Annotated in this window: 56 protein-coding genes (2 of these 56 cut by a window edge); 25 read left to right on the top strand and 31 right to left on the bottom strand. The window is 65.1% G+C overall.

The genetic code is table 11. The features are described 5' to 3' along the window. Positions 1-639: the end of an NAD(P)/FAD-dependent oxidoreductase gene (locus CH291_RS06315; RefSeq protein ID WP_094686929.1), read on the top strand. Its footprint begins 669 nt before the window's first position; the window shows 639 of its 1,308 coding nt (coding positions 670-1,308); the start codon falls outside the window, past its left edge; its stop codon occupies positions 637-639. Positions 640-718: 79 nt separating this feature from the next. Here CH291_RS06315 and CH291_RS06310 read toward each other — a convergent pair whose 3' ends face one another. Next, a complete protein-coding gene (locus tag CH291_RS06310) occupies positions 719-1,114 on the bottom strand; it encodes a hypothetical protein (protein ID WP_094687134.1) in 396 nt (131 codons plus the stop codon). A 300-nt stretch (positions 1,115-1,414) separates the two neighbouring features. Here CH291_RS06310 and CH291_RS06305 point away from each other — a divergent pair, with 300 nt between their 5' ends. Next, on the top strand, positions 1,415-2,380 hold the full coding sequence (locus tag CH291_RS06305) for an alpha/beta hydrolase (RefSeq protein ID WP_373455116.1): 966 nt from the start codon (positions 1,415-1,417) through the stop codon (positions 2,378-2,380). A 105-nt stretch (positions 2,381-2,485) separates the two neighbouring features. After that, a complete protein-coding gene (locus CH291_RS06300; RefSeq protein ID WP_032376174.1) occupies positions 2,486-2,782 on the top strand; it encodes a hypothetical protein in 297 nt (98 codons plus the stop codon). A gap of 52 nt (positions 2,783-2,834) precedes the next feature. Here the strand turns inward: CH291_RS06300 and CH291_RS27375 are convergent, their stop codons facing one another. Beyond that, positions 2,835-3,425: a CsbD family protein gene (locus tag CH291_RS27375; protein ID WP_068055598.1), complete on the bottom strand. Its 591-nt coding sequence runs from the start codon at positions 3,423-3,425 to the stop codon at positions 2,835-2,837. A gap of 185 nt (positions 3,426-3,610) precedes the next feature. Next, positions 3,611-4,099: a YdcF family protein gene (locus tag CH291_RS06290; protein WP_179276450.1), complete on the bottom strand. Its 489-nt coding sequence runs from the start codon at positions 4,097-4,099 to the stop codon at positions 3,611-3,613. A 67-nt stretch (positions 4,100-4,166) separates the two neighbouring features. Between CH291_RS06290 and CH291_RS06285 the strand changes: the two genes are divergently transcribed. After that, complete coding sequence (locus tag CH291_RS06285; RefSeq protein WP_143545882.1) at positions 4,167-4,628, top strand: hypothetical protein; 462 nt, start codon at positions 4,167-4,169, stop codon at positions 4,626-4,628. 25 nt (positions 4,629-4,653) lie between these two features. Here CH291_RS06285 and CH291_RS06280 read toward each other — a convergent pair whose 3' ends face one another. After that, positions 4,654-5,298, bottom strand: a complete 645-nt coding sequence (locus CH291_RS06280; protein WP_094669034.1) for a TetR/AcrR family transcriptional regulator — start codon at positions 5,296-5,298, stop codon at positions 4,654-4,656. Positions 5,299-5,371: 73 nt separating this feature from the next. Continuing rightward, positions 5,372-5,530 (bottom strand): hypothetical protein, encoded by a 159-nt coding sequence (locus CH291_RS26690; RefSeq protein ID WP_176460194.1) that lies wholly within the window; start codon positions 5,528-5,530, stop codon positions 5,372-5,374. Positions 5,531-5,698: 168 nt separating this feature from the next. Between CH291_RS26690 and CH291_RS06275 the strand changes: the two genes are divergently transcribed. The 3 genes from CH291_RS06275 to CH291_RS06265 are packed head-to-tail and all read left to right on the top strand — an operon-like array spanning position 5,699 to position 8,781. Then, complete coding sequence (locus CH291_RS06275) at positions 5,699-7,264, top strand: flavin-containing monooxygenase (protein ID WP_094686926.1); 1,566 nt, start codon at positions 5,699-5,701, stop codon at positions 7,262-7,264. Positions 7,265-7,285: 21 nt separating this feature from the next. Beyond that, a complete protein-coding gene (locus tag CH291_RS06270) occupies positions 7,286-8,107 on the top strand; it encodes an alpha/beta fold hydrolase (protein ID WP_094640786.1) in 822 nt (273 codons plus the stop codon). Beyond that, positions 8,104-8,781 (top strand): TetR/AcrR family transcriptional regulator, encoded by a 678-nt coding sequence (locus tag CH291_RS06265; protein WP_094686925.1) that lies wholly within the window; start codon positions 8,104-8,106, stop codon positions 8,779-8,781. The genes CH291_RS06270 and CH291_RS06265 overlap by 4 nt, the downstream gene beginning before the upstream one ends. A gap of 4 nt (positions 8,782-8,785) precedes the next feature. On the opposite strand, the gene CH291_RS06260 is transcribed toward CH291_RS06265, so the two are convergent. Together CH291_RS06260 and CH291_RS06255 are read right to left on the bottom strand one after the other, a co-directional pair. Further along, entirely contained in the window at positions 8,786-10,195 is a 1,410-nt protein-coding gene (locus CH291_RS06260) for an ABC1 kinase family protein (protein ID WP_094686924.1), read from the bottom strand. Further along, complete coding sequence (locus CH291_RS06255) at positions 10,195-11,283, bottom strand: ferredoxin--NADP reductase (protein WP_094687133.1); 1,089 nt, start codon at positions 11,281-11,283, stop codon at positions 10,195-10,197. The genes CH291_RS06260 and CH291_RS06255 overlap by 1 nt, the downstream gene beginning before the upstream one ends. A 112-nt stretch (positions 11,284-11,395) precedes the next feature. Between CH291_RS06255 and CH291_RS06250 the strand changes: the two genes are divergently transcribed. The 7 genes from CH291_RS06250 to CH291_RS06220 all read left to right on the top strand — a co-directional run bounded on the left by CH291_RS06250 (position 11,396) and on the right by CH291_RS06220 (position 17,459). After that, on the top strand, positions 11,396-12,403 hold the full coding sequence (locus tag CH291_RS06250; RefSeq protein ID WP_306437678.1) for an alpha/beta hydrolase: 1,008 nt from the start codon (positions 11,396-11,398) through the stop codon (positions 12,401-12,403). Further along, positions 12,400-13,278 (top strand): SDR family NAD(P)-dependent oxidoreductase, encoded by an 879-nt coding sequence (locus tag CH291_RS06245; RefSeq protein WP_094686923.1) that lies wholly within the window; start codon positions 12,400-12,402, stop codon positions 13,276-13,278. Before CH291_RS06250 ends, CH291_RS06245 begins: the two co-directional genes overlap by 4 nt. Before the next feature lies 1 nt (position 13,279). Continuing rightward, positions 13,280-14,200: a reductase gene (locus CH291_RS06240; protein ID WP_094686922.1), complete on the top strand. Its 921-nt coding sequence runs from the start codon at positions 13,280-13,282 to the stop codon at positions 14,198-14,200. Continuing rightward, a complete protein-coding gene (locus tag CH291_RS06235) occupies positions 14,197-15,732 on the top strand; it encodes a flavin-containing monooxygenase (protein ID WP_094686921.1) in 1,536 nt (511 codons plus the stop codon). Before CH291_RS06240 ends, CH291_RS06235 begins: the two co-directional genes overlap by 4 nt. Before the next feature lie 80 nt (positions 15,733-15,812). Then, positions 15,813-16,547 carry a MerR family transcriptional regulator gene (locus CH291_RS06230; RefSeq protein WP_256980747.1) on the top strand — a complete coding sequence of 245 codons (735 nt, stop codon included), beginning with the start codon at positions 15,813-15,815 and terminating at the stop codon, positions 16,545-16,547. 79 nt (positions 16,548-16,626) lie between these two features. Then, positions 16,627-16,833, top strand: a complete 207-nt coding sequence (locus tag CH291_RS06225) for a hypothetical protein (RefSeq protein WP_094686920.1) — start codon at positions 16,627-16,629, stop codon at positions 16,831-16,833. A 50-nt stretch (positions 16,834-16,883) separates the two neighbouring features. Continuing rightward, positions 16,884-17,459, top strand: coding sequence for a YdcF family protein (locus CH291_RS06220; RefSeq protein WP_094640794.1), 576 nt, complete (start codon positions 16,884-16,886; stop codon positions 17,457-17,459). 10 nt (positions 17,460-17,469) lie between these two features. Here CH291_RS06220 and CH291_RS06215 read toward each other — a convergent pair whose 3' ends face one another. Both CH291_RS06215 and CH291_RS06210 read right to left on the bottom strand, forming a co-directional pair. Then, positions 17,470-17,835, bottom strand: coding sequence for a CrcB family protein (locus CH291_RS06215; RefSeq protein ID WP_179276449.1), 366 nt, complete (start codon positions 17,833-17,835; stop codon positions 17,470-17,472). Continuing rightward, the gene (locus CH291_RS06210; protein WP_094686918.1) at positions 17,832-18,236 is read right to left on the bottom strand and encodes a fluoride efflux transporter FluC; all 405 of its coding nucleotides are present in this window, start codon (positions 18,234-18,236) and stop codon (positions 17,832-17,834) included. Before CH291_RS06210 ends, CH291_RS06215 begins: the two co-directional genes overlap by 4 nt. A gap of 125 nt (positions 18,237-18,361) precedes the next feature. On the opposite strand from CH291_RS06210, the gene CH291_RS06205 reads away from it, so the two are divergent. The 3 genes from CH291_RS06205 to CH291_RS06195 are packed head-to-tail and all read left to right on the top strand — an operon-like array spanning position 18,362 to position 20,995. Then, positions 18,362-18,697, top strand: coding sequence for an STAS domain-containing protein (locus tag CH291_RS06205; protein ID WP_373454883.1), 336 nt, complete (start codon positions 18,362-18,364; stop codon positions 18,695-18,697). Positions 18,698-18,718: 21 nt separating this feature from the next. Further along, complete coding sequence (locus CH291_RS06200; RefSeq protein ID WP_068055479.1) at positions 18,719-19,174, top strand: ATP-binding protein; 456 nt, start codon at positions 18,719-18,721, stop codon at positions 19,172-19,174. A 30-nt stretch (positions 19,175-19,204) separates the two neighbouring features. After that, entirely contained in the window at positions 19,205-20,995 is a 1,791-nt protein-coding gene (locus CH291_RS06195) for an ABC transporter ATP-binding protein (protein ID WP_094686917.1), read from the top strand. Positions 20,996-21,010: 15 nt separating this feature from the next. Here the strand turns inward: CH291_RS06195 and CH291_RS06190 are convergent, their stop codons facing one another. Further along, a complete protein-coding gene (locus CH291_RS06190) occupies positions 21,011-21,397 on the bottom strand; it encodes a hypothetical protein (protein WP_094640797.1) in 387 nt (128 codons plus the stop codon). Between the two features lie 90 nt (positions 21,398-21,487). Beyond that, on the bottom strand, positions 21,488-21,997 hold the full coding sequence (locus CH291_RS06185; protein WP_082898757.1) for an arsenate reductase/protein-tyrosine-phosphatase family protein: 510 nt from the start codon (positions 21,995-21,997) through the stop codon (positions 21,488-21,490). A gap of 142 nt (positions 21,998-22,139) precedes the next feature. Between CH291_RS06185 and CH291_RS06180 the strand changes: the two genes are divergently transcribed. Beyond that, entirely contained in the window at positions 22,140-23,498 is a 1,359-nt protein-coding gene (locus CH291_RS06180) for an Hsp70 family protein (protein WP_094640798.1), read from the top strand. A 22-nt stretch (positions 23,499-23,520) separates the two neighbouring features. Here the strand turns inward: CH291_RS06180 and CH291_RS06175 are convergent, their stop codons facing one another. Beyond that, on the bottom strand, positions 23,521-24,459 hold the full coding sequence (locus CH291_RS06175; protein WP_094686916.1) for an endonuclease/exonuclease/phosphatase family protein: 939 nt from the start codon (positions 24,457-24,459) through the stop codon (positions 23,521-23,523). 357 nt (positions 24,460-24,816) lie between these two features. Here CH291_RS06175 and CH291_RS06170 point away from each other — a divergent pair, with 357 nt between their 5' ends. Further along, positions 24,817-25,821: a DUF1839 family protein gene (locus CH291_RS06170; protein ID WP_094686915.1), complete on the top strand. Its 1,005-nt coding sequence runs from the start codon at positions 24,817-24,819 to the stop codon at positions 25,819-25,821. Continuing rightward, entirely contained in the window at positions 25,818-28,238 is a 2,421-nt protein-coding gene (locus CH291_RS06165) for a glycoside hydrolase family 2 protein (protein ID WP_094686914.1), read from the top strand. The genes CH291_RS06170 and CH291_RS06165 overlap by 4 nt, the downstream gene beginning before the upstream one ends. A gap of 28 nt (positions 28,239-28,266) precedes the next feature. On the opposite strand, the gene CH291_RS06160 is transcribed toward CH291_RS06165, so the two are convergent. The 12 genes from CH291_RS06160 to CH291_RS06105 form a co-directional block, all read right to left on the bottom strand. Continuing rightward, positions 28,267-29,229, bottom strand: coding sequence for a glycosyltransferase family 2 protein (locus CH291_RS06160; protein ID WP_094686913.1), 963 nt, complete (start codon positions 29,227-29,229; stop codon positions 28,267-28,269). Further along, on the bottom strand, positions 29,226-30,083 hold the full coding sequence (locus CH291_RS06155; protein ID WP_094671392.1) for a glycosyltransferase family 2 protein: 858 nt from the start codon (positions 30,081-30,083) through the stop codon (positions 29,226-29,228). The genes CH291_RS06160 and CH291_RS06155 overlap by 4 nt, the downstream gene beginning before the upstream one ends. Before the next feature lie 213 nt (positions 30,084-30,296). Next, positions 30,297-32,546 carry a hypothetical protein gene (locus CH291_RS06150; RefSeq protein ID WP_094686912.1) on the bottom strand — a complete coding sequence of 750 codons (2,250 nt, stop codon included), beginning with the start codon at positions 32,544-32,546 and terminating at the stop codon, positions 30,297-30,299. Continuing rightward, a complete protein-coding gene (locus CH291_RS06145) occupies positions 32,527-33,813 on the bottom strand; it encodes a glycosyltransferase family 2 protein (protein WP_255183129.1) in 1,287 nt (428 codons plus the stop codon). Before CH291_RS06145 ends, CH291_RS06150 begins: the two co-directional genes overlap by 20 nt. A 47-nt stretch (positions 33,814-33,860) precedes the next feature. Beyond that, a complete protein-coding gene (locus CH291_RS06140) occupies positions 33,861-34,841 on the bottom strand; it encodes a glycoside hydrolase family 16 protein (protein WP_256980746.1) in 981 nt (326 codons plus the stop codon). After that, the gene (locus CH291_RS06135) at positions 34,838-35,548 is read right to left on the bottom strand and encodes a DUF998 domain-containing protein (RefSeq protein WP_094686911.1); all 711 of its coding nucleotides are present in this window, start codon (positions 35,546-35,548) and stop codon (positions 34,838-34,840) included. Before CH291_RS06135 ends, CH291_RS06140 begins: the two co-directional genes overlap by 4 nt. After that, the gene (locus CH291_RS06130) at positions 35,545-36,825 is read right to left on the bottom strand and encodes a hypothetical protein (protein ID WP_094686910.1); all 1,281 of its coding nucleotides are present in this window, start codon (positions 36,823-36,825) and stop codon (positions 35,545-35,547) included. Before CH291_RS06130 ends, CH291_RS06135 begins: the two co-directional genes overlap by 4 nt. Then, positions 36,822-38,498, bottom strand: coding sequence for a lipopolysaccharide biosynthesis protein (locus CH291_RS06125; protein WP_179276448.1), 1,677 nt, complete (start codon positions 38,496-38,498; stop codon positions 36,822-36,824). Before CH291_RS06125 ends, CH291_RS06130 begins: the two co-directional genes overlap by 4 nt. After that, entirely contained in the window at positions 38,495-40,267 is a 1,773-nt protein-coding gene (locus tag CH291_RS06120) for an alpha/beta hydrolase (RefSeq protein WP_256980745.1), read from the bottom strand. The genes CH291_RS06125 and CH291_RS06120 overlap by 4 nt, the downstream gene beginning before the upstream one ends. Before the next feature lie 43 nt (positions 40,268-40,310). Further along, positions 40,311-41,258 carry an amino acid--[acyl-carrier-protein] ligase gene (locus CH291_RS06115; RefSeq protein WP_068055441.1) on the bottom strand — a complete coding sequence of 316 codons (948 nt, stop codon included), beginning with the start codon at positions 41,256-41,258 and terminating at the stop codon, positions 40,311-40,313. Beyond that, positions 41,258-42,412 (bottom strand): acyl-CoA dehydrogenase family protein, encoded by a 1,155-nt coding sequence (locus tag CH291_RS06110; protein WP_094640808.1) that lies wholly within the window; start codon positions 42,410-42,412, stop codon positions 41,258-41,260. The genes CH291_RS06115 and CH291_RS06110 overlap by 1 nt, the downstream gene beginning before the upstream one ends. Positions 42,413-42,416: 4 nt before the next feature. Beyond that, on the bottom strand, positions 42,417-42,674 hold the full coding sequence (locus tag CH291_RS06105; protein WP_032396368.1) for an acyl carrier protein: 258 nt from the start codon (positions 42,672-42,674) through the stop codon (positions 42,417-42,419). A gap of 268 nt (positions 42,675-42,942) precedes the next feature. On the opposite strand from CH291_RS06105, the gene CH291_RS06100 reads away from it, so the two are divergent. Together CH291_RS06100 and CH291_RS06095 are read left to right on the top strand one after the other, a co-directional pair. Next, a complete protein-coding gene (locus tag CH291_RS06100) occupies positions 42,943-44,373 on the top strand; it encodes a hypothetical protein (RefSeq protein ID WP_143545880.1) in 1,431 nt (476 codons plus the stop codon). Between the two features lie 175 nt (positions 44,374-44,548). Further along, positions 44,549-46,495, top strand: coding sequence for an Hsp70 family protein (locus CH291_RS06095; protein ID WP_094686909.1), 1,947 nt, complete (start codon positions 44,549-44,551; stop codon positions 46,493-46,495). A 6-nt stretch (positions 46,496-46,501) separates the two neighbouring features. Here the strand turns inward: CH291_RS06095 and CH291_RS06090 are convergent, their stop codons facing one another. Beyond that, positions 46,502-47,026 (bottom strand): Lrp/AsnC family transcriptional regulator, encoded by a 525-nt coding sequence (locus CH291_RS06090; RefSeq protein WP_179276447.1) that lies wholly within the window; start codon positions 47,024-47,026, stop codon positions 46,502-46,504. A 116-nt stretch (positions 47,027-47,142) separates the two neighbouring features. Here CH291_RS06090 and ald point away from each other — a divergent pair, with 116 nt between their 5' ends. Beyond that, complete coding sequence (gene ald / locus CH291_RS06085) at positions 47,143-48,225, top strand: alanine dehydrogenase (protein WP_094640812.1); 1,083 nt, start codon at positions 47,143-47,145, stop codon at positions 48,223-48,225. Positions 48,226-48,295: 70 nt separating this feature from the next. On the opposite strand, the gene CH291_RS06080 is transcribed toward ald, so the two are convergent. Next, entirely contained in the window at positions 48,296-49,657 is a 1,362-nt protein-coding gene (locus tag CH291_RS06080; RefSeq protein WP_094686907.1) for a YibE/F family protein, read from the bottom strand. Positions 49,658-49,883: 226 nt separating this feature from the next. After that, complete coding sequence (locus tag CH291_RS06075) at positions 49,884-51,134, bottom strand: pyridoxal phosphate-dependent aminotransferase (RefSeq protein ID WP_094686906.1); 1,251 nt, start codon at positions 51,132-51,134, stop codon at positions 49,884-49,886. Positions 51,135-51,221: 87 nt separating this feature from the next. Between CH291_RS06075 and CH291_RS06070 the strand changes: the two genes are divergently transcribed. Further along, a complete protein-coding gene (locus tag CH291_RS06070; RefSeq protein WP_068055418.1) occupies positions 51,222-51,959 on the top strand; it encodes an SOS response-associated peptidase in 738 nt (245 codons plus the stop codon). Between the two features lie 7 nt (positions 51,960-51,966). Here the strand turns inward: CH291_RS06070 and CH291_RS06065 are convergent, their stop codons facing one another. Continuing rightward, complete coding sequence (locus CH291_RS06065) at positions 51,967-52,194, bottom strand: DUF3263 domain-containing protein (protein ID WP_068055415.1); 228 nt, start codon at positions 52,192-52,194, stop codon at positions 51,967-51,969. 100 nt (positions 52,195-52,294) lie between these two features. On the opposite strand from CH291_RS06065, the gene CH291_RS06060 reads away from it, so the two are divergent. After that, the gene (locus tag CH291_RS06060) at positions 52,295-54,208 is read left to right on the top strand and encodes a dipeptidyl-peptidase 5 (RefSeq protein WP_094687130.1); all 1,914 of its coding nucleotides are present in this window, start codon (positions 52,295-52,297) and stop codon (positions 54,206-54,208) included. Here CH291_RS06060 and CH291_RS06055 read toward each other — a convergent pair. The 3 genes from CH291_RS06055 to CH291_RS06045 all read right to left on the bottom strand — a co-directional run. After that, on the bottom strand, positions 54,201-54,470 hold the full coding sequence (locus CH291_RS06055; RefSeq protein ID WP_068055411.1) for a hypothetical protein: 270 nt from the start codon (positions 54,468-54,470) through the stop codon (positions 54,201-54,203). The genes CH291_RS06060 and CH291_RS06055 overlap by 8 nt on opposite strands. An 89-nt stretch (positions 54,471-54,559) precedes the next feature. Then, positions 54,560-55,552 carry a type IV toxin-antitoxin system AbiEi family antitoxin domain-containing protein gene (locus tag CH291_RS06050; protein ID WP_094686905.1) on the bottom strand — a complete coding sequence of 331 codons (993 nt, stop codon included), beginning with the start codon at positions 55,550-55,552 and terminating at the stop codon, positions 54,560-54,562. Positions 55,553-55,722: 170 nt separating this feature from the next. Continuing rightward, positions 55,723-57,671, bottom strand: partial view of a heterodisulfide reductase-related iron-sulfur binding cluster gene (locus tag CH291_RS06045; RefSeq protein ID WP_094686904.1) — the 3' portion only. The gene runs 1,345 nt beyond the window's last position; only the last 1,949 of its 3,294 coding nucleotides appear in the window; its start codon lies off the right edge, out of view; the stop codon is at positions 55,723-55,725.

Raw genomic sequence — 57,671 nt, 5'->3', positions numbered from 1 at the left:
GCGCAACGCACCCTCGACGCGGTAGGCGTGGAAACCCATCTCGGAGTTCACGTCACCGACGTCACGGCCACCGACGTCGAGGTCACGGCCAAGGCCGAACCCAAGACCGTCATTCGCTACGACACCCACACCGTGCTGTGGACCGCAGGCGTCGAAGCCGTTCCGTTCGTGAAACGACTCGCCGACGCGATGGGCGTCGAACAGGATCGCTCCGGACGGATCGCCGTGCAGCCGGACCTCTCGATCCCGGGACACCGCAACGTCTTCGTCGTCGGAGACATCATGTCGCTGAACAAGCTCGCGGGAGTTGCCGAAGTGGCGATGCAGGGCGGACGCGCGGCGGGCGCGGCCATCGCAGCAGACCTGTCCGGCTCTGCGCGTAAGGATTTCAAGTACCGAGATCTCGGCACCGCGGCCTACATCGCCCGCGGTCACGCGCTGGTGCAGGCCGGGCCGCTGAAGATGTCGGGCTTCGTGGGCTGGGTGTCGTGGGGAGTCATCCACATCGCATTCCTGGCCGGCAACCGCAATCGCGTCGGGACACTGATCAACTGGGCCGCAACCCTGGCCACCGGTACCCGACGCGAACGTGCCATCACCTACGGCGACCCGGAAACTGCGCGTAAGCCGTACAACTGAGCGAACGCCAGCGTTCAGTACCGTCGCCGATCGGCGGAAATCCGCGATCGGTCGACGATAGTGAACAACCAGGTGCGGGTCAGCCGATGCCGGGGATGAAGCCTGGGTAGACGAAGTGCCCGGGACCTCCGCCGGGCAGCAGCTGACCCGTCGAACCCGGGTAGTTCATGTTCAGCAGAATCAGCTTGTGCGGGTTGCCATTCGAGTCGGCCTGCCAGCAGGAGCCGAGCACTCCGTGAAATCCGGTGCAGACGATGCGAGTGCTGTTGCCGTAGGGCGAGGTCAGTCGATTCTTGCTGACGAACGGGTTCCAGTAGTCCGGGTCCTGCGGGGTGAGGAATCCGGTGACATCCTGTGGAGCCGACGGACTCGGATACGGCGGCGGAGTGGGCCACTCGTCGGCTGCGGCCGTTCCCGTTCCGAAAGCAGCGGCACCTGCAATGACGCAAGCAATGACAGCGGTGCGACGAAACATCTCGATCGACTCCTTCGCGGGACGGGCACCCAATAGACCACAGACACTCGTCTCGTGGGAACACCTCTGCGTCTGCGTTGCCGAGCACATCACGATCGCGTCTCGGATTCGTCCGGTCCATAACGCTCGGGTCGTTTGCTCGAGGTAACGTCACCTCATCTTCGGCCGATGTAGAGACTCGACCGGTGTAACTCGACGAAAAGGTGAAACAGCGTGCCACGATCTCGACGACACGGCTTCCGGCGAATCGGTTCGGCTACGGCCGTCGCCCTCGCAGTGGCGATCCTCCCGACCGCGCTGATGACGCCCGTCGCGTCCGCGGAAGAGCTGCCTGCGGCTACGACGCAGTCGAGCAACGGATCGAGGATCGAGTCGGTGAACACCCTCGAGAACCGCCAGGTCCAGCTCCAGGTGTACTCGGCGTCCATGAACCGCACCATTCCCGTGACGGTGCAGAAGCCGGCCGACGACAGCGTGTCCCGCCCGGTGCTGTACCTGCTCAACGGCGCAGGCGGCGGCGAGGATGCCGCATCGTGGCAGTCGCAGACCGACGCCGAGGCCTTCCTGTCGGACAAGAACGCCTACATCGTGACTCCGCAGAAGGGCAAGTGGTCCTACTACACCGACTGGCTCCAGGACGATCCGAAGCTCGGTAGCAACAAGTGGAGCACCTTCCTCGGTGAAGAGCTGCCCCCGCTGATCGACGCCCAGTTCGACACCAACGGTCGCCAGTCGCTCGCAGCGCTGTCCATGACGGGCACCTCGGTTCTCAACATCGCGATCAAGTACCCGGGCAAGTTCACCGGCGTCGCGGCGTACAGCGGCTGCGCTCAGACCTCCGACCCCATCGGTCAGCAGTTCGTCAAGCTCGTCGTCGAGACCTACGGCGGCGGCAACGTCGAGAACATGTGGGGACCGCTCGACGGCCCCGTGTGGCGCGAGAACGACCCGCTGCTCAACGCCGAGAAGCTCCGCGGAACGCAGATCTACATGAGCACCGGCAGCGGACTGCCCGGTGCCCCGAACGACACCTTTGCCAACCCGCGTCTGAAGAACGACCCGGCGACGCTTGCCAACCAGGTCATCGTCGGCGGTGGCATCGAAGTTGCCACCAACTTCTGCACCTCGAACCTGGCCAAGCGCCTCGATCAGCTCGGTATCCCGGCCACCGTGGACTTCCGCCCGGTCGGAAACCACTCGTGGGGCTACTGGCAGGACGACCTGCACAACTCCTGGCCGTTCCTGGCGGGATCGCTCGGAATCTGATCTTTCCAGCACCGAACAACGGCCACCTGCACCTCGTGTGCGGGTGGCCGTTCTTCGTTGTCCAGGGCGGTGGATCGACGTACTGATCGAACGTATGATCGAACGATGGCACGGCGCGCACAACCTCGACCGGCGTCTGCCGTGCGCCCGTTCAAGCTGCTCCGACCACCGCTGAAGGTGTGGATCGACCTGAACATCCTCTACCCGCTGCCGCCGCACCACGCCTCGAAGTTCAATCCCGAGGGATTCGATGTGCGACGCGTCGTGCCGGGAGATCTGGTCGAGTGGTCCATCACCGTGGACGGAGATTGGCTGGGCCGCGTCACGTACGAGTTGATGTCACGAGACCGCAGCGAAACCGTCACTCACTGGGTACCCAGCCGGGCACTCAAGCCGCTGTAGGACGCAGAAAGCCCCGCCTCGATGGAGGCGGGGCTTTTCTGCGCAATTACCTTCAGAAGCTGTGCTTGCGGGCCTTCTTGGCGAGCTTGCGGGTGGTGCGCTTCGACGGAACGAACAAGTGCGCAGCGCTACGGCGACGGTTGCGTCGACGGATCAGTACGAACGCGACGGCACCGGCCGCGGCTGCGACGGCTGCGATGATCGGAGTGCCGACCTTCGCAGCCTGGGCGACATCCTCGGAGTCGATGTTGCGAACCGTGTTCTTCACGTCGTCGGCGACGGCGGAGGCCTTGTCGGCTGCCTTGTCGGCGACCTGCGAGGCCTTCTCCTTGACGTCGTCGGCATCGACGTTCGAGACCTTGTCCTTGACGGTGTTCTTGACGTCCTCGGCCACGTCGGACGCCTTGTCCGCGACATCGGCGGCTGCGTGCTTGGCCTCCTTGGCGGCACCGGCTGCGGAGTCGGCGGCGCTTTCGGCGACGTCGGAGACCTTGTCGGCGGCCTGATGAGTGTTGGCCTTCGCCTGATCCTTGGCACCCTCGGCGCGAAGGCTGTCGTCACCGGTTGCCTCGCCGGCCTTCTCCTTCGCAGTCCCGGCCAGTTCCTCTGCCTTGTGCTGAGCCTTGTCGATGAAGTCGGCCATCGGTGCGTACCTCTTTCGTGTAGGTCGTCTCCGGATACCCGGAGCTGGGGGCGTCGCGGACGACGCCGTTAGGTATGAGTCGAAATCGACGCTCCGAAACATACGTCCGACGGGCGTGTTCCGGGTCACTATCGGTGGGGATGCTCGATGTCGCGCAGTTCCCTGGTGCCGTCGGGCCCGCATTGTCAGTTCACGTGCTGGAGAATCACCACGATCGAAGCGATGCCGACCAGCAGGGCGATGTTGGGCTTGCGGTAGCGATGCAGGATTGCGACGAACTCGCGCAGGAACGCCGTCGGTGCGTAGAAACGTGCCGTGTCGGCTCCCGTCACATGGGCGTCGAGACCCAGATCGCGAGTGAACGCGGCCGTTCGCAGGACGTGAAAGTTGCTGGTCACCACGATCATCGGCTCCGACCTCAGGTCCGACGACTCGAGAAGGTCCCGCGTCATCGTCAAGTTCTCCCGAGTGTTTCGCGAGCGCGCCTCGGCGAGGATCAGTTTCTCGGCCACACCCTTGCCGATCAGGTACTTCTTCATCGCCGTGGCCTCCGCAGTTTCCTCGTCGGACCCTTGCCCGCCGGATACGACCAGGGCCGGGCGATGTCCGGACGCCACTTCGGCGTTGTACACATCGAGGGCGCGGTTCAGTCGGCTCTCGAGAAGAGGCGTCACGGTTCCTCCCGAGCCCAAGCCCGCATCCCAGAGCAACAACGGCTGAACTTCCTTTCGGTGGCTCCAAGTGTCCGTAGATCAGCGCGTGGACAGAGAACGCGGCGAGCTGGACGCCGAGGCAGACCGAGAACAGCACCCCTGTCCAGACCGCGGCCAGCAACCACAGGGGCAGAGTGTGCGTTTCCAGCACGGCCGCCACTGCGACGAACAGCCCGACGCCCAGCGTCACCGCAACCGCCAGAGCAAGTGGCAGTGCGGTCGAGAGTCGGAGCCCTTCGCGCCTGATCACCACCAGCCCATTGATGGCCGCTGCGCCCACGAGTCCGATTGCCGTCAGCAGTATTGCCGTCAGCACCGCAACGACGAGAATCGCCTCGACCCGGGCGTCCAGCCGATGCAGCAGACTCAGCGATCCGATCGCCAGCGCAGCGAGAGCCGCAATGACAGTCAGGCCGTTGGACAGCCGACGCGGGTCTCGCCGGATACGGACGAACGACGTGACGACCAAGACGACGGCCAACGCGAGTAGGAGCATGGTTCGAACCTGGTTCCGGTCAGGGGAGTGGTGTCGTCAGTGCGGCAGTGACCAACTCGACGAGGGTGTCGATGTACGGGGTGAAGGTGTCATCGGTGGTTCCGACGTCGGAACTGCGGCTCAGGGCCCATTCCTGGGCGAAGATGTTGGCGGCACCAATAATTGCGAGAATGACCAGGCGATAGTTCCTGTTCGGCAGTTCTCCTCGTGCTGCGGCGGTGGTCGCCAGGGAGTCGAACATCTCGACGATGACGTCTCGCTGGTTCATGCGCCACAGTTCGATGTCGGTACTGACGCCGACCACTTCGACGTAGCAGACCCGAGCCGACATCCTGGTGCGACACGTGACGCCGAGGTACGCCCGGATTGCGGCGTCGATCGACGCCAACACCGGTTGCCGACCGTCGGCGGTCAGTGCCTCTCGTGCAGCGTGCTCGCCGTCCTGATTCATGGTGGTGACGATCTTCTTGAGCAGCTCCGACCGGCTTCCGATCTCGCGATAGAAGTGACGGGTCGACACGTTCGATTCCGCGCACAACATCCCGATCGTGGTCGCCGCGTACCCGTGGCTGCCGAACAGAGCGATCGCGGTGTCCATGAGACGGGCGATGCGTTCGGAGGATCGCTCCTCGGGCGACCTGCCTGCGTACTTCCGATCGCCCATGGGGTCGAGAGTACTGACCGGGCCCGCTGCCGTTGTCGACGTCACGGAACGGAATGAACCGCTCGCGAGCTCGTTACGTGCGTCGGCGCGTGAACGGTCGCTTCGGCCACTTCGAGCGCACCGGCTTGTATGCGCCGGACAGGGCACGTCGCTCGAAGTCCAGGCCCGATCCCCTCGACGCCAGTAGGACGAGAGCGATGACTCCTGCGGCCCCGACCGCCACTGCAGTCATCGGATTCTGGTTCCCTGTGCTGTGTGGATGCAGGCAACAGGTGATGTGTGGTTCATGAGGGGTTCCTGTCTTCGGTGTGCGGTGAACACTGTCATTGACACCGCCACTCGTCAATGGCACATTGTGTGATGTAAGTCGCGATCCGCCGCACAGTCGGGCCGATCCGCGATGGTGTTCGGCGAGACAGCGAGGCACGACGTGACGACAAGCCGAGTTCGATGGCCCGAGTTCGACGGCTCCGTCGACAACTTCCAGGACGTTCTCATCATCGGTGCAGGCATATCGGGCGTCGGAGCCGCATATCGCCTGCAGCAGATGGCACCGGAGCTCAGCTACACCATCCTGGAAGGTCGCGAGCGCGCAGGCGGTACCTGGGACCTGTTCCGGTACCCCGGAATTCGGTCGGACAGCGACATCTTCACGTTCTCGTTCCCGCACACGCCGTGGCAGGGAGACACCCTGCTCGCGCACGGCGAAGACATCCGCAATTACATCGTCGATACCGCGTACGCGAACGGTATCGACGAACACACCGATTTCTCGACGTCGGTCGAGGCCGCGAACTGGGATTCGTCGACGGACCTGTGGACCGTCGAGACGCTTTCGAGCGGTGTTCCGAAGACCTATCGCAGCCGATTCGTGTTCCTGTGCACCGGATACTTCGACTACTCCGGCGGATACACCCCCGATCTTCCCGGGGCCGACGAGTTCACCGGGCAGATGGTGCACCCTCAGCAGTGGCCCGAGGATCTGGACCACTCGGGCAAGAGGGTCGTCGTGATCGGAAGTGGCGCAACCGCAATCACTTTGGTGCCCTCCCTGGCAGTCGAGGCCGCGTCGGTGACGATGCTGCAGCGCTCGCCCACCTACATCGCGTCACTGCCGATGACCGACCCGTTCACCACGCTCACTCAGCGCGTACTGCCGGACTCCCTGGCGCACAGTGCATTGCGGTGGCGTAATGCACTGTTGATGGTCGGCTCGTATCAGTTGTGTCGACGCGCACCGAAGACGGCCCGCAGGGTGTTCCGGGCCATGACGAAGGCGCAATTGCCGCGGGGATACGACGTCGACAAGCACTTCGATCCGATGTACGCCCCGTGGGACCAGCGACTGTGTGTGGTGCCGGACGGCGACCTGTTCAAGGCCATTCGTTCCGGTCGTGCGACCGTGGTGACCGACCGAATCTCCCGCGTGACCGCCGACGGCATCGTCCTGGAATCCAGAGACGAGATCCCGGCCGACATCATCGTCACTGCAACGGGGTTGAAGCTCAAGGCCTTCGGTGGCATCGCGCTGTCACTGGACGGAAAGCCCTTCGCGGCGCACGACAAGTTCGTCTACAAGGGGCACATGCTCGAGGACGTGCCCAACGTTGCCTGGTGCATCGGGTACACGAATGCATCGTGGACGCTCAAAGCCGACATGACGGCCAAGGCGGTGGCGAAACTGTTGGTGTACATGCAGTCTCACGGCTACACCCACGCAATTCCCGACCGAGCGGGCAAGCCGGTGGAATCTCGACCGGTCGTGGACCTCGCATCGGGATACGTCACGCGATCCTTGGACGAGCTACCCAAATCGGGGACCGAGCGGCCCTGGTCGGTGAGGCAGAACTATATTCTCGACAGAATAGACGCGCGCTTCGACGATCTCACCGAATCGATGACGTTCGGACGGACCGTGCCTGCACGGGTGGCCGGCCCCGAAGCAGTAGACGCTCGCACCGGATAAACGAGAACAGATCGGACCGCAATGACTTTCGACATCGAGGGCCCCGCGCTCGCGCACACCATCCGCGGCGAGGGACCGACCCTGGTGCTGATCCATGGGATAGTTCATCGGCAACACGCCTGGGACAGCGTCATCGAGACACTCGCGCAGCACCGGCGAGTGGTGACGGTCGACCTGCCCGGCCACGGTGATTCACCCGAACTACCCACCGAGGAGTTCGATCTCGGCCCGTGGATCGTCGCCGAACTGGAGCGGTTCCTCGAGCACGTGGCGGTGGACGGCGAGAAGCCGCACGTGGCCGGAAACTCGTTGGGTGGATACTTCGCCCTCGAACTCGCCGCCCGCGGATCGGTTGCCTCGGCCACCGCGCTCTCGCCGGCCGGATTCTTTCGCGGACACTGGGATCAGACGCGTGCGCTGCTCGTGTTCCGATTGCTGCGTGCATTGTCCCGAGTGATCAGCCCCATCGCACCGGCCGTCATGCGTTCGGTCGTCGGTCGCACGATCGCCAACGGTGTCTTCTACGCCAAGCCGTGGCGAGTTCCCGCCGCGACGGCCACCATCGACGCGCTCAGTATCACCACCAACCGGGCGATCGACGCAGCGGGTAACGCAGTGCCGCGCTTCAGTATTCCGGTAGACGAGGATGTTCCGGTCACCGTCGCGTGGGGGCGTCGCGACTGGGTTCTGCCGGTGTATCAGGCACCGCTGGTGCGTCGAACCTTTCCGCAGGCGGACGTGACGACGTACGCGGGGCTCGGGCACGTACCGATGTCGGACGATCCGGAGCTGGTGGCGTCGATTCTGTTGAGGGGATCACGAACCGTCTCGCAGTCGGCGTGAGCGTTCCGGAGAAGGTCGACGGCCGAAGCCACCGGTGGCGCGATCATCGGATCACGCGGCGGCGTGAACTGCTCGACTGCACTCTGGACACCATCCGACAGCAGGGTCACAACATCGGCATGGACGACATCGCCTCTGCGAACGGAGTCTCGAAAACTGTTCTGTACAAGCATTTCACCGACAAACGGGGCCTGACCGACGCTGCCATGGCGCGATACGTCGAGACCGAGCTGGTGCCTCGGATCAAGGACGCGATGTCCGAGGACCTCGACGAGTATCACCTCACCCGGGCAGTGATTTCAGCCTACGTCTCGACGGTCGACACGGATCCCGAGATCTACATCTACGTCCACGCCAACAACGCCGTCTCGGGCAACCAGGACGTCATCACCGCGGCGGAGGGGCTGATCGCCGAGCTCCTGGCCACCGTCATCGCCGACAGATTCCTAGAGCGTGAGTTCTCCACGGCCGGTTCGATGCCCATCGCCTTCGCAATGATCGGTGCTGTTCGATTGGCGTCACACTGGTGGATCTTCGATCGAACCATGACGGCCGAGGAGCTCGTCGACTACCTCACCATGATGGTCTGGAGCGGAATTGCCGGCATAGCGCGCGCCGCGGGCTCGGCCGAGCGATTCGCGTCGGAATCTCACCCGTTGATCGACGAGCCGTGAGGGCTCAGTCCGGGAGCGCGATGTTCCTCGCGGCCACCGCTGCGGCCACTTCCTCCGGGAGAATGTTTCTGAACAGGAACAGGTCTCGACCCAACACCCATTCCGGTGCGAGTGCAGCCGAGTAGCGCTCGAAGTAGCCGAGCTGCTTGCCGAACAACACCAGTTCCTCCGGTGTCGCGATACCCCAGCGCCTGCCTGTCTCGACCAGAGACGCGACGAGTTTGCTCAGGTCGACGCGGGCGGCTCCTCTACCCAGAATCGGCTCGAACAACTTCCTCAGCTGCAGACCGATCAGCTTGTCGCCCAAAGTTGTTCCCTCGGTGATGCCGAGCATGCGGATGCGTCGCGCAGCTTCGGTGTAGTTGCCGTCGAACAGGGAGGCACGAAACATCTCGCGAAGTACCTCGCGCCACTGCTCGGGTAGTTCCCCGACGATTCCGAAGTCCAGGAATCCCACCCGTCCGTCGTCCAGTGCCCATAGATTGCCGGCATGTACATCACCGTGGAAGGGGCCTTGCAGCACAACGGCTTCCAGCCAGACCTTGACGCCGCGACGCAACTGCAGCTCGGAATCGAGCCCGGCGAGATCGCCCGGCGTGATACGGCCCACCGGGGTTCCTCGAACTCGTTCCATGCAGATCACCCGGGGTCCGCAATGGCTCCAGTAGATGTCCGGAACCATCACGTGAGAATTGTCCCCGAAGACATACAGGTTGTCGCGAAAGCGTTGCTGACGCAATGCTTCTGCTGCACTGTCGAGTTCCTCGGCCGTCAACTCGTCGAGGTCACGGACAACGGCCGTCGCGTTGGCGATGCGGAAGACCTCGAAGAACCTCTCCAACAACGACGCACCGGTGAAGGCCACCCGTAGATCGACTCGCATGCGACGACGGATTTCGGGCCGCTGTACTTTGACGACCGCCTCGCGCCCGTCGGGTAGCACGCAGGCGTGGACCTGCGCCACGGATGCTGCCGAGAGCGGCACGTCGTCGAACGAGGTGAACAGTTCCGCGATACTGCCACCCAGGTCGCGTTCGATGACACGGCGAGCCTTGTGGGCCGGGACGGGTGGCACACCGTCGAGCAAGCGCAGACACGCATCGGCAAGAACCGGGGGGAACACACCGGGCGACGACGCCATGAGTTGTCCCAGTTTGACGAACGTCGGCCCCAGCGCCTCGAATCCTTTGACCACACCTTCGGCTAGGGAGACCGTGAAGCGACGGCGTTTGGCGAGCCAGGACACCGGCCAGCGAACGACGGCGATCGCTGCGGCAGCCAGGATTACCACGGTGATCCACGCGGCCCGGCCCAACTCTTCGAGTCCGAAATGTGTGAGGTCGGGATGCGCGATGTCGAGGGCCTCGGTAGGCGCTCCGTCGGAGTCGGTGTCACGGCCCATCGCGTCGGGCATCAGCGGTCGAACACCGCACGGATCGCCTGGGATTCGGGCACGGACTGGCATGCCAATCGAACCCCGTGTTCGAGCTCGTGGTCGTCGAGTGTCTCGTTGGCGAGCATGGTCACAGTGCCCTCGGTGAGTGTGTACGCGCAGCCGCCGCACGTCCCTTCGCGGCACACGTACGGCGGATCGAGACCGAGCTCGAGGAGCCGGTCGAGAAGCTTCGTGTCCGCATTCCAGGAGAATTCGGTCTCGATACCGTCGATCTCGGCCCGAGCGGTGACGGAGTTCGCATCCGATTCGTGGGCAGTTGCGGTCCTGTCGTCCCGAAACGGGTTGGAGTCGAAGGAGGAGAACACCTCTCGATGCGTTCTGCGTGCGACCGTGCCGGTGCGGGCGAGCCACTCCTCGGCGACGTTCATGTACTGCGGCGGACCGCACAGGAACGCCTCGCACTCCGGCGGAACGGCCGCATTCATCGTGGCCAGCCCTGCAGCAGTGGGCAATCCCGAGTCCGACGTGTACCAGTGATGTACGTCGAGTCGATCAGGAAAACGAGACCGAAGTTCGGTCAGTTGCTCCGCGAAGATCACCGAGCCGCGGTTCTGGTTGGCATAGACGAGGGTGATGCGGTTCTCGTGCCGCAACAGTGCGGTTTTGATGATCGACATCATCGGCGTGATGCCGCTACCGGCGGCCAGAAGTACGAAATCGACGTCCCAGTTCTCCGGTCCGAACATGCCCGACGGCTTCAGCGCCTTCAGTCGCATCCCTCGAACTGCGTTGTCGTGCAACCAATGTGACGCGAGCCCGTCCTGGATTCGTTTGACCGTCACGGTGGGGAACGGGTCGCGTACCGGGGAGCTCGAGAAGGAATAGCAGCGGGCCACCGAACCGCCTTCGGTGCAGGGGATCTCCAGGGTGAGGAACTGTCCCGGCGCGTACCGAAAGTGTGTCTCCGCATGCTCGGGGACCGCGAATCCGAGCGAGACGGCGTCCTCGGTCTCGTGGGTCACCTCGGTGATTTCCAGCTCGAAGATTCCCGCCTCGGGACCGCTGGTCGACGTACCGAGGTCTGCCGGTGGTGCGCTCCTGAACATCGTCACTTGTTCCCTCTTTCGGGCTCGTTGCGTGTCGGTCGTCACTGTCGCACACTTCGCCACCAATTAATAGGCCATTGACAAATGGCGAATAGCGGGTGAAGGTGACGAGGTGACTTCGACCACGAACAACGACTACCTGCCGCGCGGCGCATTCGGTGCCGGGTCTCGGCGAACGCGACTGGCAGCGTTGATGACTCGGCTGACGCTGCGCCCGATGACGAACCTGCTTCCGACGTCCCGCAGCGGCATCGAGTTCTCCCGACGCCTCGTCGCTACGTCGATGAATCTCTTCGGTCCGGTGCCGAAGGGGACGAGAGTGGACATCGTGGGCGACGGCCCGGTGCGCGGCGAATGGGTGCGAGCATCCGGCCTGACCCCTGGACCCCGCGTGATTCTCTACATCCACGGCAGCGCGTACGTCATCTGTTCGGCACGGACGCATCGTGGTCTGACCGCGCGGTTGTCCTCCGCGACCGGCCTGCCGGTGTTCACGGTCGACTACCGGTTGGCCCCGGAACACCCGTTTCCCGCCGCCGCCGACGACCTCGAATCCGCGTACCGCTGGCTACTCGGCCAGGGGTACACCGCTGCGAACATCGTCATCGCCGGGGACTCGGCCGGCGGCCACCTCGCTGCCGACCTGCTCATCGAGAACGATCGGACCGGGACGCCGCAGCCGGGGGCGATGGTGTTGTTCTCGCCGCTGGTGGACCTCGACTTCGAGCTGTCGGCCCGGATGGAGCGTACGTGCAAGGACCCGATGATCTCGGCGAAGGCAGCGCGAGGGCTCGTGGCCCTGTACACCGAGGGCCACGACGCCGATCTGCCGCGATTGCGGCTCGACCTCGCGCTCGTACGCGACCTGCCACCCACCCTGATTCAAGTCGGCGGAGCCGAAATGCTGCGCGGCGACGCGCGACACCTGCACGCCATGATCGACGCGGCAGGCGGACGAAGCGAACTGGAGATCTGGCCCGACCAGATGCACGTGTTCCAGGCTCTCCCGCGGCTGATCCCCGAGGCCGCTCACGCGCTCGAGCGTGCAGCCGAATTCATCACCCATGCACTCGATAACTCAGTTGTGCAACATGATTCGAAGGAACAGGTAAGTCGATGAGAAGCAAGAACGGAAAACCGTCGTACGGGTCAAGAGCGGTCGTGACCGGCGCGGGCAGTGGCATCGGTCGGGCCTTCGCACTCGAACTGGCTCGTCGCGGCGGAGCAGTCATGTGTGCCGATATCTCGTTGCCGCGCGCGCAGGAGACGGTAGCGATGGTGAACGCCCTCGGTGCCACCGGATACGCCGTCGAATGCGATGTGTCGATCCGCGAGAACGTCGAGGAGTTGGCGCTACGTGCCGGCATCGAATTCGACGGACCGACGACGGTGCTGATCAACAACGCCGGCGTCGGGATCGGTGGAAAGCCCGTCGGCAACATCGGTTTCGAGGACTGGAACTGGGCGTTGGGGATCAACCTCTGGGGAGTGATCCACGGCTGTGAGGTGTTCACGCCTGCGCTGCGGGCCGCCGGTGAGGGCGGAATCATCAACGTCGCCTCCGCCGCAGGCTTTGCCGCCGCGCCTCTGATGGGTCCGTACAACGTCGGCAAGGCGGCCGTGATGTCGCTGTCGGAAACAATGGCGGCGGAACTGTCGGGTACCGGTGTGCGCATCTCGGTTCTGTGCCCCACCTTCGTCAAGACCAACGTGGCCGTGGACGGCCGCATCACCGCGAGTTCGTCCCGGCTGGCCGAGATGGCCATGCGCTGGACCGGACGCTCGCCGGACAAGATCGCTGCCCGAACACTCGATGCTTTCGACAGGGGTCGGCTCTACGTCGTCCCCCAGTTCGACGCCAAGGCCGTCTGGCGATTCAAGAGACTGCTGCCCGCGGTGTACGTGCGTTTTCTCGGGTTGCTCAATCGGGTGATGCCCGCCGACCAGGACGCGGCGAAGAACGAATCCCTCGCTACTACAACCACAGGAGCCTGACATGGCAATGGATTTCGAAGACATGCTGACCAAGATCAAGGACCGTCAGTGGGCGTTGGCGGACATCGATTGGGACGGCCCGGGAGCCGACACCATCAGCCCGGAACTGCATGCCAAACTCAAGCCCTTCATGTCCGATCTGATGTGGATCGAGAACGTGGGCGCTCGCGGCTTCGCGGCGATGGCGCTCAAGGCACCGAACGAGACGCTGGCGGAGATCTACCGCTACTTCCACGCCGAGGAGCAAAAGCACGCCAACGCCGAACTTGCTCTCATGCGGCGGTGGGGCATGCTCGACGGCGACGAGATGCCCGAGCCCAACATCAACGTCAAGCTCGTCATCGACTGGCTGGACAAGCACTCGGACGGGCTGTCACTGGCCGTACTGGGCACCGTCATTCCGATGCTCGAGGTCGCATTGGACGGTGCGTTGGTCAAATTCATCATGGACGAGATCGACGATCCGGTGTGTCAGGCAGTCTTCAAGAAGATCAACTCCGACGAATCGCGGCATCTCGCAGTCGATTTCGCCGTGATCGAGCTTCTCGGGCATTCGCGGATGCGCAAGATTCTGGTCGACACCGTCGGCGCGTGGATGAACCCGGCCCTCATCGTCGGAACGCTGCGGTACATCCCGTTGCTGAACAAGATGCGCGACAACATCGTCGAGATGGGTGTCGACGAGGAGCGCCTTTACACCGCGATGAAGCGGTTCAAGAGTGTCGGTCAGCGCAATCCCGTTGCGCTGCGGGTGCCCATGTACCGCATCGTGCAATGGCACGGCAGCATCGTGATCAATCGCAAGCACCCGTACCACCTGCTGGCGGACGGCCTGGTGAAGCTCACGCGTCGGTACCCCACGAAGACTCTCAATTCCGAGCCGACCTGGGCCAAGGAACTGACCTACGAGCCCGTCGCATGAGCGAGTTCGATGTGCGCGACGGTGTACTCGATGCGGTGATCGTCGGCGCAGGGTTTGCCGGAATCGGTTCCGCTATCCGACTGCGCAACAAAGGTATCGACAACTTCGTCATCCTCGAACGCGGAAGCGCAGTCGGAGGAACCTGGCGAGACAACACTTATCCGGGCGCCGCGTGCGACATCCCGTCCAGGTTGTACTCGTACAGTTTTGCGCCCAACCCCAACTGGTCGCACACCTACTCCGGCAGCGGTGAGATTCTCGAGTACATCCACACGATGGTGGGGGAGTTCGACATCGAGTCGCGTATTCGATTCGGGCACAATGTGGTCGACATCATCTGGAACGAGGCGGCCGGGCATTGGCACCTGAGCATCGACGGGCACCCCGATGTTCGAGCGCGCACGGTGGTGATGGCGTCGGGGCCGCTCGCCAATGCCAGCCTGCCGAACATCCGGGGCATCGACACCTACGAGGGGCACAAGATCCACAGTGCTCGGTGGGATCACGACTACGACTTCGAAGGTAAGAAGGTCGCCGTGGTCGGAACCGGGGCGAGCGCGGTGCAGATCGTTCCGGAACTGGTGAAGATCGCCGACACGGTCAAGGTGTTCCAGCGCACCCCGGGCTGGACGCTGCCCAGAATGAACCGAAAGACACAGGGCAGCACCAAGCGTCGGTACGCCCGTTATCCGCAGGCCCAGACCCTGGCGCGTTCGCTGTGGTTCTGGGGCCACGAGTCCGTCGCCCTCGGAGTCGTCTGGAAGACCCCGCTGACGCGCATCGTCGAACTGGTCGGTCGCGCCCATCTGCGGCGTCAGGTTCGCGATCCATGGCTGCGACGCCAGCTGACCCCGCGGTTCCGGGCCGGCTGCAAGAGGTTGTTGATGACCAGCGACTACTACCCGGCCTTGCAGAAGCCGAACTGCACGCTGGTGACGTGGCCGATCGCAACGCTCTCGCCCAAGGGAATTCGGACCGTGGAAGGCGTCGAGCATCAGTTCGACGCGATCGTGTTCGCCACCGGGTTCGATGTCTCCAACACCGGAACCCCCATCCCGATCACCGGGCGTGACGGCCGGGTACTGGCCGACGAGTGGAGCGCAGGGGCCAAGGCGTACAAGAGCATTGCCGTATCGGGCTACCCGAACATGTACTTCACCTTCGGCCCGAACTCCGGACCGGGGCACAGCTCGGCCCTGGTGTACATGGAAGCCCAGATCGACTACCTCGTCGAGGCCATCTCCCTGGTGCTCGACGGCAACCTGCACAGCGCCGATGTGCGCCAGGACGTTCAGGATGCCTACAACGAGGAGATGCAGCGCAAACTCGCCAAGACGACCTGGAATTCGGGTTGCAGCAGTTGGTATCTCACCGAGGACGGCTTCAACGCCACCATGTTCCCCGGTTTCGCCACCCAGTACGTCAACCAGCTCAGAGGCGTCGAGCAGGGCGATTTCACGATGACTCCGCGCCGCGTAGAACGGCAGCGAGAGCCGCTGCGGGTGCACGAGAGCGCGCTGCCGTTGCGATGACGTTCGGCTTCGGGTCCGCCTTCCGCCGCGTGGTCGACGTATATCCTGTGGGTCGACGCGCGGCGGAGGTAGGGAGATCGGTGGAGTATCGAATCGACGACTTGGCCCGAGAGGCCAAGACGACCACTCGCAACGTGCGGGCGTACCAGGAACGAGGACTGCTTCCGCCGCCCACGCTCCGCGGTCGCGTCGGTATCTACGACGACGATCACCTGACTCGACTCAAGGTGATCGACTCGCTGCTGCAACGGGGGTTCACCTCGGCGCACATCGCGGATTTCCTCTCGGGCTGGGAGCAGGGCAAGGACCTGGAAGAAATCCTCGGCCTGCAGGAAATCGTGACCCGCAAGTGGTCGTCGACCGAGACCACGGTCATCCCCGTCGAACTGATTGCGCAATTTCTCGGTGAGGACAACGACGACATCGTTGCCCGACTCATCGAAGCGAAACTGATCAGAATCGACGGAGATCAGGCCGAGATACTCGATCCCACTCTCCTCGAGGTGTTCGTCGATCTGAGCCAGTACGGCTTCACCCTGGAGGAACTCCTCGACCAGCACGAGAGAACCGCATCGAAGATGAACGCCATCGCCGAATCGATGGTGGGGAGCGTGACCGACCATCTGGCCGCGAAACACGGTCCGGGGTGGCTCCCCAAGTCGGGGGAGGTGGCCGAGACCACCGAGATGTTCGAGAAGATGCGCAGCCTGGCGATGAAATCGGCACAGGCGGAGTTGGCGCGTGCCCTCGATCGCGTCCAGGAACAGGCACTGAGCGACTACCTGTCGCAGACACTGTCCAGGCGGAGCGAATGACTGCGGTTTGAACACTGCGACAATCGGACATACGTCACTCTCGACAGCCGAACGGCGGCTGACCGCCTTAGGGGGCACCATGAGATTCGTTACGTTGATCGTTCTGGTCTGGCTCATCATCGGTGCATTCGCGTCGTACCAACGTGGTTACTTCGAGAGCGCACCCGAGAACTGCGGCGGAGCGGGCACCATCGCCCTCACTGTCGTCGCAGGACCGCTCAACTACCTCGGCATCAACCCCGAGGTCACCGACTGCAACGTCACCGTGCCTCAGCCGAGTGAGTGATCCGAGTCTCTGACCGCGCGCCCGCGGTGCACCTTCCTTAACCTGGTGAGGTGTTCCGCGGACGTCTGTTGCTGTTTCTGGCCTTCGCGATCCCGGTTGTCCTGGTGTCTGCGATCGGTGTGGGCGGCTACGTCGCGTTCACGAAGGCTCGCGTCGATCCGATGACCACGGCCGACGCGATCGTCGTACTGGGCGGCGAACACGACGGCCGCGAGGCGTACGGCATCTCGCTCGCCGAGCAGGGTCTGGCGAAGACGGTGGTGCTCTCCGATCCCTACGGTTCCCGCGACCCGACCATGAAGAAGTACTGCGCGGCATCGACGACCGAGTTCGAGGTGCTGTGCATTCCGCCGACTCCGTCGACCACACGCGGAGAAGCGATGTTCACCGAGGAACTCGCCCGCGAGCGAGGGTGGAATCACGTCATCGTCGTCACGTGGCGCTACCACCTACCCCGCGCCCGGTACATCTTCGACCAGTGCTTCGACGGAACCGTCACGATGCGTCCGACGCCACGTGCCTACGACTTCTCCCTCGTCGAATGGGAGTTCACCTACCTCTACCAGATCGCGGGCTTCGTCAAGGCGGGCGTACAGGGACCGTGCGAGAACTCGGCGGACGACTGATCCGAGCGGGTCAGAAAATCTTGTGATAGAGCGTGATGCCGGACTTCCACGCCAGGAATCCGAACATCACGGCAGCGATTCCACCCACCACGTTGGCAGCGAAAAATACTGTTGCGCTGCGGTACTCCTGGCTTCTGGTGAGCCGAAGCGTAGCCAGCGCCACCGTGGCCAACGGGGCCACCGACGCCAGAAATCCGATGCCCACCAGCGAACGAAACCGGTCCGGTGGATCGAGAGCGAACACCAACCCCAATGCCGCACACGCCAGCAGATTGAGCGCGGACAACCGTCGCCTGGACCTGATGGCGTACGAGAACACGAACTGCCCGAGCGCAGCCAGCCCACCCCCGACGGCCACCAGAATCATGGTCGTCATCGAATGCTGCTCGGCCTCGGCTTGGTGATCGCCGCGCCGAGTGCCATGGCGGTCAACGCGATGATCGGCGTTCCCACCAGATACACCACCGAATTCCATGCACCGCGATGCGTCACCGCTTGGAACGCGTACAGGCTGAAGGTGGTGAACCCGCACGCCAGCCCGAACAGGGCGGCGCGGGCAACCGGGGCGGGCCGTCCCCACAGGTAGCCCAGGGCAGAGCCGACGACGAGGCACCCGAACACGTTGACTCCGAACGTGCTCATCAACAGCCACCTCGGCGATCCTCGCCACGTCCAGACCTCGTATCGCAACGCCGCACCGACCCCGCCACCGACGGTGACCGCAAGGTACTCACCGAACGATCGACGACGGTCCGCTCCCTGCAGTGCCTCGATCATCGAAGCGAGCCTAGTGGGAGTCGGGCCACTCGGCCGAGTGGAAGAAGGTCGGCCAGGGTGGGCCGGGGTAAAGTCGGCGTGTGACTGCGGACGACACGGGCCTCGGGCCCCAGCACTTCGATGTGATCGTGGAATGGCGTGACCGGGACGTGGTTCTGGCGGTGTCCGGTGAACTGGATCTGGTGACTGCTCCCGATCTGTCCGAGTCGGTAGCTATCGTGCTCGAGAAATCGCCGACGGCTGTGGTGATCGATCTCAGTGATGTGGGATTTCTCGCGTCCGCCGGCATGTCCCTGTTGGCGTCGACGCATCAGCAACTCGGTGGCAACGCCGGGTTTGCCGTGGTCGCGGATGGTCCGGCCACCGGTCGTCCCCTCACTCTCGTCGGTCTGGACGAGGTGTTCGGAATCTATGCAACGGTCGACGAAGCATTCGTTGCACTTCACGCGGGTAGATCCTGAACTTTTGGGTAGACGGGATTCATGATGGCGACTCTCTCCGGAGGTGACGACTCACGTACCGACAGTTCCATCTCGACGGCAGGTGCGCGAATGGAAGAACTGCTGTTCACCGGCGAACCTGCCGACGCCGATCGAGCGTCGGAGCTTCGTCGTGAGCTCGGTGACTGGTTGGGCAATGTGGGCGTCGACCCCGATCGTGCGTACGACGTGGTGCTCGCCACGTACGAGGCAATAGCGAACAGCGTCGAGCACGCATACCGAGACCACACCGACCGCGGAACACTCGACATTCGAGTCTCGTGTGCCGCGGAGGGGCGAATAGAAGTGAAAGTGACCGATCGCGGCGACTGGGCATCGCACAACTCCGATCCCAACCGCGGGCGGGGCGTGCCGCTCATGCGGGCGTTGGCCGACAGCGCCGCCGTCACCTCGGACCAGAACGGTACGACCGTGCACATGATCTGGGACGCGACCTAGCCCGACCGCCCCATCCGGCACACTGGTGCCATGGTCGACGTGCAGATCGCTACCGCAGAGAAGAAGAAGATAACGGTCCCGAATCTGCGTGTGCTGTGGCAGTTCGTCCGCCCGCACCGTCGCACCCTGTCGCTCGGCTTGACACTCGGCCTCGTCGGCACCGGAGCGGCACTGGCGACGCCGATGGTAGCCAAAGGAGTGCTCGACGGCCTCGGCACCGACGCCTCCTTGATCCAGCCGGTGCTGATTCTGGTGGCTCTTCTCGTGGTGGGTTCGCTGGTGCTCTACCTGCAGTGGATCGTGCTGGGGGTCCTCGCCGAACGCGTGGTCCTCGACGCCCGTAAATCCATTGTGCGCAAGTACTTCGGTGCCACGGTGGGAAGTCTGGGCACTCGACCCACCGGAGAGCTCGTCACCCGGGTCACCTCCGATACCGTTCTGCTGCGCGAGGCCACCTCGAATGCGTTGGTGGCCATAGTCAACAGTGTGGTCGGCCTCGTGGGCGCACTGATTCTCATGGCTGTGCTGGATTTGGTGCTGCTCGGCGCGATCACCGTGGCCATCATTGCGATCGCGGTGCTGTTCGCTCGCCTGATGCCTCCGATCGCCGTCGCACAGCGGCAATCCCAGGAGGCAGTGGGCCGCCTCGGCGGAATTCTCGACGGCACGCTGCGGGCGATTCGGACCGTCAAGTCCAGCAGGGCCGAGGCTCGCGAATCGGAGCGAGTCATCTCCGAGGCGCGAATCTCCGCTCAGCACAGCGTCAGGGCGGTCAAGATCTCCGCGTTGGCATGGACGTTCGCCGGAGGCGGAGTGCAGTTGGCGATCATCGGAATCCTCGGCCTCGGCGGCTATCGCGTCAGTACCGGAGCGCTGGCCGTGTCCAGCCTGATCGCGTTTCTGCTGTACGCATTCCAGGTGATGGGCCCGGTGTCCACACTGGCCACGAACATCACCGCACTGCAGGCCGGTATGGCTGCGGCGGCCCGTATTCGCCAGATCGACGACCTGGTCACCGAGAAAGGGGAGACGGCTTCGAACCGGTCGGAGAAGACCCGTGCGCCCGCTCCGGCCCTCGAATTCCGCAGCGTCACAGCACGATACGCACCGGGTAGGGAGCCGGCCGTGCGCGGGATGGACCTCGAGGTGCCCGCGCGTGGACACACCGCGATCGTCGGACCGTCGGGAGCAGGCAAGACCAGCGTCTTCTCGTTGATCCTGCGCTTCCTGACCCCCGAGTCCGGCGAGATCAGGCTCGGCGGAACCCCGTACGACGAGCTGACCATCGACGAAGTGCGAGCGCGGTTGTCCTACGTGGAGCAGGAGACGCCGGTGCTTCCCGGCTCGATCCGCGAGAACCTCCTGTTCAGCCATCCCGAGGCCAGCGAAGCCGACATCTGGGCGGCGCTCGAGTCGGTGCACCTGGACTCGGCGATCCGCGCGCTGGACGAAGGGTTGGACACCGACCTGATCGGATCGACCGTCTCCGGAGGGCAGCGTCAACGAATTGCATTGGCCAGAGCCATCGTTCGTCGTCCGGAAATCCTTCTGCTCGACGAGGCCACAGCGCAGGTCGACGGCCGCACCGAGGCGGCAATCCACGAGGTGATCCGATCGATCGCGGCCGACTCCGCCGTCGTGACCATCGCGCACAGGTTGTCCACCGTGCTCGACGCCGACACGATCCTGGTGATGGAGGACGGAGTGGTCCGCGCCAGGGGCACGCACTCCGAGCTCATGAACACCGACTCGCTCTACCGAGAACTGGTGGCCGCGTTGCGAATCGGCGACAACGCAGCGCTGACGAAGCCGAGCCGATAACCCCCGGCCGGTACCCTAGCGCCCGGAGTCGGATTCGGATTCGGTGGTGCTGCTCTCGTCGTCGGAATCGTCCGAATTTTCCGCGGAGGTGGTGGTCGTTCGATCCGAGGACGGGGTTCGGCGCGGGCTTCGCGTCGTGGTCTCGGACCGATCCGGAGTGGTCGTCGTGGGACGAGCAGTGGTGGGTACCGCGACCTGCCAGGTGGGCGAGGGCGGCACGATGACGATCGTCGACGTCGGTGTCGTCTCGACCGAACTCAGACTGTCCGACTTCAGAGCGGGCGGACGAACGGTCTGGCTCGTGTCGTCGAACGCGCCACCGAGAGCACCGATGGTCAAGCCGACTGCGACTGCCACTCCGGCGCTCGCCACTGCTGCCGACGCGATGACCTTGTCGCGCATGCACAGACCCTAACGCCGTGGCCGGACCCGGATGGTCGGCAATGATGCGAGAACGTTACCTCAGCGAGCGGGGCGGTGAGAGATGGACGTTCACTGCGTCGACAACCGCAGAACATGGGGCAGCGCCTCCGCGATGGACTCCCCGGCCTGTTCGTACACCGAATGATCACGCCGGTACGGATCGCCGATGTCGAGTGTGTCGACACGGTGCACCGCCCGTGCGTCGGCCAGGGTCGCGATGGACTGCGCGCCCGATGCGGCGACGAGGCCCGACGCCTCCAGCAGAGTGAAGGTGCGACGCATCTGCCGCGGTGCGAGAGCCAGGACGGCGTCGCGATGTGCCGCCGTCATCGTCAGCACGAGATCGGCGTCGGACGCGATCGCGGGCGTGAGGCGTCGGGCAACGAAACCGTCCGGATCGCCGCCGAGCTGAGTCAGCACCGTCGCCGCCGTCGGATCCATGGCGTGCCCGGTCAAGCCCTGCGTTCCGGCGCTGCTCGCGGTGAGCTCGAAGCCACCTTCTCGTGCGAATGCAGCCGCAAGGCGCTCGGCTGTGGGCGATCGACAGATGTTCCCGGTACAGACGAACAGAACGCGCATGCCCGCAACTCTAGTGCTGTGCTCGGGTGCCGCACTGAGCACCGAGGGACGCGCTACAGTGTGCCATTGGCGGGGGATCGAGACTGGTTCGTGACATCCAGTCTCGGCGTGTGTTCACGGGGAAGTCGACCGAAGGCGGGTAATGACCGAAGTTCTCGGTGTGTCGGTGGGGGCCAGCGCTGTGCGCATGGCTCGTCCCGACGCGCGCCCTCAGGATTCGGGCCGCCTCGATTTCCATCACGACACCGTCGACGCCTACTGGGACCGCGCGGAGGAATTGGCCGCCGAGTCGATCGGAGTCGTGCTCTCGCAGCCGGGCGACGGTGGACCGGTGCAAGCGACAGGTGTCGCATATCGGGACCAGCAACAGTTCGGCGAGATCCAGCAGGCAATGGCGAGCCAGCGGCTCTACAACTACCGACTGGTTCCCGAGGCACGAGCAGCGTTGCAGTATCTGGAGGCCTCGGGCGAGCTGGGCCACTTCGGCACCATCGCCCTCTACGATCTGGGCAGCTCCGGACTGACGATCAGCGTGATCGACCGCGGTACCGGTCAGGTTCTGCTCGCCGAACGCACCATCGACATCAGCGGCGACGACTTCGATCGGCTCATCTCGGACAATCAGCTCGCCAAGCAGGGCGTCGACATTGCCGACAACCAGGAACTGAGCGAGTTCACCGCGCGGTGCCGGGTGGCCAAGGAGCAGCTGTCGACCAGTGGCGCGGTGTGCCTGCCCGGTGACGGCGGCGTCATCCTGATCTCGCGTGAGTCGTTCGAGTCTCTGGTGACCGTCCCGATCGAGTACTCGGCGCGGCTGGTGCGTGACGTGATCGGTCGGTCACCCAAGCACGTCGACGCTCTCTTCCTCATCGGCGGCGGAGCTCGCATTCCTCTGGTGGAATCCATTCTCGGTGCGTGGATCGGCCTCCCCGTCGTGACCCCGGCGGACCCGGAGTCGGTGGCCGCACGCGGTGCAGCTCTGCTCGCGACCCCGGTGGCCGATGCGCCGCGTCGACCGAGCCCACAACCGGGCGTTCGGCAGTCTCCGTCCGATCCCGCGTCGTTGACCGGGGCTCCGGATTGGTTGAGCCCCGAGCCCACCGGAGACAAGCCCGCCGACTCCAAGCGCAAGGTGCGCGGCGCAGTGCTCGTCGCAGGGGGTCTCGTTGCCATCGCCGCACTCGGGTTGTCCCTCGGATACGGCGGCAGCTCGACGGAGCCGACGAGTTCACCGGTCGAGACCAGCGCACCCGTCACCGCGGTGCCCACGACGCCGAGGACCACCGCACCGCCCACCACCGTGCCACCGACGACCACTGTGCCGCCGACCACCGAGGCCGCTCAGGCCCCGGCTCGCACCTATTCCGAGCCGGAATACGTGCCGCCCGCCGCGCCCGCGCCTGCGCCCGCGCCGCCGCCGCTGATTCCCGGCCTGCCGCAGATTCAGCTGCCGCAGATTCAGTTGCCACCTGCACCGGTCATCGAGTTGCCGCGGTTCTGACCGGCATCCGCGGCCGCCCGGATCAGGGCAGCTGCAACTGCGCAAGAACCGCCAGGTGATCGCTGTCCGGGATCGGCAACGGCTCGACCGACCGGGCGCGGACGTTCTCGCTCGTCACGACGTGATCCAAGCGCGCCAGTGGACGTTCCGACGGGAACGTGCGGAACAGGCCCGCACCGGCGCCGGCTGCCGCGTCGGAGAACGGGGACGATGCCAGCGTGCGGAACTGCCGGTGGTCGTTGGTGGCGTTGAAGTCGCCCGCGACGAGCACGGTGCCCTGATAGGTCTCCATGATCGACCGCATCCTGGCCAGGTCGGCGGCCCACTCGGTGGTGTGGCGCGGTGTGGCAGGCGACATCGCGTGGAAGGAGACGACGGTCAGATCCTGTCCGTCGACGGTGGTTTTCGCCTGCACCGGTACGAATCCGAAGTTGTCGAGGCGGATGCCGTCGGTCAGCGGAGTGCGGCTCCACAACCCGGTGCCATCGGCCACCGGGAGCGCAGCGGTGAAGGCGAACGGCAGAAGGTCGTCGATGCCCGCGGCCTGCAGGTCGTCCACTTCCTCCGGGGTCAATTCCTGGACCGCGAGAATGTCGACGTCGTTGCTCCGCACCGCGTCGACGATGGACGCGGCGTCGGCATCGCCGTGCGCGACGTTGACCGTCAGGACCGACAGTTGCGGGCCGGTGTTGTCCGGTCCGTCGGCGAGGAACATCGGCACCTGAACGCCGACGACGGCAACGGTGATCAGTACTGCGACGGCCGATCCGATGCGGGAGCGCGCTGCGGCGAACAGGATCACGGCGACGATCGCGGCGACGCCGAGATACGGAGCCCCCACGACGAACGCAACAAAAGTGATCTCGGTCACACCGACTTGGCGAACGAGGAACATTCCGGCGACGCCTGCGAGCAGAGCCCAGCCGATGACCAGCGCTGCGCTGGATGCGAAACGGCGCATCACGCTCGTGCCTCCTCTTGCCTGCCCGAGTTGGGCATGGATGTGTCAGGTGTTGTCTACACTCGGCATGTGCCCAGCTCAGAGCCATTGTGCAAGTGTCATCACGAACAAGCTGCGCACCGGCATTACCGGCGCGGAACCGACTGCTCGCTTTGCGATTGTCCGCGTTACCGGAATCGGGTATCGCTGCTGTCGAGATGGTGGCCCTGGAAATAGTTTGCCCGGGCAAAACAATCTTACCGTCCGATCGAATGCGAAGAACAAACCGATTCGTTAGGATTAGGGGCCTGGATACAGGCAATACGGACAAATGCGGCTCGGGGACCGTCCGACATTCGATCCGGTAGGAGAGGCTTCATGTCGAACGATGCAGTGCTGGACAGGCTCGGTACCAGCCTACGAGTCCTCGAACTCGAACCCATCGGTTACCGACCACACCCGATACACAATCACGACCGCATTTGGACCGAGACCAACTGTTACGTCGACCTGTGGATCGAAGTTCTGCACTCGTTCGGTGCAGATCCCACTCCGGCTCTCGCCTTCGTGCTGAGTGCCGGATGCGACGGTCGACAGTGGGATTTCGTGAAGATCGCCCCCGAGGACCTACGCAGCCTGTACGGCATCGGCGTCGCCGAGATGAACGTGTGGCGTCCCGTACTCGAGCACGTCGTCGAAGGCCTGGAAGACGGCATCCACGTCACCGTGGAGGTCGACGGATTCTGGCTGCCCGACACGGCGGGAACCAGCTATCGCAACCAGCACACCAAGACCACCATCGTGCCGAATCTCGTCGATCGCGACGCCAAGGTGATGGGGTACTTCCACAACCGCGGCTATTTCGAGCTCACCGGAGCCGACTTCGACGGGATATTCAATCTCGCCCCCGAGCCGCACGCGGAGGTGCTGCTGCCCTACGTCGAGCAGATTCGAGTGGATCCTGCAGTACTCGACGCGGGTTTCGGTGATCGAGACCTCGACGTCGCTCGCGCTCATCTGGCGCGTCGAGCTCCTGGCAACCCTGTCGACGCTCTGGCTCGCCGCATCGTCGCCGATATCCCGCTCGTACAGACTGCGGGACCCGACGCATTCCACCTCTGGTCGTTCGGCCTGCTCCGGCAATTCGGTGCCACGGCAGAACTGGCGGCGAACTACGTGCACTACCTCGAAGGTCGTGGCATCACGGGAGCCGCTGCGGCAGCGCCGCACTTCCTCGATGCCGCCTCCGGCGCCAAGGCCGTTCAATTCCGGATGGCGCGCGCCGCACGTGGCCGGGATGTGGTGCTCGACGAGCCGCTGATCGAGATGAGCAAGAACTGGGCTGCCGCCATGGACATCGTTGCAGGTGCATTGGGCACGTGATCGATCTGCTCGACGGCGCTCGGTGGCGGCTGGCCCGAACCGACGCCGGCTCTGTTCTCGACCCTGCCGACCTAGGAGACGATCTCGACTGGGTCGACGCGGTGGTGCCGGGCACGGTTGCCACTGCGCTCGGACACTCACTCGCAGTGGACCCCGACGAGCACGACTGGTGGTTCGTCACTCACGTCTCCACCGGTGACCATCGCCGGGTGCGAGTGCGCTTCGGCGGCATCGCGACCCGCGCCCGGATCTGGATCGATGGCGTCCATCGCAGAACCGTGACGTCGATGTTCGTTCCCGAGACCCTCGATCTGCCGGACTGCGGTGACACCGTCACCATCGCCGTCCACATCGAATCGCTTGCAGCTCAACTGAAGTCCCGACGCCCCCGCGGTCGGTGGCGATCGTCACTGATCGCCGCGCAGGGGCTGCGACACGAGCGAACGACGATGCTCGGTCGCGCACCCGTGTACGGACCCCTTCCGGTACCCGTCGGACCGTGGCGTCCGGTGACGATGACCCCCATCCCCGACGTGCGTCGCGTCGACCTGACGACGGAAGTATCGGGAACCGACGGCATCGTCACACTGCGCGCCGACCTGGGCGCTCCCGGGGTGGCTCGAATCCTGATCGACGACAGGGCCTTCGAGCTCGGCAGGGTCGAGCGCGTCGACACAGCGGTGACGCTGCCCGACGTCGAACTCTGGTGGCCCCATACACACGGCCGACCGCTAACGTATCGCGTGGCGCTCGAGGTCGACGGCACCGTCCATCCCCTGGGCGTCGTCGGTTTTCGTACGGTAGAGCTGGACCGTACGGCAGGCGGCGCAGTACTGACGGTCAACGACGAGACCGTCTTCTGCCGCGGAGGAACGTGGACCCCGCTGGACCCGGTGCGGTTGTGGTCGCCCGAGCCCGAGCTGCGGGCGGCGCTCGTGCAGCTCCGATCGGCGGGTCTGAACATGGTGCGCATCGTCGGCACCCTGGTGTACGAGCAGACCGAATTCTGGTCCCTGTGTGCAGAATTGGGCATCATGGTGTGGCAGGACGTCATGTTCGGCACCGTCGACCCGCCCACCGACGATACGTACACCGCAGCGGTCACCCGCGAGCTCGACGCGTTCGCCGACACGGTCTCGGCCAACCCTGCCCTGATGGTTGTCAGTGGTGGAAGCGAGACGCAGCAGCAGCCCACGATGTTGGGACTCGCAGCCGAGGACCAGCGAATGGTGATGCTGGACAGCATCGTTCCCAACTTTCTCGCCGATCGTGTACCCGGAGTCGCCTACGTGACATCGAGCCCGTCCAGCGTGAGCGGCGAACTGCACACTCACGTGGGCGACGGTATCGCACACTACTTCGGGGTGGGCGGCTATCTCCGACCACTGTCCGATATCCGCACTGCCGGAGTACGTTTCGCGGCGGAGTGCCTGGCCTTCGCAGTTCCCCCGGAACGGGCGCAGGTGGAGAAGTTCTTCGGGTCCGCGGCCGTTGCCGGTCACCACCCCGACTGGAAGGCCGCCGTCCCACGTGACCGCGGCTCGTCCTGGGATTTCGAGGACGTGCGCGATCACTACGTACGCACGATCTTCGGCGTCGATCCACACCTGATCCGGCGCGACGATGCAGAGCTGTATCTCGATTACGGTAGGGCGGCGATCGTCGAAGCGTTCATCGAAGCGTTCGGCCACTGGCGTCGAGCATCCTCGGGGTGCGCCGGAGCCCTCGTGCTGACGCTGCGAGACACCGTCGCCGGTGCGGGCTGGGGCATCGTCGACACCGCCGGTGTGCGCAAGGCCCCCTTCTACGCGTTGGCGCGGGCCAGCGCCCCGGTGGCACTGCTGTTGTCCGACAACGGACTCGACGGCTATTCGGTGGAACTGGTCAACGACGGGCCGGCGCGATCGGGCACCGTTCGAGTGGTGCTGCACGCCTCCCGCGGCAGCCACGAGTTCGAACGCACGGTGAGCGCCCCGGCGAACGGATCCATCGCACTGACGGTGGATTCCATCGTCGGCACGTTCACCGACGTCAACCACGCCTACCGCTTCGGCAGCCGCACCTACTCCGCCGTCACGGTCCTGTTTCTGGACGACAGCGGCGTCGAGGCGGCGCGATCCACCGCGCTCGTCGGCGTGCAGAGTCGTCAGAACACGGTGGGGCTGACGGCGAATGTTGTCGAAAAAGATTCTGGAACATGGGAACTGACCGTCCGATCCGACTGGCCGGCGCAGTACGTCTGCGTCGACATCGACGGCTTCGAGGTATCCGACTCGTGGTTCCACCTGGCACCGAACGAACCTCGTACGCTGACGCTCGTCGGTCGCGGCGGGGGTGTACCGCGCGGACACGTGCGCGCGTTGAACTCCGTGGAGAGGGCCTCGGTGGCACCGAAGGTCGTGAGCGGTAACTCGTAGTGGACTACGAGGTTCTGTGCACGTGCCGCTAGCGGCTCGTACTGAGTCTTCCTCGGGCATAGCCGATTCCGGCTGCACCGACGCTGGCCACCACGGCCATCGCACCCCAGGCGCGCACGGGATTGCCGCGAGCCGCTGCGCTGGTCTCCCGGCCGACCGCGCGAGGAAGAATCTTGGCGGTGTATGCCCGCTCGGAGGACAGTGCGTCCTCGGCCCCGATCAACCGGGCGATCGCTGCCTTCGATACGCCCTCGGCGTAGCTGCGCGTGATGAGGTAGCGCGGACGAGTTCGATCTGCGCTGACGGTGTGATCGACGACGATCGAGGGATCGAACACGATCTGGGCGTCGGGATGCGTCTGACGCAGACGGATGCACAGCTCCGTCTCCTCGCAACCGAGCGGCACTCGACCGATCCGGCCGATGCCGGAGACGAACCCGCCGAGTGCGACGACGGGCTCACGGCGGAACGACATGTTCGCGCCCATGAGATTGCGGACCTGAGCGGTTTCCGTTGGCTGCCCGCGGTAGGTGCACCCGACGACCCAATCGAGTTCGCCGGGTTCACCCACTACCTCGGCCGGTAAGAAGGCCGGACGCTTGTCCGGCCATACCGGGTATGCAGAGCCCCCAACGGCGTACACGGCATCGTCCGAGTAATGGGACAGAATGGCTCCGAGCCACTCTGAGGTGCGCGGTGAGGCGTCGTCGTCCAAGAAGACGACGATCTCACCGGTCGCGAGGTCGAGCGAGGTGTTGCGCGCTCCGGAGAGGCCACGTGGGTGGTTGTTCTCCACCACGTTCACGGTCCGGTGTAGCGGCGAGAACTCCTCACGCGCACGTTCGGCCAGTTGCGCATTGTGATCGATGACGATGATCAGTTCGTCCGCCGGAACGACCTGATCGAGGACGGCACGCACGGCAGCCTGTAGTTCGGACCACCGAGCCAGGGTGTACGCGCAGATGACGACCGAGGAAGTCGGCAGACTCACGCCGTCTTCTCGCGGAGTTCGAGAACCTCGTTGTACGACTCCAGGGCCTCGAACTCGAGGTCCATGTCGGTGCGGGCGTCGACCGACTCTCGCAACGGCCGAACGATGGACTTGCGCTTGATCCTGCGGGCACGCATGCGCTCGGTCATCAGCGTGCGCAGCACCCGGAAGCCGTCGGAGAAGGTGCGCAGATTGCTCTGACCGTAGATGCGAGCCAATTCGACGCTCGGCACCTCTTCGATGCGCACGGACGCCTCGGCGAAGCGGCAGTTGATGATGGTCTCGATCTCGAAACCGTCGCCCCAGAGCATCATGCCCTCGGCACCGGGCTGATCGACGACGGGGAGATCCAGCACCGGCACCAGGTCGCGCCAGAAGGCGTTGTAGCCGTAGCAGAGATCCGAGAAGCGAGTCCCGAAGAGGGTGTTGGCCACCAGGTGCAGGCCACCGTTGCCTGCGCGGCGCAGCGGGGTGATGTCGTGGCTTCCGCCACCCTCGCAGAACCGGCTGCCCTTGGCGAAGTCGGCACCGGCGATCAGGGCGTCGACGAAGCGCGGGATCTCGGCGGCATCGGCGGAACCGTCGGCGTCGAACATGACGATGATGTCGCCGGTAGCGGCCTCGAAGCCGCAGGCGAGAGCGTTGCCCTTGCCCTTGCGGGTCTGCTTGATGATGCGAATGTCACCGCGGATCTCCCGCGCCGCGTCGATGGTGCCGTCGACGGATCCACCGTCGACCAGCACGAGCTCGTAGTCGTGCGAGAGCAAGGGGAGGACGTGACGAAGGTTCGCGGCCTCGTTGAGCGTCGGGATGACGACACTGACGCGGGGATTCTGACGATTCAACATATCCATTCCACATGGGTCGAGTGCGATGGGCAGATGTCTCCGAACTCCGTGAATCGACCCCCGCCGCATCCACAGACAGTGTCATAACGCTCGTTCTCAAGCGTAAGAACCTGTTTCCTTTGACTGAAAGCAAGCTTAAAAGAAGCTACGAGTTTGTCAAGCCGCGAACAAACCAACTGGGAGATTGTTTGGAGATTCACGTCATAGTTTGTGACGAGATCAACGCGATCGGTACTGGTAGACGATCGTGTTGGTGTCCTGATACCGCACCGACCACGCCGAGTTGGTGGCGAGCCACTGCCGGAAACGTGCGACCGCATCGTCGGCGACGAACCCGTAGTACTGCATCGCCTCGAGCGACTGACGGGTCAGGACCATGTAGGTGGGTGTGTCGCTGACCGACGCGTTGTAATCGATCTGGCCGAGCTTCTCCGGCGTCGGGAAGCCTTCCATGTACTCGGGGCCCAGCGCGTAGAGCGGGACGTCCCAGTACTCGTTGGCCTCCGTCAGGCGCCCGTAGTCCGACGTCGACCGGGCCGGGTAGCCCGAGGAGTACAGCATCGTGACCGCGGTGCCGGACGGTGACTGTGCGGCGACCGCGCGGGCGTCGTCGATCTGGTCGCGGTGTTCGAGCACGATCGGCCACAGGCCGAAGTAGCTCTGCAAGCCCAGCACGGCACTGCCGAGAGCCCCGGCCGTCGCGACCGCAACCGATGTCCGGGCGGTGAGCCTGCGGGCCCGGGACGGGCGATCCTGGGAGGGCTTGCGATCGAACAGGGCCAGGAACAGCGGCGTGATCAACAGCACGCAGCCGGGAATCGCGTACAGGTACACCCGGAAGATCGCTTCGCCGCCGTAGCTCTGCCCGGCGAGCAGCATGATCGATCCGAACGCCATCACCATCGGTGCCCAGAACGTCTTCTTGGTACGCCAGGCGTAGATCGCCGAGACGAACGCCAGCACGAACACCCCGCCGGACAGTGCGCGGCAGACCAGGGACGTGATCTGTTTGCCGAGCACGCCCTCCGCCTCGACGTTGCTCGCGGCGTTCTGTACGGGGTCGAACCCCTGGAAGAGTCCGTACGGTGCCACGATCGGCAGTCGCGGATACAGGTATCCGAGCAGGATGATCCCGAGAGGAATCATCAACCACCACGGCTTGGCTCGCCGCGTCACCAGCAGCACGCCGGTGACGGCCATCAGCCAGTACGGCGTCAGCTGGTGCGTGGGGACCAGCGCCGCGAACGGAACGATCGACAGGAACGCCGCGGACCGGGTGAGCGAGGAGGACATCAGCAGCGCCAGGAAGCCCACGGCGAGCAGAACGGCCCACGCCTGCGGTGAGTAGTAGTCCTGGCCCACCCAGTTGATGACCTCGGCGAGCATCGCCGCCGTGATCGCGGCGCGTTTGTCGAACTTCATGACCCGCGCCAGTCCGTAGACGGCCGCCGCGAGCACCACGTGGATCATCGGCGCGAACACGTGCGCCAGAGCCAGCGTGTCGTATCCGGTGACGTGCTGGAACCAGGCCGAGACGAGGAAGAAGCTGGGCCACTCGCTGTAGATGTCGACGCCGCTCGGAGCCAGTCGGTTCAGATCGAGCACGAACTCGGTGACGGCGACGTGCTTGTACGTCCAGTCGTAGATCGGAGCGGAGGTGACGAGGGTGACGGTGAATCGCTGCACCACGATGGCCAGGCCGATGGCGAGCAGCATGGTGCGCAGCTGATGACGCCGCAGCGCGATCAGGAACGCCGCCATGATCAGCACCATGCACAGCACCAAACCAGGGCCGGTTCCGGCGGTCAGCAGCCCGAACTGCGAGTACGTTGCGCGCTCGAGACCGGGCAACAACGGCAGCCACAGAAAGAACGCCAACGCCAGAATCAGGCCGGCAACATTGCGTCGCAACGTCTCTCGGTCGGTCAGAGCGAATTTCACGGAAGCGAGGGCGGACGTTCGCGACGACGGCGAGACGACCTCACGTGCCTGCGCCACCCAGACCGGCAGGTCGGGACGGCCGTGCTTGCGGTACCAGAGCACCGACGAGCCGATCAGGGCCAGGCACAGCCACAACGTCCACATCCGGGGCGACCAGCGGTAGCCCCACATCGCCGCCGACACCATCAGTGTCACCACCGAGATACTCAGAATCGGCAGGGCGGCAGGAACCGCGGTGCGCGGGATGCGCACCCACGACAGGATCGCGGCACCGGGTCCGAAGAACAGCAGGACCGTCAGAAGCACGACGCGAACCAGCGTCGGCAGCGCGATCATCGAGGCCAGGCCGGACAGGGCGGCGAGGACGCTGATGTCGGAGTAGCGCAATCGGCTACCCGCGCGCCGCCGTGTGCCTGCGGCGGAGTCGGTGGTGCCGACGGGCCAATCGGTCCAGTCGGACGGAACGAACAGCTTGTGCCGCAGATCTGCGATGGACCGGTATCCGGAATCAGTCGAGGACAGGTTCACGGCTCACCCCCGCCAGCGGAGTGCGCTCGCGACCTTCGCGCCTGCTGCGCCGGATGGCCGCGGGGCCCTTGGCGATGGAGAGCAGTTCCATCCGGCCGATACCGTCGGGCAGGTCGGCAGCGAGATCGTCGGGAGGGGAGGCGACCTTGCTCATCTTGGCCGACAACCGAATTGCGCTGCCGAGTCGGCGGGCGGCAACCTTCGCCGCGAGGCTCGCGGATCTGCGGTCGGTGGCGACCGTGTACAGCCACGCGCCGAGCCCGAGTCCGTACCCGCGCGCCTGGACCGCCAACGCCTCGGGATCGGCGCGGTGACGGTGCCACACGATGGCCGCAGGCTCGTACACCAGCTTGTCGCCGGCCATCAGCACCCGGAAGAACATGTCGAGATCCTCACCGCCGTTGGTCGGCGATCCCACTCCCAATGCCTCGTCGAATCCTCCCAGATCGAACATCCGTCCGCGGTCGACCGCGAAATTGGCTCCGGTTCCGTACATCCCGACCTGGAACGGAAACAGCGGCACGTCGGCCGGTGGATTCTTCAGGTCGTAGACCCGGGGCGTCACCGAACTCGCCCATCCGACGCGGCGATCGAAGTACGCCTGCGCCTGAGTGCGGATCTCCCCACTCGGCACGATGCCGGACACGCACGTGACCCGCTCGGCCCGCCCGAAGCCGCGGGCGATGCTGCGCAACCACCTCGCGTCGACGGCGACGTCGTCGTCGGTGAAGGCGACGATGTCGTGCCGCGCTGCTCGTAACCCCGTGTTCCTGGCTCTCGACAGACCCGCCGTCGGCTCGGACACGACGCGAACACGGGAGTCGTCCAACCCGCGAACGTACTGCTGCGTGGCGTCGGTCGGAGACGCATTGTCGACGACGACCACCTCGAAATCCGGGTAGTCCAGAGCGGACACCGACGCGAGCGCGCCCTGCAGATGATCGACTCGGTCACGAGTGCAGATCACCACGGTGATCGGCGGCAACGCTCGATCGGTCTCGGGAACGGCATCGGGCATCGGAACCTGGGCGAGCGACATCGCCGCCCTCCGTGCATCGTCTGCCGCGACCGCGCCGTCGACGACATCGAGTTCGACGAAGCCCAGCGGGTCGGGTCCGCGTCGGATCAGCAACCGGGCACGGTGGTAACCGTCGGAACCGTCGAGTACGAGAGAGTCCGGAAGATCCTGCTCCAGGTCGATGTCACCGATCCACACGGCACCGTCCCATTCGGGAGACTGCAGTCTGGGGAGCGCGGGAGGTAACACGGGGAGGGTCCTTTCGGGTGACACGTACGGGCAGGTGGAGCGGGGTCTCAGTCGGCGCGATACCGCACCCAGTCGACCGCCATGGTCGCCGGGAACGGCGTGGAGTTGTCGGTGGGGCCGGGCCAGTCACCGGCGACGGCGACGTTGAACAGCAGGAAGAACGGCTTGTCGAAGACCCAGTAGTCGTTGCCGCCGGTGAGGTCTGCCGGAGTGATCGTGGCCAAGGTGGTGCCGTCGATGCCGGTGGTCACGCGGCCGGGAGAGCGCTCTACCCAGTAGGTATGGAAGTTCTCGGACAGTGGCTCGGGCGGAATCCCGCCTGCGTCCACCTTCTGGCTGGTCAACGAATCGGGTTGGGGCGCATGGATTCCGGTGTGGTATTGATCGGCCTGGTTCAACGTCTCCATGATGTCGATCTCGCCGGACAGCGGCCAGCCGACCGAGTCCAGGTCGGTACCGAGCATCCAGAACGCCGGATGCAGTCCGGCTCCGGCCGGCATCTTGATCCTGGCCTCGATGCGGCCGTAGGTGAACTCGAACTTGTCCTTGGTGGTCACTCGGGCCGAGGTGTACCCGTCACCGTTGCGCATCGCGTTGATGACCATGTGGCCGTCACCGTCGAGAGACGAGTTCTCGGTCGAATCGGTGTAGTCCTGCTTCTCGTTGTTGCCCCAACCGGTCTGTCCGACATCGTGACTCCAACGGTCGTCCGACATGGCATCGCCCGCCGTGCCCGAGAAGTCGTCGTAGACGGTGAATCCGGGCTTGGCGGCTTCGGTATTGGACGCCGACGTCGTGGAGGTGGCGTCGACGGTGCCCTGCGCAGTGGAGTCGGGGTCGGCTCCGTCCGAGCGCTGCGTCATCCCGTACACGGTTCCGGCGACGACCAGACCCAGCACGACGAGGAACGCCAGAACGGAAGGCCAGCGTCGACGTGGAGGCTCGACGATGAGCCCGGTTCCTGGTAGCCGCGAAACCTCGACGGTCCCCGTTCCGGACTCGTGGCTCGATGCGGCATGACGACTCACGCGGTCTCGTCGACGTTCTTCGGAACTCGCGTCGCGTTGAACTGCGAGACCGACAGCACGACTATGCCCACGAGAAGCGCATAGGTGGCGATGCGTTCCATGCTTCCGATACCGAGACCGAACTCGTGACCACTCATGTAGGCGAAGTAACCGGCCAGACCGACGGCACCGAGCGCGGTCACGACGATGCGAATACCGCGCGGCAGACTCCGGTGCCCGCCTGCGACGACGAGGCCGAAGTTTCCGAAGATGAAGAACGCGGTGGCTCCGAACGAGTGAATGGGGTAGTTCACGCCCTGGTTGACCAAGCCGGCGGTCATGGCACCCGCGCCGGCCACGAGGAAGAACGACGCGGCCCTGCCGTCGATCCGGCGAACGATGTACCAGGATGCGCCCACCGCGGCGATTGCCACACCGAACAGCACCATCGAGGCGTTCAGCAGCACGTAGAGCTGGCTGCACGGCCAGTTGCCGGTAGGCCCGCAGAAGGGAACGCCGAGCTCGCTGATGTAGTTGTTCCGGTAGCTGTAGAGACCCCGCCACGTGGCCGAGACGATGTACTCGACGAGAACGAACTGCACCACCGACAAGCCCGCCCACCGAGCGACGTGGGCAACGAAGACCGATCGCTTCGTTGCAGGCGCAACGGTGCTCGACGTCGGACTGTTCGCTTCGGGTTCGGTGGGGCGCTTCGCTTCGATGGTCATGCGGTCTTCTCCTGAGGGGCCAGCAATGCGAGGGGGTTCGCTGCTACGAGATCGAGTGCGGCTTGCACTGTGTGGCGATCGAAAACATTGTCGTGGAACGACGCCGAGACGAACACGACCGAACCGATGGTCTCCATCGTGATCATCACCGACTCCGGTAGTCCCGGATCGGCGATCACGAAGAAGGCGCGGTCGGCGGGCTCGGCAACCCAGGAGACCTGCTCCAACTGCCTGACCCTACCGAGATCGGAGTACATGAGCTGAACTCTGGGGCGAACCGGAACTCGGTCTGCTGACACCCCGGAGACGGCCTTGTGTTCACGCTTGTACTTGATGGTGCTGATCGTCGCGGATGCGATGGGACGGCCCTTGGCGATGGCACCGGACAATGCCCCGTGCACCTCGCCAGCCGAGGTTGGATCGATATCGGAGAAACGGATCCCGGCTGCGAAGTTGCCGAGCACCACCGTCGACGGCGGAAGGTAGCGGCGGCAGTCGAACAGAAACGCCGCGGAACGATCGAGCGATAACGACGTGCGCGCGAACGCCGCAGCCACGGCGGCACACATCACCGCGCTGACGCTCGCGCCGGGCAGGTGGGATTCCCGCCACCGCCGGATCGCATCGGTGGTACCCGACTGCGTCACCACGGTGGCCACCGCCGCGGACGGTGCCCACGGCCGAAATGCCGTCGGCGACGCGGTGTCCGGCGCAGGCGCGGTGGCTGCGTATTCCGGGTTCGGGCCGGGACGAACGCGGTCGTGGATCGTGTCCAAGACTTTCCTGGGATTTCGAACGATCCAGCGCAACAGTGCTTTTCGGAGAGGATGACCGTCGACGGGCCTACTCGCCCACGCCGGGAGCGGGGCGTCGGGACGTGCGTCGGCCAAGTAGGCGAACAGGTCGACCGGCAACAGAGCGTCGCCGATACCGTGATTGAGATCGAGGAACAGGTAGCGACCGGCCAGACGGATCCGCAGAGTGATCTCGGGAACGGACGCGTGCGAGAACTCGGTGAGCTCCTTGGCCAACTGCTCGTGATCGACGGCGGGTCCCTCGACGATGTGCTCGACCACCCGCTCCGGCTCGTAGACCCAGCCGACCGAAGACTGGTCGGCGCGCAGGCCCAGCCGCGTCGCAGGACCGATCGAGGCCAGTGCGAGTACCCGGCTCCGCACTCGTGCGAGATCACCGAAGTCCGCGGGTCCCAGCACGGTCACGATGCGCGAATCGGACCGAAGCATGTCCAGTGAGCTGGCGCGATAGGTCTGAGTCATGGTGCCGTCCTGTGTTGAGCGTGGACAGGGATGCGACGCGGTGACGGTTCGTCGAGCTGCGGCCGGCCGTCCTGTGGCTCGCGACGGGGCGGTTCCCGGTGCCGAGGTTCGGCGTGTCGGGGTTCTCCGTGGCGGGATCGAGGTGGACGGGCATCGCTGTCGTCGATCGGCCCGCGAGGTCCGGGGGAGCCCGACGGGCCCTGGTCGTCACCGGACTCGCCGTTGCTGCCTGCGGACAGCTCACGAATCCATCGGACGAGCGGCACGATCAGAACGAGTGCGCCGAACGCCTCCGCGGCGAGGTACGCCCAGCCGACGGCCGCGATGCCCATCGACGACGACAGTGCCACCGAACCGCCGATGATGATCGAGGTGGCCACCACCTGCACGATCACGGCCAGTCGCATGCGCCGACGGACCCGAGCCAAACCGTCGTACAGGGAACCGACGACGGAGAGCGGGATGGTCAGCGCGGCCAACTGCACGATGATGGTGCCCTGATCGCGATAACCCTGGCCGATCAGGCCGAGTCCGAACGGCGCGACGAACGCCAGGAAGATCGACCCACCCACCGCGACGATGCAGACCAGGGTCATGAACCGCTTCGTCAGGCGGTGGAACTGCGCGGGGTGGGCAGCGACCTCGGCGACGTACGGTCCGATCAACACGCTGATCAGAATGTACAGAGCACTGACGATCGACCAGGTGAGCGAGAAGTAGGCGTTCTGCTCGGCACCGAGGGTGGCGACGACGATCATCGGCACGAGCAGCGGAGCGAGCGAGCCGAGCGCGGTGATGCCGTACGCCGAACCGAAGTAGGCCCACATCTCACGCCGGGGCGGCAGATCCGGCTTGCCTGCGTACCGCTGTTCGGTGCGGACGTTCTTCAGGATCGCGCGCAGGACGAAGATCGACGCCACGATCGCGGGGACGGCCCAGGCGGAGATGATCGAGGTACTGCGCTCGGTCGAGAAGAGCGCCAACAACAACACGAACTTGAAGACGGCGTGGAAGACGTTCTTGGCGGCCGCCCATCGGGCGACGCCCAGGCCGGAGGAGGTTTGATCCTGCAGCGCGAACACCGCGAGCACTGCGACGAAGAACGGGAACGAGACGATTTCGGCGGTGTTGGTGAACATCTCGTCCACCGGCGCAACCAGCAGGAAGCCGCCGCCGAGCACGAACGCGAACGCGGTGACGGTGAGGTAGCCGCGCACGATGAACGACTTGGCCAACCGGCCCGAGATAGGCAGGAATCGCTCGTACATCGAACCGAGGCTCAGATTGGACAACGTGGAGAGCATCACCGCGGAGGTGATGACCGCCGACGCGCTGCCCACCTCGGCCACGGGATAGAGCCGACCGGCCGCAGCCCAGAACAGCAGGCCGAGTGCGCCGGTGATGGCCGTCGAGAGCATCAGAGCCATCGAGTTGAGCGCGAGGTTGCGATCGGACGCCTTCGAACCCGGTCCTGTGTCGGGTGTCGCCTGTTCGACGACGTCGGCAGCAACATCGACCGAGTGAACGGGATTGTGCCGAGGCACGGTCGGCACCGGCATCGTCGGGCTGTTCATCAGGCCCAGGTCGAACCGCGCCGGTTCGACCGGGTACCACCGAAGTTGTTCGAGCTGCTCGTGTTTGGGTGGCGCAATCCTGGGAGCGCGGTGCTTCACAACCGAACCTTCCCCACCGGCACGGGAGGCGACGGAGCAGTGATCTCGAGGTCGAACGCAGCAGCAGTGGCCGCGAGAAGTTCGGCTCGGACGTTCTCGCGCAGGTCGCGACCGTAGAGCGAGTGATCACCGGACTCGAACGAGGTGACGGTGGGCACGGACGATCGGCGCTGGAGCCGGCGCATTCCCTCCGGGCCCCGATTGGCCTCGAACCAGGCGGTGTCGTTGGGGGAGAGCAGAACTCGTGTCTGCACCCGGCGGTCGCTGAGAATGCGCAACGAGATCTCGGGAACCTGGATCAATCCGCGCCGGCCGAGCCAGATCCACAGGGCATACGGGATTCGCGGCTGCAGTGCATTCTTGGTCCGTACACCCCAGTGGTGCAGACGGTCGAGTGCGCGAGCCTTCAGTCCCGTCTCCTCGATGTGCATCGAGGAACGCTTGACGAATTCGAGTCGACGAGTGGTCCAGTCCAGGGTGTTGAGCAGTACTGCGGCACGAACCCCCAGTTCCCGGGCGGCGAAGCTGGAATACCAGGAGCCCGAGCACATTCCGGCCACCAGGACGTTGGCCGGGGTCGACCCCGACTGCCGGACGGCGGTGAGTGCATCCTCGTTGCCCTCGTCGCTGTAGAGCCGGGTCAACTCCGTATCGGCCACGGTTCCGCTTTCGCCGGTGCCGCGACGATCGAAACGCACCGTGGCCACTCCGAAGCGAGGCAGTAGCCGCGCCAGTTCCACCCACATACGGACCGGACCGACACGGTGCTCGTTGGCGGTGGGATACAACACCACGGTCGGTCCACCGGGCAGGCACAGATCCGAGGACGACCGAATCGCGAAAAGCTGCTGTGCGCCCAGGTATTCGATGCTCTCCTGAATTCCGTCGACCACTGATCGCGATCGACGCTCCACCGCGACGTCGGCCGCGGGCGTCGCGGGGAACTTCGACGCCGTCCACGTCGCGAGGTAGGAGATGTCGGACGTCGGGATGACGACCTCGAAATCACTCGGCTCGAGAAAGTCGTCGTGCGCGGTCAGAATGTGTTCTTGAGCCGAGAGAGTCTCGACGACCCTGCGTACGGGCTTGGTATCGGCTCGCTCGGCGCGCGTGGCCACCAGCACCGGCGCGTCCGTTCTCGTCTTCGCGGCATCGAGCACGGAGAAATCGGCAGCCGAATCGGGATGCAGCACAGCGCCGATGATCGACACCCTGGGATCTGCGTCGGAGTCGGTGGTCACGCTCACCGAATACAGCGCGCGCTGCTCGTGCAGATACGACCGTCCTCTGACCACCGGATCCCACAGCGTCATCGCGGTGAGCGGGCCACACTCGGCGGCGACCGAACACGCCAACAAGGCACCGACGCGCAGACCCACGAGACCGACGTCGTTCACCCCGCAACCACGAACGTAGGCGACGGCTTCGACGATGCTGCGCTGCCAGTGCGCCACCGCGTCGGGCTGATCCTGATCGCCCCACGAATCCCCGGTGCCGCGATAGTCGAACCGCAGCACCAGAAGTCCCTGCGCACACAGCTTCTGCGCGAGCAGGGTCATGCCGCGATACGAATCGACCTGTTCCTTGCCCAGTGGTGGGCACAGCACCACACCGCCGCGCGCCCGACCGCCGGACGGCACGTGGACGGTGCCGAACAGCGGTGAGTCGGCCGGGCCGAACCACATCGGGTACTTGCCGCCCGCCGTACGCGAAGAGGACTCGGCGGGAACTGAGCCGATGCGCCGGGGAGCGGTGCGGGAACTGTTCACAGGTTTGGTCCTTCGTGTACGTACACGGGTGAAGCGGTATCGATCAGTTGCGCAGTGCGGCAGGCCAGGCCGATCGATCGAGTCCATGGGTGCGGAGCATCGCCAGGGCGATGCGTTCCATGCCGAAGCCGACGCAGGCGCTGTGGGCCGGTTCGCCGTCGACGGTCTCGATGCCGAAGGTGTGCCCGAAGTGATCGCGGTGGCAGTTGCACGAGACGACCGCGGTGCCCTCGTCGAGATCTCCGTAGAGCTTGACTACCAGTTCGGTCTTGAGGTTCTCGTTGCGCTGGTTCGCCGCGAGCATGCGTCCGGCGCGACCGAAGAACGGGTCGTTGGCGATGACCGCCTCGGCTTCCAACCCCAGATCTGCCAGCACCTGAAGACCGCGCGGTACCCAGCGTTCGCGGTGTGCGATCGCGTCTTCGGGGGTGCCGACTCGAACGAACTCGTGCATCCGAAATGCCTGCATCCGAGCCGGATCCACCGCGGGCTCGTGCCGGAAGCAGTAGCCGTAGATGTCCATCAGCGTGCCCTCGTCGGGCAGCGTGCCGGTGAGCATCGAGTACGAAGGATGGCAGGCAGCCGAGACCAGCATGGTGCCCGCCGAATGCAGGAAGTGATCCCAGTCCTTGCCGTCGGATCGTTCCGCCAACAACGCAGCGTGTTCCTTGTTGTCGCCCTCGAACGTGTTGATGGCGCCGGTGAGGTTGGGGAACGACGCGATGTAGTCGGTGCGCTCGAAGGCTTCCCGAGGGAAGACCGGTGCGAACCGGAATCGAGTGGCCTGACGGCCGTGTTCGGCGACGCCTGCCTCGGTGACGCGGGCATCGACGAACTCGATGATGTCCTCGAATTCGCCACTGCGCCCGTACAATCCGGGGATCGAGCTGGGGACCAGCAAGCCGGCGTCGACGAGCTCGGCGCGGAAAGCGGCTCGGGCCGAGTCGAGTTCGCTGATGTCTGTTTCCGGTGCGGAGTGTGTGGTGGTCATCATTTGCCCTTGTAGACGAGGGAGAGCTGGGCGTTGTGCCCCAGGATGCGTTCGTTGCTGACCATGATCGCGGACCCGTGCGCGTCCCGAAGATGACGGCCGATGCTCATCTCGCCGTCCTGTCGGTACCCGGAGATGCCGCAGATCTGCAGTGCCTTGCCGACGATGTCGATGACGAGCGTCGACGCGGTGACCTTGACGTTGTTGATCTTGAGCGCGAACCCGATGGCTCCGAGCTCGGCGGGGCTCTCGGCGACGGCCTCGAACTTGGCTGCGGCACCGAACACCGTGTCCACCAACTGCTCGTGCACCACCATCAGCTCCGCGAGACGCAGCGCGCTCGGCGGCGGCGTTCCCGGAGTCTTGCGTGCGGCCTTCTGCACCGACTTGCGCGCTTTGGTGACCGCCGCGTCGGCGATGCCGAGCCACGCAGATCCCCACAGCACGTGCGCTACCGGAAGCATGGTCTGAGCGGAGATGTCGCCGTAGTTGTCGCCCAGGATGTTCGACGTCGTTGTGCGCGCGTCCAGCATGAAGCCGGGGCTGCAGGTGCCGCGAAAGCCGAGGGTGTCCCAGGTGCCGGTCTTGACGAGCGTCACGTCGGGCTTCTCGCACACCACGAGCACCTGATCGCTCGGCGGGCTGTCGACGCTGCGCCGCGCCGTCGCCAACACGATCTGCGCGTACTCGCCGTAGGAGATGACCGGTGCGTTCTTGCTGAGCGTGATCTGCTCACCGTCGTACTCCACCGCACAACTGCTCGAGCGGACGTCTCCGCCGATGTTGATCTCGGTGGTGGCCGACGCCACCAGTATGCGATCGGTCACGATGCGACGCTGCAGGTCTGCCATGGCGTCGGACTTGCCGTGGCGGACGATGCTGAGCACCTGTGACTGGTGCATCACGAAGATCATCGCGGTCGATGCGCACTCGGCACCGAGGGCGCGCGAGATCCGGGCTATGTCGGTCAGTGTTGCCCCGCCTCCGCCGAACTCCCGCGGAATTCCGACCCCGAGCAGGCCGGCGTCGCGCAGCGCATCCACCGATTCGGTGGGAAAACGGGCATCGCGATCGACCTCGTCGGCGTAGGTCCGCAGTACGGCCAGCACGTCGGTGATCGACTGGTCGATCGAGCTCTCGTAGACGGTGGTCATGGCCTCAGTCCGTCAGCTGGGCGATGGCCGCGGCGATCGCGTTGATGCTGCCGAACGTCGACTTCTGCAGCATGGTGTCGGGGAATTCGACGTCGAACTCGTCCTCGAGCGCGATCATCACGTTGACGCTGGCGTGCGAGGTGAGGCCGCTGTCGTAGAGATCGGCAGCTTCGTCGATGCCCTCAACGGGGACCGGCAGCTTTCCGAATTTCTCCAGAACGGTTCGCACTCGAACCACGTCGTGAGCATTGAGCGTCTGCATCGAAACCTCCACCGATCGCGTTAACCACGAGACCGGACGGCCTCGTCGTCGACTCAGGGTCGGCTGGCAGTGTGCCTTTTCGACCCAAAGTCTCCCCAGACCCTCTTAAACAATATCGCAGATTGTTTAGTAGCGTTACCGGGATGCCCGCATCGGGTATCCGAGCCGCCGTACACTTCGAGAGGAGCGGGGGCTCGTACGGACGCCGGATCGGGCGTCGAAACACAATCTGTGAAGGACTGTCTGGTCTATGGGTGGAGTCTGCGGGGTGTCAGTGGGTACCGGTGCCGTGCGCATCGCGTACATCGCCGACGGCCGCCGCGTCGAGGACTCCATCGACGCAGAGGGTGCGCACGACCTGCTGCCCGGCAAGCTCGTCGACCTCGGGCCGTTCGAGGACATCGTGCTCGCCGGATGGGACACCGCAGCCGTGACGGCGCTGCTGGAGACCCTCGGCGACGGCACCGTGCCGAACGCTCGCATGGTCGAGGAATCCCACGCCCTGCTCGCCTATGCCCGCACCGTTCCGGAACTGGCCGACAAGGACTACGTCCTGGTGGTGGATTTGGGCAAGAAGGGGTTTTCGGCCACCGCACTCGATGTGGCGGGCGAGTACGTCGAGTGGACCGCACGCACCGTCGACATCAGCGGTGACCGCTTCGACGAGGTGGTCCGCGGCATCGTGATGGCCAAGGGCATTCTGCCGGCTCCGGTCGGCCCCGAGGGCGATCAGGAGTACCAGGCCTTCTTCCGCGAGCTGAAGGAGTTGGTGAGCACGTCGGTGGGCGTCCGGGCACCCAACCGCGGCCCGATGTTGCTCAGCCGGAAGGAATTCGAGCGAGAGATCACACCGCTCGTCTCCGACGCCCTGGACTGGGCCTCCAAACAGGCACCCGATGCCGTACTGCTGATCGGTGGCGGTGCAGGCATCCCCGCGGTGCGCACCATCATCGAGGACAAGTGGAACGTTCCCGTCCACGTGCCCGACGACCCTGCAATGGCCATCGCCGAGGGTGCGGCACTCGACGAAAGACCCGCCGAAACCCCTTTCGACGGATCTCTCCATGCCGATGTGGGAATCATCACCGTCCCGGACGACGCGTCAGAGCTGATCGATGCGCCCGAGCTGCTCGCCGAGCCGGAGACGCTCGACTTCGACACCGTCGAGCCGGAGACGCTCGACTTCGACACCGTCGAGGAGTGGATGGTCGACGGCCTCACCGTCGACCAACTCGCGACCGAGGATCTGACGATCCCGTCGACCACCTTCGATACGGTCCCGGCCGACATAGATCTCGACGAACCTGCACTCCTGCAGCCCGAGGTGCTCGAACCCGCGGCACCCGAGCCGGGGGTCGTCGCCGAGCCGGTTCGCCGCGGCCGACGCACCTGGTCGATTCGAGACGCGTCCGTGCTCGCCGCCGTGAGTCTGCTGATCGTCGCGGTGGTGGGATTGGTGTTCACCCGGGGAAACACGCCGCCGCCCACTCCGCTGATCGACCAGCAGATTCCCACTGATTCCACGTTCGCCGCTGCGCTTTCTGCCGTCGCGGGCCCGGCCGACGGGGTCGATCCGGGACCCGCCGAGCTGCCGGTGCTCGGGCCCGTTCGATTGTCCGACGCGGACCTGTACGAGCGGGAGTTCACCTACGCGGGCGAGCTGTACCTACCGACTGTCGATCCGGAGCTGCCGGAATAGACCTCGGGTCCGGTTCGAGCAGGCGGGGTGGGGAGCGCGACAGGTTTCACTACGCCCGGCTCCGCCCACCGCCGGGGCGCGCGCCCCGCCGATTCGGCCGAAGCGGTAACCTGGCGCTCTGGACGAGGTGGATCGCGTCCGAAGACAACTGCCGATCGAAATGAGGCCGACAACCGTGACTGTGCTGCTTGGGGTGTCCATGGGGACCCGAGCCGTGCGCACGGCGCAGCCCCGAGCCGAGCAGTTCGGGTCACCCGTCGGAGACCCGTCCGGCCTGGTCACCGACATCGACCGGCCCCTGTTCTTCCGCAACGAACTCATCGACAGTGTCGGCGGAGACCTTCCGCATCTGGCCGCCGAATCGATCGGTGCCGCAGCGGAGAGCGAGCCCGAACTCGCCACCGGCGTCGCCTACCGCGACCCCCGCCAGGCCGACGCGTTGCATGCTGCCCTCAGCGGTGCGCGCCTGCACAACTATCACCTGGTCCCCGAGGTGGAGGCTGTCGTCGAGTATCTGGCGGCAACGGGCGAGGCCCGCAACTGCAATTCCGTCGCACTTTTCGACCTCGGAAGTTCAGGACTGACCGTCAGCGTCGTGGACCTGGTGCAGCGCACCGTCATCGCCTCGCAGCGATCCGGTGCGTACAGCGGAGATCTGCTCGACGCCTACGTGCGCAACAATCAGCTCCAACGCCTCGGCAAGCAGCCGACCGACCCCGACATGGCGTTGTTCGAGAAGCGCTGCCGCATTGCCAAGGAGCGCTTGTCCACTCAGGACGCGGTATGTCTGCCCGACGCCAGCGGCATGATCCTGCTCTCCCGAGAGAACTTCGAGCTGCTCATCACCGACCTGCTCGACGAGGCCATCGAGTTCGCGCGCGACGTGATGATCGGTGCCAACGTTCCGATCGACGCCGTCGTACTGATCGGCGGTGGAGCTCGCATGCCGATCGTGCAGAAACGCGTCGGACCACTGCTCGAACTCCCGTCGATCGTGCCGACCGAGCCCGAGACCGTCGCGGCGCGTGGAGCGGCACTGGCTGCTCGTCCGCATTCACGCACGCGAACCGGAACGCGTCGGGCACCGAATCGGCAGGCGACGTCCGCTGCGCCGATGACCGCCGAACCCGCGTCGCGGGTCCGCTCGGAACCGGCTTCCGTGCCGGTGCCGCCGCTACCCGCGCCGGTCCGTCCGGTTCCGGCGAATACCGAGTCCCAGCACGCCGCGCCCGGTGTGCCTGTCCCGGCTCCCTCGCCGGCGCGTCCTGTTCCGGCCCGTCCCTGGATAGCGGCGGCAGCGGTCGGCGCGCAGTCGCAGGACACGGTGTCGGAGGTGCCGGTGCCCGAAGTGCCGGTGTCCGAAGTCCCGACGTCAGAAGGCCCGGCCGATCCCACCGGTACCTCGGGAGAATTCGCTTCCTCGAGGTTCACCGACTCCGCCGAATCAAGTGCAGTCGATTCGGTTCCGGAGACCTCACCGGTGGTGGAAGATGTTCTCGACGACCACGTGCAGGGGGCGCGGGTCGACGGGGAGGTCGTTGCGTTGAGCGCGAACACGGGGGATTCGTCTGCCGAGAACTCTGCTGCCAAGCCCGAGGCCGCAGACGACGGCAAGCCGGTTCCGTTCCAGCTGAAGAACGTCTACTGGCTCGACGCCGATTACGACGACGACGACGGCGAGGACGACCGCACTCGGGCTCGGCGGAAGCTCCGCACCGGAGGTGTTCTCGCGCTCGGTCTCGCTTTGGTGGTGGGCGGCTCCGCGTTCATGATCACCCAGCAGAACACACCGCAGGTGGTCGACACCTCGGTCAGTCGGAACCAGACCGAAGCTCCCGCTGTCACCACCACGGTGCCGCCCACGTCGGTGACACCAGCGCCGGTGTTGCCGCCGCCCGCACCTGCACCGGAAACCACGGTCGAACCGACCACCGTGCCACCGGAGACCGAGGTCTACCAGGAGCCGTGGACTCCGGAGCCGACGACGACCACGGCCGAGCCTGCGCCGCCGCCACCCGTCGAGAGCGTTCCTCCGACGACGCAGCAGCCACCGCCGCTGATTCCAGGATTCCCGGATTTCACGCTGCCCGGTTTCCCGCCGATTGCCCCGCCCGCTCCCTGACCCGATTCACTTCTCTCCGTGAGTGTTTCGCGGCCTGATGTGCTCGAAGATCAGGATGGTCTCGGTAGCGGCCACAGCAGGGTCGGCGCTGAGATTCTCGACGACGAAGTCGCGAAGAGTGGCGGTGTCGACGGTTGCCACATGCACCAGGAAGTCGTCCGCACCGGCAATGAAGTAGATGTTCAGCGTCTCCTTCCGTGAGGCGATCTTCGAACCGAATTCGCTGATGCGTCGTCGAGCATCTGCTTGCAGCCGAACCGAGATCATGGCCTGAATGCCCTGGCCGAGTGCCTCGGGGTCTACCTCGGCGTGGAAGCCGCGGATGACGCCGCGTTCGACCAAAGCACGAACCCGCGCCAGTGCGGTCGACGGTGCGATCCCGGCCGCGGCAGCGAGCGCGTTGTTGGGTGTACGGGCGTCGCGGCGGAGCTCGTCGAGCAGGATGTGGTCGATTCGGTCCAGTGGCACCGACCGAACATCGTTCGACCGAGACCCCGCTTCACCCGTCTCGAACGAACTATTGCTCACCATTCTGGGATTGTACAGAATTATATTCACTTCCGTTGCAGGTATTTCGTAGATAATTCATAGTTGGCCTACACGGATGGAGCCCCGGCTTCACATCACCCGCCACCGAGGAGGCCGCCATGAAGATCGGAATTCCACGCGAGATCAAGAACCACGAATACCGGGTGGCCATCACCCCGGCAGGCGTGCACGAACTGGTCTCGCGAGGACACGAAGTGATCATCGAAACCGAGGCAGGAGCTGGTTCGTCGTTCACCGATACCGACTACAAGGCCGCCGGGGCGCAGATTCTCACCGATGTCGCCGAGGTCTGGGAGACTGCGGACCTGCTCTTGAAGGTCAAAGAACCTATCGCCGAGGAGTATTCACGCCTGAGGAAGGGGCAGGTGCTGTTCACCTACCTGCACCTCGCGGCGTCCAAGCCGTGCACCGATGCGCTGCTCGAGTCGGGTACCACCGCCATCGCCTACGAAACAGTCACTGCTGCAGACGGTTCCCTGCCGTTGCTCGCCCCGATGAGTGAGGTTGCCGGACGCCTCGCGCCGCAGGCCGGTGCCTACCACCTGATGTCCAGTGAAGGCGGGCGCGGAGTTCTGATGGGCGGAGTTCCCGGAGTCCGCCCCGCCAACGTCGTGGTGATCGGAGCCGGCGTGTCCGGAAGGAACGCCACCGCAATCGCTTTCGGCATGCACGCCGACGTCACCGTGCTCGATCTCGATGTGAAGGCGCTGCGCGCCATCGACGATCAGTACCGCGGTGCGGTGAAAACTCTGGTATCCAACGCTTACGAGCTCGAACAGGCCGTTCTCGCAGCGGATCTCGTCATCGGCGCAGTGTTGGTGCCCGGAGCGAAGGCGCCGAAGCTCGTGTCCAACAGTCTGGTTCAGCGTATGAAGCCGGGTTCGGTTCTGGTCGACATCGCCATCGATCAGGGCGGCTGCTTCGAGGATTCGCACGCCACCACCCACGCCGATCCCACGTACAAGGTGCACGAGTCGGTGTTCTACTGTGTCGCCAACATGCCCGGTGCCGTACCGCGCACCTCCACCTACGCGCTCACCAACGCCACCCTGCCGTACGTCGTCGCACTCGCCGACAAGGGTTGGGAAGCTGCCTGCGAGGCGGACCCGGGTCTCAAAGCCGGCCTGAGCACGCACAACGGTGCACTGTTGTCGGAGACCGTCGCCGCTGCGTTCGCCTGAGCGGCTGCGCCGCACGTGCACGAAAACTCGTAGCCCACTACGAGCTTCTACTCACGTGCGGCGGAGCCGCTCACGCGCTGTGACGGCCGGAGCGCCTGCTCTTGCGGGTGGGTGCCGTCGCCCGGCGCTGCGCTCGGTTGGAGGGCCCGCCCATGTTGATGGGGCGGGCCAACAGCACGGCGATCGCCGTGGTCAGCGGAACCGACAGGGCAAGCGCCACACCGCCGACTGCGGAGCGGACGATCTCGATGGCCACCGAATCGCCTGTGAGCACGTCCTGGATGGACCGGTCGGCGACGCTGAAGAGCAGCAGCAACGGCAGTGCGCCACCGGCGTAGGCGAGCACGAGGGTGTAGACGGTGCTGGCGATGTGATCGCGACCCACCCGCATCGTGGCGGTGAAGATCTCGCGCCGCGACGCCGTCTCGTCGACCGAGGCGAGCTCGAAGGCCGCTGACGCCTGCGTGATGGTCACGTCGTTGAGCACACCGAGCGAGCCGATGATGAAGCCGGCCAACAGTAGACCGGTGACGCTGACGTTGCCGATGTACGTCTGTACGGCGGTGTTCTGTTCCTCGGACAATCCGGTCAGGTGGGTCATGCGGATGGCGACGTACGACAGCACCGCCGCCACTGCCATCGAGGTGAGGGTGCCCAGCAGCGCCGAGCTGGTCCGAAGGTTCACACCGTGCGCCAGATAGAGCACGGCATAGAGAATCACCGCACCGGCGACGAGGGCCACCGGAATGGCGGGTGCACCGTCGAGCAGGGCGGGCAGCATGAACACGACCAGCACGGCGAACGCGATGAGCAGGCCGACCAGTGCACGGAATCCCCGCCAGCGGGCGACGATGCAGATGACCACCGCGAACACGCCGACGATCAGCGCCAACGGTAGCCCGCGGGAATAGTCGTTGAAGGAGTAGCGGACTCCACCGGCAGGGTCGGTCTGTACAACCAACCGGATGTCCTCGCCGGCACTCAGGGTCGGTTGCCCGGGCCCCGGAGCGATCTCGAGTACCGTGCGCTTGCCCGCGTCCTCGCCCGTGGTGATGTCGACGATGCTGCGCTGACATTCGTAGGAGTCGTTGACCGCGGGGGTCGGGTCACCGGTGAACGGTCTTCCGGCGTCGGGACTTCCGCAGGGCCCGATGCTCTGCGAGGTGATGGTGCCCGCCTCGGTGGACACTGCGCCACCGCCGGAGGTCTGGAACGGCAACGGGATGTCGACGCTCTGCTGGCTCGGCCACAGAGCGATCGCACCACCGATCACGGCGATGGCAATGGCGACCAACAGTCCGACGACGACCTTGGCCGCCACCGGTCCCAACGGAACCGGAGTATCGCTGTGGCCGTGCCCGTGCCCGTGGCCCGCGTAGGAGTCGAGGCTCGGCTTGGTGCCGTCGGGAGGATTGCCGTGTGGTTCCACCATGCAAGGCTAGTACGGGGCCAGGTTGGTGACAGATGCGAGGAGCTCGGTGGCGGGGAGCAGGGGGGGCGTCCCCCGCCACCACCTGACCGACCCGGGGGGGAGGGGACGACCAGGGCTCGCGGGCACCGAAGTGCCGTCCGCCAATGTACAGATCATTCGTCGCCGAGGCGGGATCACACCGATGTTTTGTGCATCACTTTCAACTACTTTCGAGTAACTTCCGGCGTCACTGCTTGTACGACGCGAGGAAGTTACCGAACCTCTCGATCGCCACCGCCAGGTCTCGCGCCCACGGCAGAGTCACGATGCGGATGTGATCGTGGCCGGGCCAGTTGAATCCCGTGCCTTGAACCACGAGGATCTTCTCCTGCAGCAACAGGTCCTGGACCAGCTTTTCGTCGTCGTAGATTTCGTGCACTTCGGGGTCGAGTCGCGGAAACGCGTACAGCGCACCCCGCGGTTTGACGCACGAGACGCCGTGAATCGCGTTGAGTTTCTCCCATGCGACGTCGCGCTGCTCGAGCAGACGGCCGCCGGGCAGGATCAGATCCTCGATGCTCTGATAGCCACCGAGTGCGACCTGAATGGCATGTTGCGCAGGCACATTGGGGCACAGTCGCGTCGACGCGAGAAGGTCGATGCCTTCGATGAATCCTGCGGCGTGCTTCTTCGGTCCGGTGATCGCGAGCCAGCCGGCGCGGTAACCGGCCACTCGATACGCCTTGGATAGTCCGTTGTACGTGAGGCAGAGCAGGTCGGGAGCCAGGCTCGCCAGCGAGGTGTGCTGGGCGTCGTCGTAGAGGATCCGGTCGTAGATCTCGTCCGCAAGCAACAGCAGCTGATGCTTGCGCGCCAGATCGACGATGCCCTGCAGCACCTCCTTCGAGTACACCGCGCCCGTCGGATTGTTGGGGTTGATCACCAGCAGTGCGACGGTCTTCGGGGTGATCTTGGACTCGATGTCGGCCAGATCGGGATTCCACCCGTTCTCCTCGTCGCACATGTAATGCACGGCCTTGCCGCCGGACAGTGTCGTCATCGCCGTCCACAGCGGATAGTCCGGAGCCGGGATCAGTACTTCGTCACCGTCGTCGAGCAGTGCCTGCATCGTCATCGTGATGAGCTCGGACACCCCGTTGCCGAGGTAGATGTCGTCGACGTCGAGCTCGGGGAAGCCCGGCTCGAGCTCGTATCGGGTGACGATGGCGCGCCGCGCGGACAGAATGCCTTTCGATTCCGAGTACCCCTGCGCCACCGGCAGCGCCGCGATCATGTCCCGCACGATCACATCGGGGGCCTCGAACCCGAACGGGGCCGGATTGCCGATGTTGAGCTTGAGGATGCGGTGCCCCTCCGCCTCGAGCCGCGCGGCATGGGCGTGTACCGGCCCGCGGATCTCGTACAGCACGTTCTGCAGCTTGGTCGACTGCTGCAACGTGCGGTAACGCGGCTGGGAGTGGATCTGCGGAGTGGTCACCCGTCACATCGTGCCAGGTGGGTGCCACGTAATTCCACGAGGTTGTTTCGCCCGAGATGTCGGTGGCGGGTGGAACAATCTCGTTCCATGTGCGGACGGTATGCCAGTACCCGGAGTGACAGTGACCTGCAGGCGGTGTTCGACATCGCCGAGACCGTCGGTGCGGAGGTGCCGCCGTCGTACAACGTGGCCCCCACCCAGACGGTCCGGACGGTGCTCGAGCGCGCACCGAAGGACGAACCCGAGGCCGACGCCGTGCGACAACTGCGGTCGGTGCGCTGGGGTCTGATCCCCTCGTGGGCGAAGGACGCCAAAATCGGTTCTCGACTGATCAACGCCAGGTCCGAGACCATCACCGAGAAGCCGTCGTTCAAGAAGGCGGCGAGCCGTCGACGATGCATCGTGCCCGCAGACGGCTACTACGAGTGGGAAAAGCGCGACGGCGCGAAGGTGCCGTACTTCCTGCACGAGGGCTTGGATAGTGGTCGTTCCGCGGGCTCCACTCCTGGAGTATTGGCGATGGCCGGCCTGTACGAGCTGTGGCGAGACCCCACCAAGGCCGAGGACGACGAGGATCGGTGGGTCTGGTCGGTCACCGTGCTCACCTCTCCTGCAGCCGATGCGCTCGGGCACATTCACGATCGCTCGCCGGTGGTGCTTCCGCCGGAGCTGCGCGCGAGCTGGCTCGACCCCACTGTGACCGATCTCGGCGACGTGCAGGATCTGTTGGCGGCCATCCCTGAGCCGCGGCTCGAGCCCTACGAGGTGAGTACCGCGGTCAACAGTGTGAAGAACAACAGCCCGGAGCTGTTGGTACCGGTGTAACGGTGGCTCAGGCGAGTCTCGTGCGGCAGATGTCGGCGATCGCGGACCGCTCGTCCGGGGACAGGTCCTCGGCGACCGGCGAGTCCAGGATGCGACGCAATCGCTGGAAGTAGGTACGCGCGTCGATGCCGAATGCCACGTAGATGTCCTCGTCGCTGCCTCCGCCGTATCCCCGCCAGGTTCGGCCGAAGGTCAGAATTTCGTGGTCCACCGAATGGGTAGTGGTCCGGCGCATGGTGTCCCCCTAGTGCTACTCGACCCCCATCATCCGGGTCATGGTTGAAGGGCCGGTGAACAACGCGTTACGTGCATGTCAGTTCACTAAGGTGGACGGCGTGACTGCTCTCGCCTTCGGATCCTGGCCCTCGCCCATCACCGCAGCAGATCTGTCGTCGGCGGGCCACCCCGTCGAGGGCGGGCGCTTCGTCGGCAGCGAGATCTGGTGGTCGGAACTGCGGCCCGCCGAACAAGGCCGAACGGCCATCTGCCGGTATGTCGACGGAGAAGTGCAGCCGGTTCTGCCCGCACCGTTCAACGCCCGCACCCGCGTCCACGAATACGGCGGGGGAGCCTGGACTGCGACGGCCGACGGAGACCTGGTGTTCGCCGAGTTCTCCGATCAACGCGTCTACCGACTCACCCCCGGCGCCGCACCCGTCCCGCTGACCCCGAAACCGGCTGTGGCGTCGAGCATTCGGTACGCGGACCTCTCGGTGGTCGGCACCGACGTGATCGCAGTTCGCGAGATGCACGACGCAGGCGCGGTGTCCCGAGACATCGTGGCCATCGATCTCGGCGGCGGCGGGGTGCGCTCGCTGGTGGCGGGTTCGGACTTTCTGGCGTTCCCGAGACTGTCACCCGACGGCACCCACATCGCTTGGATCGCGTGGAACCACCCGCAGATGCCCTGGGACGGAACGGAACTGCGCGTCGCCTCGCTGGCCGAGCCGTCGTCCTGGACGGTTCTACTCGGCTCGACCGAGGAATCGGTGCTGCAACCGGAATGGATCGACGACGAGTCGCTGTACGCAATCGGTGACCGAAGTGGTTGGTGGAACCTGTATTCGGTCAAGCTCGACGGGTCGGTCACGCCGCTGCTGACGCTCGACGCGGATTTCGGTGCTCCACTGTGGCGGTTGGGATCGAGTTGGTACGAGGTGCTGGACGACGGGACACTGCTCACCGTGCGGACTGTCGGCACCGACACCCTTGCGCTGCTCGACCCGGCGTCCGGAGTGCTGGAGGACATCGCGCTCGACGGTATGACCTCGGTGGGGCTCGGTGGGCGTTCCGGCTCGACCGTGCTGATCAAGGGCGGTGGAGCGCACGTGGCAAGCGCACTGTTCGCACTCGACCTCGAATCTCGTGAACTGACCTCTGTCCGTTCGGGTTTCGAGTCCGTTCCCGACAGTGCATACCTCCCCGAGGGGCGTCAGGTGACGTTCCAGGGGCCGAACCGTGAGGTGCACGCCATCACCTATGCGCCGCGCAACCCCGACTACGAAGGGCTGGACGGTGAACTGCCGCCGTACGTCGCCTTCGTCCACGGCGGCCCCACGGCGCACGTGGCACCCGCTCTGAACCCGTTGTTCGCCTACTTCACCAGCCGCGGCATCGGCGTCGTCGATGTGAACTACGGCGGGTCCAGTGGATACGGCCGCGAATACCGCAACCGGCTGCGCGGGCAGTGGGGAGTGGTCGACGTCGAAGACACCATCGCCGCGGTGCAGGGGCTGGCCGACAGTGGACTCGCCGACCCCGCCAGATTGGCGATCGAAGGTGGCTCCGCGGGCGGGTGGACGGTCTTGGCTGCGCTGACATCCTCCGATGTGTTCGCTTGCGGCGCATCGTACTTCGGAGTGGCGGAGCTCGAGCTGTTCGTTGCCGAGACCCACGACTTCGAGTCCCGCTACATCGACGGGCTCATCGGACCGTTGCCCGAGGCCATCGATCTGTACCGCACCCGGGCACCGGTGAACAACGTCGACGGACTCTCTTGCCCAGTGCTGTTGTTGCAGGGACTCGACGATCCGATCGTGCCGCCGTCGCAGGCCGAACGATTCCGAGATGCCATGGTGAGCAAGGGGATACCGCACGCCTACCTGGCTTATGCGGGTGAGTCGCACGGATTCCGCAAACTGGAAACGCAGGTGAACGCGCGAGAATCCGAACTGTCCTTCTACGGCCAGGTCATGGGGTTCACGCCGCCCGGAATCCCCGAGCTGCAGCTGTGGCGTCCCGCTAGCTGAGTGGTGGGTGCGCGCGCTTCGCTTCCAGAAACTCGAGGAGTGCACTGGGGATGGCGCAGTACTTGCTGTTGCCCTCGGACAACTTGCTGCCCACCTCGAACGCTGCCTTCGACGGGCCGTCGTTCTCGAGAATGAGTGCACAGAGGCGCTCGTCGGTGCGGCCGGATTCGCAACACTGCTCGACGTGCGCTCGGTCGTCCGGCGACAGAGCCGTCCACCACTCGTCGTAGCGGCGAAAGAGCTTGTCCGCGTCGTCGGTCATGCCTGCTCCCTACTTGTCGGTACGCCTTCGCGTCCGACCATACTCACGATGTCCGATTCGGCTACTTCCGAGGGGGGTTCGCGGGAACCTCACACCGCTTGTGCAGGGTGCGCGCCTGCATTTCGACGCGAGGACGGGCGCGCGGTCGGTAGAAGGGTCGCTCGGTGGCGTCGGCCGGCTCTGTCGGCAGCATCGCGGATCATCCGATCGACGAGCTCGGGGCGATCGAGATCCGACCAGGCGATTCGCACCACCTGACGGCCGGTTGCGCGAATACGATCCTCGCGGCGCTTCTCCTCCCACAACACATCGGCCGCAGACTTCCCCTCGGGCACGTAGCACCCGTACTTCACCTTGCCGTCGAATTCGAGAACAGTCTCGATGTCGGGCAGATCGAAATCCACGCGCCCGACGAAGCCACGGGAATCCGTGATCGGTACCTGCAGCTGTGGGGTGTAGCCCAGTTGATGCAGCACTACGCGGGTGCGTGATTCCCCGACACTCTCGGACCGGCCGTCCATGAACTCCGCAACCCGACGTGCCGACCGATTGCCCGGATGGGTCGGGCACGAATCCAGTTCTGCGACAACATCTTCGGCAGTGAGTCCACGTGCTCTCGCCGCGAAGTCCGCGATACATACGGCCGTCTCGAACGGAAGTGAGCGAGCGCAATCGGCAACTGTGCGCGCCAGGGCGGTGACCCGAACGCCGTCGAAGTCCACGACTTCCTCGTCGGTGTACGGCGAGGTGTGCACCGCTCGAACGGCGCTGCTCCGACCTCCGCCCCGGGCGCGATTGCGCGTGATGTGCACCCGGCTCAGGTCGGCATTCCACACATCGAGACCGTGGAAGACAGCCGCACTCACATGGCTGACAACGGCGTCGGAGGCGATGGTTGCGTCGAACACGGCCTCGGTGATCACTCGATGCTTGTCTTCCCTGGGCAGGGCGTCGAATTCGTCTCTGCTGACGAACCGTCCGGGACGGAGTCGACGCCATGCTCGCGTTCGGCAGTAGCGCTGCAATTCTGCGTCGGAAATTCCGCGGGAGAGTGCGTCGGATCGCGAGACGATGCGGGTCATGAAGAAATGCTCTCGGGCGCAATCGGTTTCGACAAGACCCCAGTGGCCGATTGTGGATAACTCGCTGCCTGTGGATAACTCGTGGGAGTGGACCTCGCACCCCTACTGACGAGTGCGCGCCCCTGCTCGGCAGTGAGCAAGGGCGCGCAGTCGGTAAAAGGGGTGTGAGGTTACTTCCGGCGACCTGGAACCTTGGCTCCCGGGGCGAATCCGAGTCCACCGGCCTTCGGCTTGGGTGGCGTGCGGTCATCCGAACCACTGGACGGAGTGTCCGACGCCTCGGCGGGTGCCTCGGTGCTGGCCGCCTCGGCGGGTGCCTCGGTGGTCGACGCCTCGGCTGGTGCCTCGGTGGTCGACGCCACTGCCGGAGCCTCTGCCGGTGCTTCGGCCGCGGACGCCTCGGCTGGTGCCTCGGTGGTGTCCGACGCCTCGGCGGGTGTTGCCGCTGCCGCACCCGGCTTACGTGCACCCGGCTTCTTGAATCCGGACTTGACGGCCAGGCCCTTGGGCTTGACGGTCGGCTTGGATTCTGCGACAGCCTCGGCGGCGGGTGCTTCCGACGCCGGTGCCTCAGCAGCAGGAGCCTCGGCAGCAGGTGCTTCGGAGACCGGAGCCTCGGCGGCAGGCTTACCCGGTGCCTTGGCTCCCGGCTTCTTGAATCCGGACTTCACGGCCAGGCCCTTCGGCTGGACGGTCGGCTTGGATTCGGTTGCAGCAGAAGCCGATTCCGCAGGTGCGTCAGTGGTCGACGGCTCCGCGGCGGGAGCCGCAGTGCCCTCGGCCGGCTTACCTGTTGCCTTGGCTCCCGGCTTCTTGAATCCGGACTTCACGGCCAGACCCTTGGGCTTGACGGACGGAGTCGATTCCGAGGCCTCGGCAGAAGGAGCTTCGGCAGGAGTGTCGGCAGGTGCAGCCGCCTTCGCGCCGGGTGCCTTGCCCTTCATCTGCAGACCCTTGCCACCGGGTGCCTTGCCGCCTGCCATTCCGAGACCCTTGGGCTTGACCGCGGGTGCAGCCTCCTCCGTAGGCTCTTCGGCCTTGGTGGCAGAACCGGGTGCCTTCGCTCCCGGAGCCTTGGCCAGACCCTTCATCTTCAGACCGCCGCCGGCCTTGGGTGCCGGAGCTGCCGGAGCGGACTTCGCCTCGGCCGGCTCCTCGACGGGGGCGATGCGTTCGGCCTCTTCGACCTCCATCGCCTTTTCGGTCGCGAGCTTCTCCTCCGGAGTGCGCTCGCGGGGGATGACCTTGATGTTCTCGCCCAGTACCGAGGACTCGACGCGGGTGATCGACTCGAGCATCAGCTGCGCGACGTCGACGACCTCGACGCCCTCGTGCGCGCCGCCTTCCTGACGTGCGGTGACACCGTCGGTGAGCATGACGCGGCAGAACGGGCAACCGGTGGCGATCTTCTTCGGATTGGTCGCCAGTGCCTCGTCGACCCGGTCGATGTTGATGCGCTTGCCGATGTTCTCTTCCATCCACATGCGAGCGCCACCGGCACCACAGCACATGGACCGCTCACCGTGGCGTGGCATCTCCTTGAGATTGGAGCCCGACGCGGCCATGAGCTCACGCGGAGCGTCGTACACCTTGTTGTGACGGCCGAGGTAGCACGGGTCGTGGTAGGTGATGTCCTGGCTGACCGAGGCCACCGGGATCAGCTTCTTCTGACGCACGAGGCGGTTGAGCAGCTGCGTGTGGTGCACAACCTCGTAGTCACCGCCGACCTGCGGGTACTCGTTGCCGAGCGCGTTGAAGCAGTGCGCGCAGGTGACGACGATCTTGCGCTTGCTCTGCTCGACGCCGTCGAACACGCTGTTCAGCGTCTCGATGTTCTGCATCGCGAGCTGCTGGAACAGGAACTCGTTGCCCGCGCGGCGAGCAGAGTCGCCGGTGCAGGTCTCGTCCGCACCGAGCACCATGAACTTCACGCCTGCGGTGGCGAGCAGCTCGGCGACGGCCTTGGTGGTCTTCTTGGCGCGATCCTCGTAGGCACCGGCACAGCCGACCCAGAAGAGGTACTCGTAGTCCTGGAACGAATCGGCGTCCTCGCCGAAGACCGGGATGTCGAAGTCCATCTCGTTGATCCAGTTGAGGCGGTCCTTGGAGTTCTGGCCCC

Origin of the sequence: Rhodococcus sp. 14-1411-2a, assembly GCF_002259485.1 — a bacterium.
In the GTDB taxonomy this organism is placed as follows: Bacteria; Actinomycetota; Actinomycetes; order Mycobacteriales; family Mycobacteriaceae; genus Rhodococcoides.
The sequence above is the reverse complement of the archived record's forward strand: the minus strand, read 5'-3'. Positions and strand labels throughout refer to the sequence as shown.

Bases quoted from the DNA above. Each gene is read 5' to 3' on its own strand.
- CH291_RS06310 (WP_094687134.1), bottom strand. From the start codon at position 1,114: ATGTTTCGTCGCACCGCTGTCATTGCTTGCGTCATTGCAGGTGCCGCT.
- CH291_RS06305 (WP_373455116.1), top strand. From the start codon at position 1,415: ATGACGCCCGTCGCGTCCGCGGAAGAGCTGCCTGCGGCTACGACGCAG.
- CH291_RS06300 (WP_032376174.1), top strand. From the start codon at position 2,486: ATGGCACGGCGCGCACAACCTCGACCGGCGTCTGCCGTGCGCCCGTTC.
- CH291_RS27375 (WP_068055598.1), bottom strand. From the start codon at position 3,425: ATGGCCGACTTCATCGACAAGGCTCAGCACAAGGCAGAGGAACTGGCC.
- CH291_RS06280 (WP_094669034.1), bottom strand. From the start codon at position 5,298: ATGGGCGATCGGAAGTACGCAGGCAGGTCGCCCGAGGAGCGATCCTCC.
- CH291_RS26690 (WP_176460194.1), bottom strand. From the start codon at position 5,530: ATGACTGCAGTGGCGGTCGGGGCCGCAGGAGTCATCGCTCTCGTCCTA.
- CH291_RS06275 (WP_094686926.1), top strand. From the start codon at position 5,699: ATGGTGTTCGGCGAGACAGCGAGGCACGACGTGACGACAAGCCGAGTT.
- CH291_RS06270 (WP_094640786.1), top strand. From the start codon at position 7,286: ATGACTTTCGACATCGAGGGCCCCGCGCTCGCGCACACCATCCGCGGC.
- CH291_RS06260 (WP_094686924.1), bottom strand. From the start codon at position 10,195: ATGCCCGACGCGATGGGCCGTGACACCGACTCCGACGGAGCGCCTACC.
- CH291_RS06255 (WP_094687133.1), bottom strand. From the start codon at position 11,283: ATGTTCAGGAGCGCACCACCGGCAGACCTCGGTACGTCGACCAGCGGT.
- CH291_RS06245 (WP_094686923.1), top strand. From the start codon at position 12,400: ATGAGAAGCAAGAACGGAAAACCGTCGTACGGGTCAAGAGCGGTCGTG.
- CH291_RS06240 (WP_094686922.1), top strand. From the start codon at position 13,280: ATGGCAATGGATTTCGAAGACATGCTGACCAAGATCAAGGACCGTCAG.
- CH291_RS06235 (WP_094686921.1), top strand. From the start codon at position 14,197: ATGAGCGAGTTCGATGTGCGCGACGGTGTACTCGATGCGGTGATCGTC.
- CH291_RS06225 (WP_094686920.1), top strand. From the start codon at position 16,627: ATGAGATTCGTTACGTTGATCGTTCTGGTCTGGCTCATCATCGGTGCA.
- CH291_RS06215 (WP_179276449.1), bottom strand. From the start codon at position 17,835: ATGACGACCATGATTCTGGTGGCCGTCGGGGGTGGGCTGGCTGCGCTC.
- CH291_RS06210 (WP_094686918.1), bottom strand. From the start codon at position 18,236: ATGATCGAGGCACTGCAGGGAGCGGACCGTCGTCGATCGTTCGGTGAG.
- CH291_RS06200 (WP_068055479.1), top strand. From the start codon at position 18,719: ATGATGGCGACTCTCTCCGGAGGTGACGACTCACGTACCGACAGTTCC.
- CH291_RS06195 (WP_094686917.1), top strand. From the start codon at position 19,205: ATGGTCGACGTGCAGATCGCTACCGCAGAGAAGAAGAAGATAACGGTC.
- CH291_RS06190 (WP_094640797.1), bottom strand. From the start codon at position 21,397: ATGCGCGACAAGGTCATCGCGTCGGCAGCAGTGGCGAGCGCCGGAGTG.
- CH291_RS06185 (WP_082898757.1), bottom strand. From the start codon at position 21,997: ATGCGCGTTCTGTTCGTCTGTACCGGGAACATCTGTCGATCGCCCACA.
- CH291_RS06180 (WP_094640798.1), top strand. From the start codon at position 22,140: ATGACCGAAGTTCTCGGTGTGTCGGTGGGGGCCAGCGCTGTGCGCATG.
- CH291_RS06175 (WP_094686916.1), bottom strand. From the start codon at position 24,459: ATGCGCCGTTTCGCATCCAGCGCAGCGCTGGTCATCGGCTGGGCTCTG.
- CH291_RS06170 (WP_094686915.1), top strand. From the start codon at position 24,817: ATGTCGAACGATGCAGTGCTGGACAGGCTCGGTACCAGCCTACGAGTC.
- CH291_RS06155 (WP_094671392.1), bottom strand. From the start codon at position 30,083: ATGGATATGTTGAATCGTCAGAATCCCCGCGTCAGTGTCGTCATCCCG.
- CH291_RS06135 (WP_094686911.1), bottom strand. From the start codon at position 35,548: ATGACCATCGAAGCGAAGCGCCCCACCGAACCCGAAGCGAACAGTCCG.
- CH291_RS06130 (WP_094686910.1), bottom strand. From the start codon at position 36,825: ATGACTCAGACCTATCGCGCCAGCTCACTGGACATGCTTCGGTCCGAT.
- CH291_RS06115 (WP_068055441.1), bottom strand. From the start codon at position 41,258: ATGACCACCACACACTCCGCACCGGAAACAGACATCAGCGAACTCGAC.
- CH291_RS06110 (WP_094640808.1), bottom strand. From the start codon at position 42,412: ATGACCACCGTCTACGAGAGCTCGATCGACCAGTCGATCACCGACGTG.
- CH291_RS06105 (WP_032396368.1), bottom strand. From the start codon at position 42,674: ATGCAGACGCTCAATGCTCACGACGTGGTTCGAGTGCGAACCGTTCTG.
- CH291_RS06090 (WP_179276447.1), bottom strand. From the start codon at position 47,026: ATGGTGAGCAATAGTTCGTTCGAGACGGGTGAAGCGGGGTCTCGGTCG.
- ald (WP_094640812.1), top strand. From the start codon at position 47,143: ATGAAGATCGGAATTCCACGCGAGATCAAGAACCACGAATACCGGGTG.
- CH291_RS06080 (WP_094686907.1), bottom strand. From the start codon at position 49,657: ATGGTGGAACCACACGGCAATCCTCCCGACGGCACCAAGCCGAGCCTC.
- CH291_RS06070 (WP_068055418.1), top strand. From the start codon at position 51,222: ATGTGCGGACGGTATGCCAGTACCCGGAGTGACAGTGACCTGCAGGCG.
- CH291_RS06065 (WP_068055415.1), bottom strand. From the start codon at position 52,194: ATGCGCCGGACCACTACCCATTCGGTGGACCACGAAATTCTGACCTTC.
- CH291_RS06055 (WP_068055411.1), bottom strand. From the start codon at position 54,470: ATGACCGACGACGCGGACAAGCTCTTTCGCCGCTACGACGAGTGGTGG.
- CH291_RS06050 (WP_094686905.1), bottom strand. From the start codon at position 55,552: ATGACCCGCATCGTCTCGCGATCCGACGCACTCTCCCGCGGAATTTCC.